This is a genomic window from Shewanella goraebulensis (genome assembly GCF_030252245.1).
Taxonomy (GTDB): Bacteria; Pseudomonadota; Gammaproteobacteria; order Enterobacterales; family Shewanellaceae; genus Shewanella; species Shewanella goraebulensis.
Genome location: NZ_CP126972.1, coordinates 1,614,804 through 1,672,474 on the forward strand (window position 1 = coordinate 1,614,804; position 57,671 = coordinate 1,672,474).

Genomic DNA, 57,671 nt, shown 5'->3' on the forward strand with positions numbered 1-57,671 from the left:
GTTTGGTGCGCCATCAGCACGCTACAGCGCCAAAGTGATGATAGAGCGCGATGGTCAAGTGGTTGATGGTTCTTCAATGTCATTTGAGCTAGAGATTGCAAATCGTGACTCGCTTGTAGCTGAAATCACAGAAGAAAAACACGATGGCAGTGGTGGAACAACAGGGATATTAAGTTTGTTATCTCTACTTGGTTTATCGGCATTACGTCGCCGTAATCGTAAATAAGTTGAACTCAAATGAGGTGTTAGCTTCGGCTTCACCTCATTAATAAACATAAAGATACGACTATGAATAATAAAATAAGTACCCTAGCTAAAGCAGCCAGCCTGTTATTAGCAACTGCGTCGACTGCGGCTAACGCCGATCTTGTGATCACCGAATACGTTGAAGGTGGTGGTAACAATAAAGCAGTAGAAATCTCCAATCTGGGCGCTAACAGCGTTGATTTAGATGCTGCTCAATATGTGCTAGCTCTTTATTCTAATGGCGGAACAGATGCCGGTAACAGTGAAACGTTAACCGGAACTTTAGCTGCAGGTAGCAGCATTGTTTTCCATAATGCTAGTGCAGATGACCTGTTTAAAGTTGGCATTGAGTCAACTGTCACTTATTTCAATGGTGATGATGCTTTAGTATTAACTAAAGACAACGTAGTGATTGACCGTTTTGGTAAGTTAGGTGAAGACCCAGGTTCAGAGTGGACAGATCCTAACGATGCTAACTTTTCGACTAAAGATAAAACCTTAAGACGCAAAGCAAGTATTACTACTGGTGAAACCGATGCAGCTGCCGATTTCCCTGGAACTGATAATCAATGGGTTGTGTTTGATAAAGACACGGGTGATGGACTAGGTTGCCCTGGTGAGGGAACATGTACAGTTGAGCCTGGTGTATTACTAATTACCGAATACATTGAAGGAAGCAGTAGCAATAAAGCAGTTGAGTTATCCAATGTGGGTGGCAGCACACTAGATCTTGATGCAAATACTTATACGTTGACTATGTTTAGCAACGGCTCAAGTGAAATTCAAGATGATAGAACTGAAACACTTTCGGGCTCTTTAGCTCCAGGCGAAACGATTGTGTTCCATAATTCAAGTGCATGGGATGAGTTTAAAGTCGGTACAGAATCAAGTGTCACTTGGTTCAATGGTGACGATGCGCTAGTTCTTTACAAAGACGGTATTGTGATTGATCGCTTTGGTGTTCTAGGAGAAGATCCTGGCTCTGAGTGGTTAGACGCAAATGACCCTGATTTTTCGACAAAGGATAAAACTCTACGTCGTAAAAATAATGTCGTTGTTGGCGATACTGTTGCAACAGCTCCGTTTCCAGGTGATGACAACCAATGGGCTGTTTTTGATAAAGATACTTCAGATGGCTTAGGTTGTTCTGGTGAAGAAGCCTGTCCTGAAATTCCTGTTTGTGAAAATTGCCCTGATTTAGATCCTGTTGCAGATCCTGATGCTTATAACCGTGACGAGTACTACTCAGATGTGATTAACGGTAGTTTTGATACACCAGAAGCAATGAAACAAGCTATTTCTGTGGTTATTGCCGATGGTCATCAACAACTAAGTTATAGTGAAGTTTGGACTGTAGTAACACATTCGGATGAAGATCCAAGTGATAGTATGAACGTTCTTGAACTATATACCGGTAACTCAATTGCTAAAAACAGTAATGCTGGTAATGGAGGTAGTTGGAATCGTGAACACGTTTGGGCTAAAAGCCATGGCTTCCCAAGTGAGTCACAACTTGGTTATACCGATGCGCATCACTTGCGCCCAACTAACGACCGCGTAAATTCAACTCGTAGTAACTATGACTTCGATGAATGTAGTGATACTGGCGTTGAATTAGAAACTGCACCAGGTAACTACCTTGATACGGAAAAACGTTGTTTTGAACCAAGAGATGCTGTTAAAGGTGACGTAGCCCGCATGATTATGTACATGGATACTCGCTATCAAGGTAACGACAGCAATATGCCAGATTTGGTTGCCGTTGATTACATTACAACAGCAGAAGAAGTTTCAGCTAATGCCCCTTTGATTGGTAAGCTTTGTACTATGTATAACTGGCATCAACAAGATCCAGTTAGCGAGGCTGATATCCAAAGAAATAATGCTGTTTATACTTATCAGGGTAACCGTAATCCGTACATTGATAATCCAGAGTGGGTTCAAGCCGTGTATGGGGAAGCGTGTGGTCCTAAGTTAGATGTTGATTTCATCATTACTGCGCCTGAAATGGTTAATGAAACTGATGCTTTTGTTTTGGATGCATCAGCAACCGTTGCTGAAGAGGGAACTGAGTTAAGTTTTATCTGGGAACAAACTAGTGGACCTGAGTTAACGTTTGACGCTACAAGTGCAGTTTTATCGCTAACAGCGCCAGAAGTGACAGCCGATACTGCATTAGAGTTTGTGCTTACGGTAAGTGATGGTTCATTGGAAGCGACTCAAACCGTTGCTGTGACAGTAGTTAATGTGCCTTTATCATTTGATATTAGTTTTAGTGGTAATACTGAACTAGCACAAGGTGAAGCAACAGTTATTACTGCTTCAATTGCTGATGAACCAGAAGGTTTAACATATAGCTGGAGCCAAACTTCTGGCCAAACAGCTGACTACTCAGCAAGTGGTCTAGTGCTTAATCTAACTGCGCCAGAAGTATCAGTGGATCAAGCCTTAGTATTCCAACTTGTTGTTACAGATGGCGAAGAGCAATTTGTTAGCTCTGTAAGTGTTAACGTTAAAAACGAAACTGAAAGTGGCTGGACTAAGCCTGATGGTGCAGGCAGTTTAGGTGGAGGCTTATTGATGCTATTACCATTGGTATGGCGTCGCAGAATGGGTCGTGTGAATAGCTAGTTAAAAGCTAGTACACTTTAAACCTGTTGAATAGCCAATAAAAAGCCACTCTGTTGAGTGGCTTTTTTATTATCTTGAAAGCTAATTTATACCATTAATGATTCGATGGTTGTTCTAGCTTTTCCATAACCTGTTTTAAGCTGAAGCTTGCGGCTTTTTGTCTTGGTGGGTATTCCTTAAATGTCTCTAAGAATGTCGCCACATACGCCTGTGCTGGAACTAACAGATATGCTCGGTCGATTAACCAATCATAATAAGTGTTAGAGGTGCGGTCAGCTGTTTCGTATGGATCCATACGAAGATTGAAAATCTTAGGTAAACGAAGTTCAACAAAAGGTTCTGCCCAAATCTGTAGAGTGCCTGTGACGCGTTGCTCTAAGAAAACAGCTTTCCAGTTTTTATAGCGAAGTGCCGCTAAATCACCATCATCAGTGAAGTAGAATATCTCTTCACGTGGACCAGCTTTCTCTTTACCTGTTAGGTAAGGGAGGAAGTTATAGCCATCAAGGTGGTTTTTAAACTTTTTACCGTTGGCGCTGTAGCCTTTAAGGAGTTTATCTTTGATTTTAGTATCACCTGCTGCCGCTGCAAATGTTGGCAGCCAATCCATGTGATGCATTATTTCATTCGAAACGCTGCCGGGCTCAATATTACCTGGCCATCTCACCATTGCTGGTACGCGGAATGCACCTTCCCAACTGGTGTTTTTCTCACTTCTAAATGGTGTTAAACCAGCATCTGGCCAAGTATTCATGTGTGGGCCATTATCAGTTGAGTAAAATACGATGGTATTATCTTTGATGCCTAAATCATCGACTTTTTTAAGCAGCTGACCAACATGGTTATCATGTTCAACCATACCATCGGCGTAATTACTTAAGCCACTTGAGCCTTGTAGTTCAGGTTTAATATGAGTACGGAAATGCATACGTGTGCCATTCCACCATACGAAAAATGGTTTTTTAGACTTAACGCTTTTCTCCATAAAGTCGATAGCTGCTGAAACAGTTTCATCGTCAATGGTTTCCATTCTCTTTTTATTGAGAGGACCTGTATCTTCAATCTTTCCATCTGCTGATGATTTAATCACCCCGCGAGGACCAAATCGTTTTAGGAATTCAGGGTCTTTTGGATAATCTATATTTTCTGGCTCTTCCTCAGCATTGAGGTGATAAAGGTTACCTAAAAACTCATCAAATCCATGGGCTGTTGGTAAAAATTCATCTTTATCACCAAGGTGATTTTTACCGAATTGGCCAGTGGCATACCCTAGTGGTTTTAATACCTCTGCAATGGTTGCATCTTCGGCCTGTAAACCTATATCAGCACCAGGAAGGCCAACTTTACTAAGGCCTGTTCTGAATACACTTTGTCCTGTAATGAAGGTTGAGCGACCAGCTGTACATGATTGTTCCCCATAATAGTCGGTGAACATCATGCCTTCTTTAGCGATGCTATCGATACTTGGGGTTTGATAACCCATTAAACCAAATGTGTATGCACTGACATTAGCTTGCCCAATATCGTCGCCCCAAATAACTAAAATGTTCGGTTTACTCGCAGCAGCTGCGCTGGCGGATAGTAAACCTAAGGTAACTGCAGCAGTTACGCCTAGGAACTTCTTCATTCTAACCATGTTTATTTCCCTATATGACTGAAGATTCAAATGTGGTGAATAAAAATACACCTGTTACTAACTTAACAGCTAAATTAGTGATTTAACAAGTAGCCGAAAGGCTCGTTTACATTAGTAACGTCGTTTTCAGTATAGACACTGACTCAGTGATTGCTTGAAACTAAACCAACTTAATCAATAACTAATACAGTGATATGACAGGTAAGGATCAAAGTTTCTGATCAGTGGGGAGGAGTTGAGGTTATTATTAGGCAACTATAAGGAAGTCTTTAGTGAATTTTAGACACAAAAAAGCCACTCTATTGAGTGGCTGTTCTGTATATGGTGCCGGCACCAAGAGTCGAACTCGGGACCTACTGATTACAAGTCAGTTGCTCTACCAACTGAGCTATGCCGGCTAAATATGGTGCCCGAACCCGGAATCGAACCAGGGACACGAGGATTTTCAATCCTCTGCTCTACCGACTGAGCTATTCGGGCAACTAAACTAAGCGTTAGTTTGCTACTTCAAACTAGATGCTAACATTACTTATTACTAAGTTGTTAGAGCCTATGTCGTTTGGAGTGCGCACATAGTATAGAGATGGTTTTGATCGCGCAAGTGCTTTTTTAGCTTTTATTGCGAATGGATAACTGCATGTTGCATTAGTGAGCAATTATAAGGTTATCGTAAACTTATTCGCAGGATTTTTGACTCTTTAACTGAAAATAAGACACAAAAAAGCCACTCTATTGAGTGGCTGTTCTGTATATGGTGCCGGCACCAAGAGTCGAACTCGGGACCTACTGATTACAAGTCAGTTGCTCTACCAACTGAGCTATGCCGGCTAAATATGGTGCCCGAACCCGGAATCGAACCAGGGACACGAGGATTTTCAATCCTCTGCTCTACCGACTGAGCTATTCGGGCAACTAAACTAAGCGTTAGTTTGCTACTTCAAACTAGATGCTAACGTTACTTATTGCTAAGTTGTTAGAGCCTGTGTCGTTTGGAGTGCGCACATATTATAGGGATGGTTTTAATCGCGCAAGTGCTTTTTTAGATCTTTTTAGTTGTTCGGCTAGTTAGTATCCAAAATGGGTGTTTTTTAACGTTATAAACTAGGTTAAACGCTTTTATGCTGCGATTTGGAGCCACTATTACACATTTAAAGCTTGCTGGAGCTGTTTATTGGCGGTGTTTACTTGTCCATTTGGGCTCGGAAGTTACAACGTCAGGGTTAATAGCTACAGTTATTGCTGTTGTTTTGTTCTGTTATCCAACAGTAATCACATTAAATCCAAGGTCGATGTTAGCCTCTTGGTGAGGCATAAATTAAACCTTTCTATTAAATCGAAAGATTTTGACTTAATTTTGCGATTTTATTTTATTATTTGATCTATAAAATCAATTCCATATTAATCAAAGGGACAAGCTTGATGTTAGCAAACTCGAAAATGGGATATGGGTTAATAAGTATCCTAATTCATTGGATTAGTGCATTAACGGTAATTGGTTTATTTAGCCTAGGTTTGTGGATGGTTGATTTGACTTACTACAGTAGTTGGTACAAAACAGCGCCAGATATCCATAAGAGTGTAGGTATTTTACTGTTTGGTTTGACTTTGTTGAGGTTAGTTTGGCGTTTCATTTCAGTTAAACCTCAAGCGGATTCTGCTCATAAGCCATGGGAACAGCAAAGTGCAAAATGGGCTCATCGAGGGATATACCTGTTAATGCTAGCCATTATGGCGAGTGGTTTTCTTATTTCAACGGCTGATGGTCGCGGGATTATGGTTTTTGATTGGTTTGAAGTGCCTTCATTAGGGAGCTTTATAACTAATCAAGAAGATATTGCAGGGCTTGTTCATGAGTATCTAGCTTACAGTCTAATTGGGTTGGTGATAATCCATGGGGCTGGAGCAATTAAGCATCAATTTATCGATAAAGATAACACCTTAGTTAAAATGATAAAGCCAGTACGAAAATAGATATTAAAGCTTTAAGTGGCTAAGAATTAACAATCTAGATTATACGTTTTATTTAAGATTTACCCATTACCAAAACTTACTGACAAAGTGAATTTAATAAGGAAATACCAAATGAAAAAGCAACTTATCGCTACCTTAATCGGTTCTGCACTGTTAATGCCGTTAAGCGCCAATGCTGCCGACTATGTTATTGATACTCAGGGTGCTCACGCTTCAATTCAGTTTAAAGTTAACCATTTAGGTTATAGCTTTGTCGCTGGTCGTTTTAATGATTTTGGCGGTAACTTCAGCTACGATGCTGACAAAGTTACCGATGCAAAAATTAATGTCACTATTAATACCACGAGTGTTGACTCTAACCACGCCGAACGCGATAAGCACTTACGTGGTAGTGACTTTTTAAATACAGGCAAATTCCCTGAGGCTAATTTCGTATCAACGGGCGTTGAGGATAAAGGTAATGGTCAATTTGTATTGAATGGCAATTTAACGTTAAACGGTGTGACTAAACCAGTAGCAATAGACGCTGAGTTTATTGGAGAAGGTAAAGATCCTTGGGGGGGCTACCGTGCTGGTTTTGCTGGAACAACGGAATTTGCTATGAAAGATTTCGGCATAAAAATGGACTTAGGGCCTGCTTCTGCCAATGTGACTCTAGATCTTATTGTTGAAGGTATAAAGCAATAGGTTTGAGATTGATGCCATAAGCCGACCGCTATCTGGCTATAAAATAATGCCGCTTAACTTTACCTAAAACAGTAAACCTAAAACAGTAAAGTAATAGCGGTATTTTTGTGTCTGTTATAGATATTTAAAATACCAGATAACAGCTATTTAATCAGTTTGATTTTACCGAATACGTCAGCATTTTTATAACCTCGATTCATATCACCATCAACTGCTTTTATTGGATGAGAGCCGATAAAATTCTCTCTTTGTTTAGAACCGTCATTGTCACAATAAGCCAGCATGAACCCCATGACTTTACCCGCAGATAACTTAACCGGCGATACTTGGTTAGCTTGCTCATGCTTAAGAGGGAAGGCACTTAGACTATCATCATAGTTGTCGGGAAAGATGTGAATAGCCATTTCCCAGTATATTTTTTTAGGATCAATAGCATCACGAGCCCAAACTGTTTCAATATGTTCATTAAAGGTCACGGCTTGTTTAAGAGTTGAGAAGTCTGCGACTTGTCTATCTAACGCCACGTGGTATGCAAAAGCATTATGATTAAATTGATGTTCGCCACCTGAGGCATCTTCATCTAAAAAAACTTCAACCGTATCATCGTCCCAATAAAGCACTGTAGGATCTGCAGTTTGGTCATATAAAACATCATCTACGATTTCAGTGAGTAAATAGAGTTGGTCTTCTCGCCATAGCAGCTTGTAACGACCACTAAAATCATTAGCTGAAACTTCAGGGCCTAAAATCATGTGATCTATCGGGTGCCAATTCGCCTGCTGCCAATCGGCTTCATCAGGTTTACCATCAATAATTATGTCATTAGCCACGTAGTTGACTTCAATTGTCTCATGTTGATGCTCAACATGTTTTGAATCTTCCGCTGCTATAGCTGGATCACTAAACATTGCCGACATGATAAGCACTGTCATTAATGGTTTAGCCTGACGAAGTTTAAAGCTTAAAAGCTGTTGCGTTTTTATAGGTAAACCATGCGATATCTCTTTGAACCATTCCTTAGCCATTTTCACTCCAATATGGATTTTACTTAATATTTATTGACTACCTCAAGAGCTATAACTCACGCTATAACTGCAGCAATAGGTAGCTTATGAAATGTGTAATCTCGGTACTATGCAAGTTTGTCTAAAGTAGCAGTATAAGCTAGGAGTCTATAGCCAATTATTTTCACGTCGTTAAAATGACATGTATTTGCAATGTTGCTTTTATTGACAGTACTGCTGAGTTTATTTACTAAACAATTTACTCATAAAAAAGACTTAACCTGCAGGCAATAACACCTGTACTTGATAAATCTTGTTAGCTTCAACCGCTAATACAAACTCACCTCGTTGATCCTGTTTTAGTGAAATACCATCTATCAAGACTTGCAGACTCGAAACTGACTTACTTCGTTTTATTGTCAATTCGATGGTAGCTTTGCGAAATTGACGAGTAACTTCGATACCGTTTAATGATTGAGGCAAATGTGGCTTTATTAATAGTCCGTTACTAACGCCCTTTAAGCCAACTAATTGCTCTATGATAATACGATATATCCAAGCTACAGTACCTGTATTGAATAACTGGCTTGATTTACCTGCTTCCTCTGGATATTGAAAATAAGCGCCGCGATAATAATTGGGGATAAATACTGGCAGTTGTCCGCGAGTGAGGGCGTCTGTTTCAGATTCGGCGCAAATCATGGTATGTAATAACTCAAATGCCGCTTCTGTCTCGCCACGTTCGAAAAGGGCATAAATGTAGAAAGCACCAGCATGATTATAAACAGAACCATTTTCTCCAGTACCTGGAAATTTTTGAGTTAGTCTGCCGACTTCTTCATGCATATGGGTATAACTTGGCGCAAGCATCATCATCCCAAATGGGGTTTGCAGTTGTTGTTTAATTTGCGGCTTCATTAATTGCCATTGTTGCTCGGTTATGGCGCCAGATAACATCGAGAAACTTTGAGGGTTTAAGTAAATTCGACCTTCTTCATTATCACTGACGCCAAAACACTTGCCTGTATCAGTAATCCCTCTTGCAAACCATTGACCGTCCCAGCAGTGCTGATTGACATCTTTATTGAGAGTTTGAGCTTGGCTTATTTGCTTATCTGCATCGGCATTATGGCCAGTTATAAAGCAAATTTTTGACCACAAGTTCATGGCATAGGCACTGGCCAAACTTAGCCAACTTGATACACCTTTACCTTGATAACCGACCATGTTCATCGGATCGCACCAATCTCCTTGATTGATGTAATTAAGCCCTCGGTTATCACGTTGAGACCATAAAAAATCTAATGCTAGATTAATATGTTCAAAAACACTGAGGCCAATTTCATCATCAATAAAAACTATCTGTTGTTTTAAAAAATCAAAGTCAGCAGTCTCATTCAAATAAGCATCTATACATATCACTAACCATACACAATGATCGGTATGGGGAATTTGGTTAATGTATTTAAACTCTGAATCTGGATTGAGCAATATGCCATCAGGCATTTCGCCACTTTTATGTTGCTGCGATAGTGCTTTAATGAAGGCTGCTTTGGTTTTTTCAGGGGCGATATACATCATCCCCATAGCATCTTGCAGGTAATTGCGGGTTTGTGGGTCGGTACTTAAGCGATTTACATCACCATGGTAAAACACCTGTCTGGGGAGCCAGTGATTTACGAAGTTATCAAAGGCTTGAGTACCTGTTTTGATTTTAAGCTGGTAGTCAGCTTGAGCTATGTACTGTTGATAATCCTGTTTAGCATCGCTTAATGCTTGAGGTGAAACTAAGTACTTTTGTTTTAGGAAGGCAGCCTCATTGGCATCTTTTACTGGTGCAAAAACAAAATTAGCTTCAATTGACTCATTGGCCGTTAGGGCAATCGCAAACTGCATAACTGCTGCAGGTGTTTGGTAATGTGCGGGTTTAGAATCAAGTTGTGAACTTTTAATGGCATCAGGATTATTGAGTCCACCTTCACCTTCAAATACCGCTTGCCTGGTTTCAAAACTTATCGGGGTTAAATCACTGAGTAATACCGTGGTGTCTTTGAAGTCTTGTTGAATAAAATATTGTTCAACTTTTTGATAGGGCGTTACTGACTCACATAAAATGGCATTTAAGCTTTCATCAAAACGAGCAGATTGATTCATCCACGACATATAACCAACGGGAAAATAACTATAAACACTTAAGTCGCGTTTTTTGCTGCCTTGATTATTTACCTTAAGTTGCCAAAGCTCAGCGGTATCATTGGTACTTAATGATAGTGATAGCTCACATACTAAATCTAAGTGATTTATTTTCCAGCTAATTTTATGTTTATCTACGATGAACTCAAAGCTTGTCGGCATTTGCTTTACAGGAGCGTAGGGCAGTGAAAACAACTCGCCAGTTTGATTGTCTTTGATGTAAAAGAAACGCCCTGGGTGATGACTAAAGTAAGCATGTTCTGGCTGCATAAAAGTCTTAGCTTCAAGGGCAGGTCCATGAGCATATTTTGCTGGTTCAGGCTGCATAAACTGCGCAACTGCATACCCACGACAATTCATTTGAATCATCATGTTTTTATTCCACAAAAAACCGCATGCATTTGGCATGCTAGTTGGACTATTTAGGCTTACAGCGCCATTTTGCTGATGGTAAGTGATCACTATCTTATTCCTGAACTTGTGTCTGATATGAGCAATTTAATTGTGTATTTGGATTGTTATTTATGAATACTATTTTTGGCTATTAGTTACTGGCTCTGCCACATTCGTTGGATACAAACTTTGATTGATGTGCTGCATTTTTTGCTCATCTAGGCTGTAGTGTTTAACAACCCATACTGCTAATAGTGCGAATGCGGCAGGGATGAGAGTGTTAAGCAATAAAATCCCCATCAATGAATCGGGAGACTGTTGCTGGTTTGCCACATAACCCATTGACGACAGTAGCCAACCAATCATGGCGCCAGCAAATGCACCGCCTAGTTTTTGTGAGAATGCTGCAGCAGAGAAAATCATTGCGGTAGCCCGGCGGCCATTTTTATACTGCGAGTAATCAGCGGTATCAGCGTACATTGAAAATACCAATGGCGATTTGGGGCCAAGGCAAAAACCAATCAATGCTTGCATGATAAACATCATGGTTAAATTATTAGGTGGGATTAAGTAAAAGCCTGCGGAGAATAATGCCACTAGGCTCATTAAGCCTATCAATAAACTGCGTTTATCAAAGTAGCGGCTCAGTAATGGAGTAGAGGCGGCGCCTATTGCCAGCGAAATCATATATACCGCAGTGAAAGTGCCGATTAGGTCTTCACGGCCGACATAATATTTGAAATAAAATGTGCCCGTGCTGGCTCTAAGGGTGATGGTAAACATGATAATCAACGCCAGTGAAAACAATATAAGCCAAGGCTTATTTTTTGTTAAATCCATAATGTCTTGCTTGATGCTGGTTTGCTGATTTTTCGGCGGTGCGATACGTTCTTTAGTGGCTAAAAAGGTTAGTGTGAAAAGCACTGCTGAAATTAAACCATAGCATGTCATTGTTAGCTGCCAACCTAAGGCTTCATTGCCGTTGCCAAGCATGTTTACCAGCTCTGGTGTCATGTAAGCAACTAAGGTACCGCCAGAAAAGGCCCCGATAAAACGGAAACTGGTTAAGGTGGTGCGCTCTTGGTTATCGGCTGTGACAACGCCTAGTAATGCACCGTATGGGACGTTAATGAATGTATAAGCTAACATCATAAAAATGTAAGTACCGTAAGCCCAGATTAATTTTCCATCATCACCTAAATCTGGAACGGTAAAGGTTAGCACTCCCGCTGCGGCAATCGGTAAGATACCCAGTAAAAGGTAAGGCCTGAATTTACCAAAACGTGTTGTGGTTCTATCTGCTAATGCGCCCATTAAAGGATCTGATACGGCATCAATAATTCGAGTCACTAGCATCATGGTACCGACAGCTGCGGCAGAAATACCAAATACATCGGTATAAAAGATGAAAAGGAACACGTCAAACACTCGCCAATAAAAATTAGATGCCACGTCCCCAAGGGCATATCCCACTTTTTCTTTTAGCGATAATTTTTCAGATAGTGGTGTTGCAGGTGACATTTTTGGTTCTTGAGCCATTGTTACTATTACCTTAGTTGATTCCATCCAATTGGGTATTTATGGCGACTTTCCAGCTAACTGATTTTTATCGGCATTTATATTTAACAATTAGTGTAAGCGCTTACATTGTTGTTAGAATGTAAATGATTAATCATTTTTTGACCAGTATTAATTTAATTATGATTCAATTTGAAACAGGTTTATTGAAGAGTAGAAACTAGAAAGAAAGCTAAACTTTAGCCAATAAAAAGCCCCGCAAATTGCTCTGTGGGGCGTTTTGTAAAACTTTTAGCCGTGTTTAATTAAAGTATTTACTTGAGCATTTCTTGCAGGCGGATAACTTGAGCGCGATAGCCTGTAGCAAACATATCGTGGCTATTAATATTAATCCGCACAGCAGGTTTGGATTCGCCATAACGATGTTCAACTAAAATTGACTGCACTTTGCCTGTGGTGTCATCCATTTTAAGGTTACCGTAGCCACCACCTAACCCGAACAAGCCTGCAGAAGCAAAATAGCTCATCATGCTGTCTTTGTCTTGTTGATACTTAACAATAGAGGTGACTGGAGAATAGCCTTCATAACCCAGCTCATCTTTACCGTATTCCCACACTTGTTGCACCGTTAGGTTTTGCTCATCAATTTTGTATTCGACTGAGCGAGAATACTTTTCGCTAGCAAACATTGGTTGACCTAAATGACGGCCATCACCATTATCAAAAACGGTTAAGGTACCTTTTTCAGGCACTAAATACGCAGTGTGTGAGGTGTAAGAGAAATCAAAGTCAGTGCCGCGACAAAGGCCTTTTTCATTACAGTTTAGCTTGTTACCTTTATTATCTACTGGTGTTAGCAGTTTATCGGTAAACTTTTCAGACCAGCCTTGTGATGGGCTTAAAATCCATTTCACTTGCTTGTCACGACCAATTTTAATTACGGCGGATTGGTGACGTGAACTGATGATAATACTGTCGTCAGTGGCATCATAGTCAATGGAGTTTACATGGATCCAATTACGGCCTGTTTCGACACCATGGATGTCGCCATAAGGAGCATTTTGTAAGTCTTCTAAGGTTGTTTGGTGTCCAGCTTGTGCTGCATTGATATTAAGGCATACAGCGCCAGCATCCAGCGACAACAAGGCGTCATCGCGCATAGGATCTAAAATGCTATTTAAGTCCCAGTAATCAACAAGTTTTCCTGTAGTATCGACTTCGATAATTTGGTCACGGATGGTGTTAACTAACTTACCATCTGGGCGGCGATAATCTTTGGCAGCTGCGCGAATAAAGATATTGCCGTTTGCGCCTTCAATACCTTCATGTGATGCATCAATAAAATTACCGGGCAGGCTATGCTCAGAAATCATTCTGCCCATCAGAGACATCTTTTTCCAGCCTTGGCCTTGCACCCAAACCATGTTGCCATCTTCGGTGACGTTCATCCCCATGGCGTAACCCGCATTATCAAAAGATTTTGAATCGTGGGTGGTGTAAGGGTTTAAATACCAGCGGATATCACCAGCAGTATCTATGATAAAAAATCCAGGCTTACCATCCCAAGAAAATGCCCCCGGTGCATCAGGGTTATTATGGGCAAGCTGGCCAGTTTTACCGTCCGGATTCGTCCAGTTTAGAAAATATAGGCGGTCTGTAAAGTCGGCATCAACATGCTTAACTTCGACAAGGGGCGCTTTAGCCCATTGGCTTTCTGAAAAGCCCATGTCGATGTCAGGGGTTAGCATTTGGTAATCATGGCTATGTTGCTTGCCATTTTCTGTCCAATTAACCGTGAAGTGATTCATGAGAGCAGGGTATAGGCCAAAAATCGGGACGCCACCTTCACTCATTACGCGCATATCATCAACTTGATAGTGAATGCTTACACCTGTGTCGTCTTTGGCATGAACAGTTACTTCAACATTTGAAATTGTGTGGCCATCTAAAGTGACTAATGCTGTTAGTGGTGCGTTTTCATAAGGGTTATGAACTAGGTAGCCTAAAGGTGCATCAGGTATCGGAAAGGGTTTCATTCCAAGTGGATCTGCACTAACCATAGGGATTGATACACTAAGGCTTACTGCCAATATGGTGTAAATGAGTGGCTTAATCATCAGTATTCTCTGTTGAAACAATTGCGATGAGTATAATCGTTATCTTTTTTTATTATTGTTGCTTAGCTAACAAAGAACTGACTATATTTCTGATTTTTAAGAAGAGTCACGAATATGAAATATCTGTCAAAATTCGGGAACTTTTTGAATGTTTAACTTAAATAATCAGATGTTATCTTTAGGCAAGGCAGCTATCAGATGTATGCTTTCAGGATACAAAAATAGCCCGTCATCAATAATCTGCACTAAATAAAGTTAGGCGATATAACGATGATACGAGCTATTCAAGAGAAGCTGAGTCAGGTTGAATATTAACTCATGCTTTGTTTTACTTTTATTCGTCTTCTGCAGGTGGGACGTAACCTTCAATTTCTACGTCTTTACCTTCAAATAAAAAGTTAACCATTTGCTCTTCAAGAAATTTTCGGTCATCAACATTCATCATGTTGAGTTTATTTTCATTAATTAGCATGGTTTGCTTTTTCTGCCAAAGTCCCCAAGCTTCTTTACTAATAGTATCAAAAATTCGCTTGCCAACTTCACCTGGGTAAAGTTGAAAATCTAAACCTGGTGCTTCTTTATTTAAATATGCGCAATTAACATTACGAGCCATGATGTTTCCTTAACGGGACCCTAAATAGGATCTGCTGCTGAAAGTGCGACTAAGTGAGATAAAATCCGCTCGGTTGCTGCGGCTAATCCGACTTTAGCTGGATGATGTATGTTATACCAGAGAGTCTGGTTTTGTTCCATTACACTGGTTTCAAATTCTGCTAAATCTTGTGTTGATTCAATATCAATCAACATTGGCTGAATGTCTAAGTGGAAATGGCTGAAGGTATGCCTAAAGCCTGCGAGCCATTCAGTTTCTGTGTGTGTTATTTTCTTATCGTTAAACTCTGATGAAACATGGGCATGTAGCTCAGCTTCAGTTTCAAACTGAGGGAAACACCAAAGCCCGCCCCAAATGCCCGCTGGTGGTCGTTTATTTAATACAACTTGACCATCTTGTTTGACGACTAACATCCAAGCAGACTTTGTTGGAATAGTCTTTTTAGGTTTTTTACCAGGGAATTCAGATTGTCTGCCAGCAAGTTGCGCTTTACAGTCAATAGCAACGGGGCATTCATCGCAACGTGGTTTACTGCGAGTGCAAACGGCAGAGCCGATATCCATCATTGCCTGGTTAAACTTGCGGACATTGGCTTTTGGCGTTAGGGAATCAGTTAGTGTCCATAACTTTTGCTCAACAAGTTTCTGCCCCGGCCAGCCTTCAATTGCATCATGTCTTGCAAGCACTCGCTTAACGTTGCCATCTAATATGGAATGATGTTGTCCAAGTGCTAGTGACAGTATTGCGCCAGCAGTTGAACGGCCAATACCTGGTAATGCAATCACTTCATCTAAAGATTCAGGAAATTGTCCCTTATGTTGCTCACACACTGCTTTGGCTGCTTTATGTAGGTTTCTGGCGCGGGCGTAATAACCTAGCCCAGTCCAATGGTGCAGAACATCATCTTCACTCGCATTTGCTAAGACTTCGATGGATGGAAAGCTTGCCATGAATTTTTCATAATAAGGGATGACGGTTGCTACTTGTGTTTGTTGCAGCATGATCTCAGAAACCCATACTCTATATGGGGTTTTATTCATTTGCCAAGGTAATGTTTTGCGGCCATGAACATCGTACCAAGCGACGATACGCTCGGAAAAGGAGTTAACTTTTTTCATTGGCGCAGTGTATATGGCAAGGGGGGGATTAACAAGTCAGCTATATTGTGGCTGCGCTATTTACGTTTAAGAATTACATGCTAAATAAATGGATAATTTAATCTGATTTAAAACAGGTATTGAGTTAAATACATTCATCTTGGAGTAAAAAAAGTAAATATGCGCAACAAACTTTACTTCAAGTTGTGTTAACTACTTTAGTCAGGCTGAATTTGCGATATACTTACCGACTATTTTATGAATTTGAAGTGAAACATTGGGTCACTTTTATAAAGCACCCAATTGATGAGGCAAACATGAGCGACGTGACTACCGCTGAATTTAACGAAGATGGTAAATATATTCGTAAGATTAGAAGCTTTGTATTGAGAGAAGGACGCCTAACAAAAGGCCAAGCTCAAGCAATTGAATCATACTGGCCAACGATGGGATTAGATTACACTCCTGAGGCGATTAATCTTACTGAAGTATTTAATCGTGAGGCTGACACTGTATTAGAAATCGGCTTTGGTATGGGCGCTTCATTAGTTGAAATGGCGCAAGCTGCCCCAGAATTAAATTATATTGGTATTGAAGTTCATAAGCCGGGTGTTGGTGCTTGTCTTGTTGATGCAGGTAAAGCGGAAGTGACTAACCTACGTGTTTATCACCATGATGCAATGGAAGTGCTTGAAAACAGCATTGCAGATGGTTCACTGAGTCGTGTGCAATTGTTCTTCCCAGATCCATGGCATAAAAAGCGTCATCATAAACGTCGTATCGTCCAAGCTGAATTTGCTGAACTTATTCGTCGTAAGCTTAAAATTGGTGGTGTTTTCCATATGGCAACAGACTGGGAAAACTACAGTGAACATATGCTTGAAGTGATGTCTGGTGCAGAAGGTTATAAAAACCAATCTGAAACCAATACAGTGGTTGAACGCCCTGAACATCGCCCATTAACAAAATTTGAAGCACGTGGTCACCGTTTAGGCCATGGCGTTTGGGATTTAATGTTTGAAAGAGTAAGCTAAGATAGTTTACTGTTGATTTTACATAATAATTTTTAAACGATAATACAAACTAGGATATAAACATGGCTAAGAATCGTACTCGCCGTTTACGTAAAAAATTACGCGTTGATGAGTTCCAAGAACTTGGTTTTGATGTGGTCTGGACTTTTGAAGAGTCAATCTCTGAAGAAGACATTGATAAAACTGTTGATGAGTTTATCGATCAAGTTATCGAGCCTCGTAACTTAGGTTTCCACGGTGGTGGCCACAAAATGTGGGAAGGCATCATTGCTACACAGCAAATTGGTAAATGTACCGAAGAAGATGTTGCTGCTGTTAAAGCATTTTGGGAAGCAAAGAAAGTTTCTGAACTTGAAGTCAGTGCATTATATGACATCTGGTGGGGCTAATTCAGCCAATGCCTGAGCAGATATTGCTTGAAGAAGTGGTCGACAAAGTTCGGCCACTTATTGGTTCTGGGAAGGTCGCAAACTACATTCCAGCACTTGGAAATGTCGATCCTAATAAAATTGCGATTGCTGTTACTACCGCTGATGGTCAAACCATGGGCGCTGGTGATTACCTAGAGCCATTTTCAATTCAAAGTATTTCTAAGGTTTTCAGCCTTACGCTAGCGCTTAGCCTATATAGTGATGACGAAATTTGGAGCAGAGTGGGCAAAGAACCATCTGGTCAGTCTTTTAACTCGCTAGTTCAAGTTGAGTTAGAGCGCGGTATTCCTCGTAATCCCTTTATCAATGCTGGCGCGTTAGTGATTGCTGATCTAATTCAGGCAAGGCAAAGTGCGCCTAAGCACCGCATGCTTGAAGAGGTTAGAAAACTCAGTGGTAATTCACATATATGTTTTGACAAAAATGTGGCGAATTCAGAGTTTAAATTTAGTGCCAGAAACGCATCCATTGCATACCTGATGAAATCATTTGGTAATTTTAATGGCAATGTCGATACGGTATTAAAAAGCTATTTTCACTACTGCTCGTTGAAGATGAATTGCGCTGATTTATCAAAGGCAATGTTCTATTTAGCTAATCGTGGTAAGACACTGCAAAATGAGCAATTAATCACGCCAGTTCAAACCAGACAGTTGAATGCATTATTGGCTACTTCTGGCTTATATGATGGTGCTGGTGAGTTTGCTTATCGAGTTGGTATGCCAGGAAAAAGTGGAGTAGGTGGCGGTATTATTGCGGTAATACCAGGTGATATGTCTATTTGTGTGTGGTCTCCTGAGCTAGACCAAAATGGCAACTCTTTGGCTGGTACTCGTATGCTTGAGTATTTATCACAGTCTTTAGGTCGTTCGATTTTTTAACCGCTTGCTTTATTAGTAGCCCAGCAAGTTTCTAATGTGAGCAACTAACGTAAGCAACTCAGTTAGTCGTTCAGTCTCTCCAGTTTTTAAACTCTTCTTTTCAGAATATTACCAATGAGTGAAATACACCACTTTGTTGTTTATTTCACTCATAGTCGGTTAACTTTTTAATTTTATACTGTTCTCTATTTAGGATTAATCCTACTTATTTACTGAAATAAAAGGCTTTTTCATTGTTGGCGCGATCTGTGCTTTATCTAGTGTAAGTTTTACAAAGAACACAATTGATAACCAAATTAAAAATTCAGTCTATACATTAATGACTGGCTTTATTAACAGCTAAGGAAGAGCTAATGAAAACTCAAACTAATTTCACCAGCGGATTGATTAAAGGTATTGCTTTGTCAGGGCTTATTTTTACAGCAGGTGCTATGTCACCTGCTATGGCAAAGCTGTCTATCGATGATGAAGAATGTAATGTCACTTTAAACTATGACGTAACCGTCGAACCCAAAAAACTGCTTATTAGCGAAAAGGGCGAAGAGTTATATCGAGTTGAGATGGGCGAGCTGTATGTTGAAGGTAGTAAGATCAAATTAGACAGTAAGCAAAGCAAACTGTTAAACGACTATTCAGAAGAGTTATCTCAACAAGTTCCAGAAATTATTGACCTAGTAAATGAAGTGGTGGTGCTTGCCACTGACGCCGTTAGTTTAGCCTTAACTCCAATCTTTGGTGACGCAACAGGCGCCAAGTTAGATGAATTACTAACAGGTATTCAATCTCGAGTAGATGAAGCGGCTTATCAGCAAGGCGACAAGTTTTATTTAGGTGCTACTGAGTCTTCAATTGAAGACGCATTTAATGAAGACTTTGAAAAAGAAATGGAAGCGATGATAGCTAATTCGATGGGCAGTTTCATGATGGCAATTGGCGCTGAAATGATGTCATCAGAAGGTGGAAGTTTCGAAGAGAAGATTGAAGCATTTTCTACCAAAATGGAAAAAGTAGGTGAAGATATTGAGCTTCAAATTGCCGACCAATCGCAAGCTATTGAAGAAAAGGCCGAAAAAATCTGTGCTGACTTTGAGGAGCTTATGGTTCTAGAATCTGAAGTTCGTCAGTCAATCCCTGAGCTTTCTTCGTTCGAATTAGCAACACTTGATAACCGTTACGAATAAGTGGTCTTAGTAAATTTAGTTGAATTGAGCTCAATGATTGTTTTTGAGTCTAAAGCTAACAGGTAATGGTATTAGTTTAGTAAAAGTAACCCCCTATTTATTATTACTAAACTCATTATCTCGATTGTTCAATTTCTAGCATTGTCAAAATGCACCTGACCTTCCCCTGTATCTATATGCAGGGGCTTTTTCGTTTTTAATGCCCTTAAAATCCTAATTCAACTGTATTTATGAATAACTAATGATTTGTTCTGATAAAAAAATTGTATATTATAAATATAGAGCCATTTGTGATTTTTTTGGTATACTCCATAAAATTATAAAACTGCATAGCTAATTTGATTAACTTATTGTTTTAGTTTTGATTGGTTATACAGGATAACGGACTATCACAATTTAATTTCTTTTTTGGTAAATAGTGCATTCATTTTTGCACCGTTATATCGCTTAAATCTTGTTCGGTTTTGTTTCGAGGAGGTTACAGTGATTGGCATTCCAAAAACTATTTTTAATGTCGTAAACAGCTTAAGGCGACTCCCATGTTAGAACTGTTAGAACCTATTGCTATTTTTACTCATGTTGCCCGCGCAGGAAGTTTTAGCGCCGCAGCCAGAAGATTGAGTATATCTAAGTCGAAAGTAAGTACTCAGGTCGCTGATCTTGAACATAAACTTGGGGTTCAACTTATTCAACGTACTACGCGTAGTTTGAGTCTGACAGAAGCAGGTAACTTGCTTTATATTCAAGGTGAAGAGTTGCTTCGCGATGCTGAACAAGCTGTCGCAAGTGTTCATAACTTAAATGATGCCACTCGCGGTGTATTGAAAGTGGGTATTTCCCAGTCTTTCGGTACTATGCACATCATTCCAGCTTTACCTGAGTTTATGGCTAAGCACCCTGAACTTGAGCTACAAGTAAGCTTACTTGATCATAAAGTTGATGTAGTAAGTGAAGGCTTAGATTTATTATTAACTATGTCTGAGCAATTGCCTCTAGGCATGGTGGCTCGTCCATTGATGAAGTGTCAATTTTTACTTGCGGCATCGCCTGAATATATTGCCCAAAATGGCACTATTTCACGTCCTGAGCAGCTAGTAGATCATAACTGTCTTGTGTATCAAGGCGAATGGCATGAACACAGCATGTGGCAGTTTAAGAAAGGCGAAGACTACTGCGAAATTGGTGTATCAGGTAACTTCCGTGTCGATAATGCACCAGCGCTGAAATCAGCAGCTGTTAGTGGACTGGGTATTGCGTATCTAGCCAGTTACTTGATGGAAGATGAAATCGAACAAGGAACTTTAGTTCCCTTGTTGCCGGATTGGCAGTTAACCAATAACTTGCCGCTTCAAGCGGTTTACCCTCGCCGTAAGCATCTTGCACCCAAAGTGAGTTCGTTCATTGACTTCATTAAAGGGCATATTGGTAGTACTCCATATTGGGATACTAAATATGACCATTTATACAAATTGCGTAAATAATTACCACTGTATGTCGTTAAATACGTAAGAATATATGGAAACATTGTTCAAATTTTAAAACAAAACCGCATTTATATATGCGGTTTTTTTATTTGTTTAATTAATACAAAGGGTTAATTGTTTGTGGTTGAAAATTGTTCAGGCTGAGTTTGTCTTAGAATAAAAACAATCAATGAAATGCATCTTGAACTATGTTCTGAAATCAATACAATAGATTTCAGTTGATTCGGAATGGTTTGAGTCACGCATCTTGTTGAGAAATGACCCCTTTTCATCAAAATGTGCAAACCAGCAACTTCGCAAATTTTGAATCACTGCTGGCAACGGTTTTAAAACTAGAACAATGCCGGCTTTGAAACCATCATCCTAGTTTATATTGGTTTACCCCAGACACTGTTCTGGGGTTATTTTTATCTCAAATAAAAAACCGCCGTATCGAATTGTTTGTTGATTTCAGATCTTTGCTTATGGACTATGGCTTAAATTGCAATGGTTCCAATTTAGTTTTTCCCCCTCTATTCCTACCCAGAATATACGTTTGATATGAACGATATCTGCTTATGTTTTGTTAGTGCCACGATGACAATTAGCATTGGCGAACACCTTTAAGTAGATACAAAAAAGCCACTGGTTACAGTGGCTTTTTTAATCTTAGAGATATGAAATCACTTAACAGCTATAAATTAACTGGGATAACTTAATTTTGATTATTTAGTCGCGTTAACCCATTCAGTGACTTTATCCTCTAAAACATCTAAAGGCAGTGGGCCGTTTTCTAATATAAGCGTGTGGAACTGGCGAATATCAAACTTATCACCTAATTGCTTTTTAGCATCTTCACGTAATTCTAGAATCTTAATCATACCGACTTTATAAGCGGTTGCTTGACCTGGCATGACAATATGACGCTCAACCATTTTCACAGCGTCAGATTCAGCATTTGGGGTATTATCAACGTAGTATTGAATACCTTGCTCACGGGTCCACTTTTCAGAATGAATACCAGTATCAACTACTAAGCGACAAGCGCGCCATAACTCCATCGCTAAACGACCAAAGTCAGAGTAAGGATCGGCATACAAGCCCATCTCTTTAGGGAAGTATTCAGTGTATAAGCCCCAACCTTCAATATAAGCGGTATAGCCGCCATATTTACGGAACTTAGGAATACCTTCAAGCTCTTGTGCAATGGCAATTTGCATATGATGACCCGGAATACCCTCATGGTATGCTAACGCTTCCATTTGGTATGTAGGCATGGCTTTCATGTCATAAAGGTTAGCGTAGTAAGTACCAGGGCGTGATCCATCAGGTGCAGGGGCATCGTAGAACGCTTTACCAGCTGACTTTTCACGGAATGCTTCGACTTGTTTAACAATAAGCTGCGCTTTTGGCTTGATGTTGAATACTTCATCAAGACGAGACTCCATGTTGTCAATTAAGTCTTTGGCTTCAGTCATATATCGAGTTTTACCTGCATCAGTTGCAGGGTAGTAAAACTGCTCGTCATCACGCATAAATGCCATGAATTCTTGTAAATTACCTTCAAACTTCACTTTCTTCATGATGTCACGCATTTCATCATGAATACGTGCCACTTCTGATAGACCTAATTTGTGAATAGTTTCGGAGCTCATGTCCGTTGTGGTGACACGGCTTAAACGCATGTTAAAGAAATCATCACCTTCTGGTAATTTCCATACACCGTCACGGGTATCGGCTTTTTTCTCAAGCTCGTTTAGGTAAGCGATTAGATCGTTATATGCTGGTTGTACGCTGTTGATTAATGCTTTTTTTGCATCAGCAAGAAGTTCATCTTTCTTTGCTTGTGGGGCATCTAACGCAGCGACTTTTTTATTGATATCGGCCCAAAGAGTGCTTTTTTCTTCAGTGTCACTAAAAGGTGCGCCGGTGATGATATTTTGGCTGTCAGATATGACATAAGGGAACACAAACTTAGGTGCAATAATACCTTTATCAGCGCGCAGTTTTAATCCATCTACAAGTTGCTTACTGGCAAGCTTAACGCCATTTAAACGACTAATGTAAGCTTCTGCATCACTAACACTCGAAACTTGGTGTTGGTTAATTAAGAATGTCGCAATAAAAGTATGGCTACCGTACATTTGATTTACTGGATAAGTGTGGTGACGCCATTTGTCATCAGCAATATCTTGTTCTAAACCTTGCTTCATTAGCTTGTAGCTTAATGCGGTTTGCACATCTAACTTACTAACATCAATAGATTCAAGTTGCTTTAGGTGCTTCTTAGCGCGTGCTAAATCTTCATCTTCAGCTTTTTCACTAAAGTCACCCCATTTGTCGTAATCAGTTTTGATACGCATGTAGGTTTGCGAAATTGGGCTTGCCATAACATTTTCCATGAAAATGTTCTCAAATAATTCATTGGCTTTTTCTGATTCAGTGGTGGCTTTTTGACTTGCTTCAGTTGTGGTTTCTGTCATTTGTCCATGTGAACTATGAGCGATAACAGAAGTTGATAATAAGCTTGATAACGCTACGGCTATTAATGTCGTTTTAGTTTTTAGTCGCATACTTGATTCCGTTTGCAGGGTGAAATTAAAAATCTTGTTAAAAATATTGATTGATATCCTAATAGAGCGAGATAAAAAAAGGTAAAGTGAAATGTTAGCAATTGTGTATTAATTGTTGCTGAAGCGAAGGGCAAAGCTAGTCAGTAAAAGCTAATTGATTACTTGTAACGGAATGCGCTGATCTTTAGGTAATAAAAAGCCACGACTCAGATAGAGTAATGGCTTAAATATAACTGTTAAAAGAGCGTGGCTCTTAAGGATTAGAATAGGAGTAAATATTCCTAGTCAATCATTACTCGATGAACTGAGACAATAAATCATTGACGAACATGTGGCCTTTTGATGTTAACTGCCAGTGGTTCTCTGACTCAGTCAACAAGCCTCTTGAGATAGATTTTTTCATTCCTTCAGCTAGTACATCAGCTGATAAACCTGTGCGCTGCTCAAACTCAGCTTTTGGAATTGGCGTCATGAGACGTAAACGATTCATTAAATATTCAAGCGCTCGGTCTTCAGGTAATACCTCAGAGGTTTCAAAGGTGTAATCTTGAGTATTTAAGTAACCTTTAGGGTGCTTAATCTTAACTGTTCGCGTTATGACATTTTGTTCTGGTTGAGTAATTTTTCCGTGAGCACCGCAGCCAATGCCCAAGTAATCACCGAATTGCCAATAATTGAGGTTATGACGACATTGAAACCCAGGTTTTGCATACGCTGATATCTCATATTGCTCATAGCCCAATGCCGCTAATTTTTTTTGCCCTTGTTCATAAATATGCCAAAGGTTTTCATCGTCAGGTAATTGTGGCGGTTTTGAGTGAAAAAGCGTATTGGGCTCAATAGTGAGTTGATACCAAGACATGTGCGGCGGCATTAATTCCGCAGCGGTATCGATATCAGCCATTGCTTCATCGAAGCTTTGATTTGGTAGTCCATGCATTAAGTCTAAATTAAAGCTGTTATAACCTGCCTTTGAAGCGCTATTGGCGGCTGTAACAGCTTCATTCTCGTCATGGATACGCCCAAGTAGATTGAGTTTATCTTTTGAGAAACTTTGCACTCCAATGGATAAACGAGTCACCCCCGCAGCTTGGTAAGCTGCAAAGTCGTCATGCTCTAACGTTCCAGGATTAGCCTCCATGGTGATTTCAATATCTTGTTCAAACCCAATCGTATCTCTTGCGCCATCAAGAATTCGCTTTATTTGTTTGGCTTCAAATAGAGAAGGGGTTCCACCACCAATGAAAATACTGTGTAATTTGCGATTTTGAACATAAGCCAAGTCATTATGTAAATCTTGCAGTAAGGCTTCGACATATTGCTCTTGAGGCAGCTCGCCTTGCTGTCCATGAGAGTTAAAATCACAATATGGACATTTTTGAACACACCAAGGTATGTGAATATAAAGACTAAGGGGTGGCAGGGTTAACATAGTGACTAAATAATCCCTTTTGCTTTTAAAGCATCAGCTAACAAGTTAAGCGCTAAACCACGATGGCTTAACTGATTTTTTTGCTCACTGCTAAGTTCTGCAGCTGAGCAATTAAAGCCCTGTGGAATGAATACGGGGTCGTAACCGTGGCCTTGCTCACCCTGTGGCGTTGTACCAATTTTACCTTCCCAAGCTGCTTGGCACACAATAGGAGTCGGATCTTTTGCATGGCGCATATAAACCAATACACATTGAAAACGAGCACTGCGATTAGTTTGTCCTTCAAGAGCGTTAAGCAGTTTAAGGTAACGGTCTTTCTCACTAGCGTCTTCACCGCCATAACGAGCAGAGTAAATACCTGGTGCACCTTGAAGCGCATCGACTTCTAAACCTGAGTCATCAGCTATAGCTGCTTTACCAGTAATTTCAGCTGTATGCCTTGCCTTGATAATCGCATTTTCTATAAATGTAGTGCCAGTTTCAGCCACTTCAGGCACATTGAATTGGTTTTGCGGTAATACTTGAATATTAAATTGTGACAACATTTGGTCGAACTCTTTAAGCTTACCTTTGTTACCGCTGGCTAATACAATTTGTTGCATGGGAATACCTTAGTGGATGAAAAATGGTACTTGAAAATTTGGCTAATGATACCTAAGCGATAAGATGATAGATAGCATCAATAGGCGATAATCGGTGATGGTTTATGAACTGCTAAAAATAAAGCCAAATCTTAATAGAATTGGCTTTATAGCATATTTTATTCGGCGCGGTTATTACTATTCCACATAGAATTTTTGCTTAAATTTAAGCGAGGTATTGAGTTGATTTCCGTGTTTAACCGCGATGTTGAAGTTAATCTCTTGGTCATCTCGATAGGGGACTTGTGCAATATAGTAAATTGCTTTGCCTTCTCGAATCTCTTTAAAATCTAAGGTAATTCTTGCATCAAGTAAGTTGTTCGCCACCCCTGAGATTTCAATCGCTACAGGCGGGTTACCTTCTTTACTTGTATCTAATACTGCAATATTTACGATGCCATTATAATTGCTTCGTTCAATACCGTAGGTTTTGGCAATGCTAGGCGTAATAAACGTGCTGCTCAATGCCATGTAATGGATATCAAAATTGCCCACTTGCTGTTTTTGCTCTGCTTGAGCTGTACTTGTTAGTCCAAATGAAAGTCCTACAACAAGTAACAAATTTAAAATGATAGTGCGAAACATAATCAGGATCCTTGATCGACTCTTGCAAGAGGTGATTCACTAATGGAGTGTAGGGTTAAGTATAGGGAATTTTAATCAAACTCACCTTAATTTTATACAAAACTAAACAAGTTTAATGAGTTAACTTTGAATTCTCTAGTTTACAGTAATTAGTATACAGCTAATGGGTTTACAGTAATTGATTTACAGTAAGCGGGACACTTCAGTAGGAATGTGTTTAGGCATGGATATTTTGACTTGTTTATGACGTCCTTGCATGCCTTTTAAGATAACAACATCCGCGTTAGTGACTTTAAATGCTTTTGATAAATATTTAACTAAGAGGCTATTAGCTTTGCCATCGACTGGCGGTGCGGTAATGGCTATTTTAAACTCGTCACCATGCATGCCAAAAATCTTATCTCGGCTGCTTAGGGCCTGTTGAATCTTTCAAGGTTGTTTTTGCAGCGAATTGTTGGCCAGTTTATCAAGGCAGAGGCTTTGTAATGTAGTCATACTACATAAATAGCCGACAACGTAGTATAAAATGGTCAACAAACTCTGCCCGGAGGGTTAGGCCAAAAGCGTTTTACTCATTGTTGAGCGAACTTTGCTTAGGTGACTAGGCTGCCATTCACTCGCCTCGATTAAATCGCTTTTGTCTCAAACAAAAATCTTACCTGCAAAGATAAACAGACACTAGGCTGGATATATAAATTCAGCAACAGATCGTTCTGCTGCTGAATGATACCGCTCATTCTGGTAAATCCCAGTACTGAGGGTTAAACCGCACTCCAAAATGGAATGTACTGAGCAAATAAGATGTTGATGAAGTTCATTGCAATTAATACCAGCATTACTGATAAATCTAGGCCACCCATTGGCGGTAAAATCTTACGTACCGGACGTAAAAATGGCTCGGTTAACTGATCCATTACCATCACAATTGGGTTGTGCCCTTGATTAAACCAGCTGAGTAATGCGCGGATGATTAACACCCAAAACAGCAGTACACCCGCTTCTTTAAGTACTGATACCAGTGACAAGATGATTAACGAAACCGCATCTAGTTTAAAGTCTACGATTAACGTTAAAGCAAGGAATTTAACCATGACCACAATGATTGCAAGCACAATTGATGCAGTATCAATCACACCTATTGACGGCAATACACGGCGCATTGGCGCAATGATTGGTTGTGTTGCTTTTACTACAAACTGGCTAAATGGGTTGTAGAAGTCAGCCCTAGCGAGTTGAAGCCAAAAACGTAAAATTACCACCATAAGGTACAGGTCAAATATCGTGGTAACGAGAAAGTGCATTGCATTCATTATTAAGTGCCTTGTTTGGTTGGTGCGTAAAACATGTCATTAATTATGACAGTGTCGCTGAATCAGTATAGTTTTAAAATGTTTTTGCCATTTCTTCTGCTCGTTTTATGCAGTTCGTCATTGCTTGGTCAACTAACCCACGTAAATCGCCTTCTTCAAGAGTCTCAACTGCGCGAGCAGTGGTGCCACCTTTAGACATAACATTGGTACGTAACTTTTCTAATGATAGCTGAGGATTTTGCACGACCATTTGCGCAGCACCTAATGCAGCTTGTTGTGCTAAAGCTCGAGCCGTTTGCTCATCAAGCCCTGTTTTAATGCCGTGTTGGATCATTGACTCTATAAACAAGAAGAAATAAGCAGGTGAGCTGCCAGCTAACGCGATAACTTGATTAAGCTCGTCTTCAGTTTTTACCCAAACAACTTCGCCACCAGTTTTCATGAGGGTTTCACAAATTAGTTTATGCTCAGCTGAAATTGAATCGTCAGCAAATAATCCAGTCATACCCACACCAATTTGAGTCGGTGTATTTGGCATAGTGCGAATAAGTTTAATTGGCTGCTTAAAGTAATCTTGATAACGAGCTGCAGGAATGCCTGCAGCGATAGTAACTAATAACTTATTGGATAAATCTAAATGACTTAGTTGCTCACACACCATTTGCATGAGCTGCGGTTTTACGCTGAGTACTATCACGTCTGCATCATCTGCTGCGGCTACATTGTCATGAGAAACTTGAATGCCAAAATCTGCTTTGAGTGCATCTAACTTGCCGACACTCGGATTCGTTGCGTGAACTTTATCGGCAGGGTACCCATTGGTCACTAAACCGCTAATGATAGCTCGCGGCATGTTGCCTGCACCGATAAAACATACTTTTGCTTGAGTCATAAGGTTAAATCACTTTTAATTTTATGTACTCGTTGAGTACGTGTAGGAGTTATTATTAAAGGTTATATTTGGGCTTTTATGGCTCATTACAAGGCTGGCATTATAAATTATCCTTCATGAATAACAGCTTAAAAACCTAGCCAGTATTTGATAAAAGAGCGTAAGCCTGAGTGAAAGAATATGAGTAACTCAGGCTTTAAAATCTTAAGCTCTTGAACCAAAAATTCCCGTACCAATTCTTACCATGGTTGAACCGTGTTCAATAGCAATAGCTAAGTCGCTGCTCATGCCCATCGAGAGTGTGTCTACACTAGGGTATTGCAGTTTAAGTTCAAGGTATAAGTTTTCAAGTTGAGCAAATTCTCGGCTTTGTAAGTTTACATCTTCAGTTGCGGTTGGAATGGCCATTAAGCCGCGCAAGGTAAGATGAGGTAACTCAGCAATTATTTGTGCAAGTTTATTGACCTCTTCAGGGCTTACGCCTGATTTACTGGCTTCGTTACTGATGTTGACTTGAATACAAACCTTTAAAGGGGACTTATCTTTAGGTCGTTGCTCATTCAGTCGCTTAGCAATTTTGTCACGGCTAAGGGTATGCATCCAATCAAAGTGTTCAGCAATAATACGTGATTTGTTAGATTGTAATGGTCCGATAAAATGCCATTCAATATCATTGTAATCCTGCTTCAGCGCAATGACTTTCTCTTCACCTTCTTGCACATAATTCTCTCCAAAACAGCGCTGACCCGCTTGATAGGCTTCGATGATATCGCTGATGGGTTTAGTTTTACTTACTGCAAGTAAAGTGACTTCTTCACTGTTACGTGAACAATTTTGCGCCGCTTGTGCAATTTGGCTCTGGGCGATTGATATTCGGTCTGCTATTGTTGTCATATTGTTTTTATTTGTTTAAATGGATGTCATTGACCATGGAAATAACTGAGTTACTTGCCTTTAGTGTAAAGCACAATGCCTCGGATCTACATCTTTCAGCAGGCGTTTCGCCAATGATCCGTGTAGATGGTGAAGTAAGAAAAATTAATTTACCAGCATTAGATCATCAGGCCGTACACGGTTTAGTGTATGACATCATGAACGATAAACAGCGTAAAGACTTCGAAGAACACTTAGAAATCGATTTCTCGTTCGAAGTACCTAACCTTGCTCGTTTCCGTGTGAATGCTTTCAATCAGTCACGTGGTGCTGGTGCGGTTTTCCGTACGATTCCTAGTGAGATTTTATCATTAGAGCAACTTGGCGCTCCAGAAATCTTTAAAACTATCTCAAGTTTCCCGCGTGGCCTTGTGTTGGTAACAGGTCCTACTGGCTCGGGTAAGTCGACAACACTAGCTGCGATGGTTGATTACATCAATAACGAGCGACACGACCATATTCTAACCATTGAAGACCCGATAGAATTCGTGCATCAAAATAAACAATGTTTGGTTAACCAACGTGAAGTACATAAGCATACTCATGGGTTTGATGCGGCGCTTCGAAGCGCGCTTCGTGAAGATCCCGATGTTATTCTTGTCGGTGAGATGCGTGACCTTGAAACCATTCGATTAGCAATGACAGCTGCAGAAACGGGTCACTTAGTATTTGGTACTTTGCATACCACCTCAGCGGCAAAAACCGTCGACCGTATTGTAGATGTATTCCCAGCAGGTGAGAAAGACATGGTGCGCACCATGTTATCTGAATCATTACAGGCTGTTATTTCACAAACCTTAATCAAAAAAGTGGGCGGCGGCCGAGTTGCAGCCCATGAAATCATGATGGGAACCCCGGCAATTCGTAACCTTATTCGTGAAGATAAAGTCGCGCAAATGTATTCAGCTATTCAAACGGGTATGGCTCATGGTATGCAAACACTTGAGCAATGCTTACAGAACTTAGTGAATCGTGGCTTAATCACTCGTGACGATGCAATGTCTAAGAGTTCAAATAAGCAAGCTAACTTTTAAGGGGTAATTGAATGGATGTACGTCCTTTTTTAAAGGTCATGGTTGACCGTAAAGCCTCTGATTTATTTGTTACAGCGGGCTTTCCGCCGAGTGCAAAAATTGATGGTGAATTAAGACCGCTTTCTGAGTCTAGCTTTAACCCTGAACAGTCGTTAGATTTTGTTGAATCGCTAATGACTGATGTTCAAAAACAAGAGTTTCATGACACTCGAGAATGTAATTTTGCATTTGCAGCAAAAGAGTTAGGCCGTTTTCGTGTCAGTGCCTTTTGGCAGCGTGAATCTCCTGGTTGCGTAATGCGTCGTATTGAAACCAAAATTCCTGAAGTAGAAGATTTAAAACTACCTCCAATTTTGAAAGATTTGGTGATGAGTAAGCGCGGTCTTATTATCATGGTCGGTGGTACGGGTACGGGTAAATCTACATCATTGGCATCTTTAGTCGGTTATCGTAATGCGCACGCGCGTGGGCATATTTTAACCATTGAAGACCCTGTGGAATTTGTTCATAACCACCGTAAAAGCATTATTACTCAGCGCGAAGTTGGTATTGATACCGACTCATTTGATGCGGCACTTAAAAGCTCGCTGCGTCAAGCGCCAGATGTTATTTTGATTGGTGAGATTCGAACTCAAGAGACCATGGAGTTTGCGTTATCTTTTGCTGAAACTGGTCATTTATGTATGGCAACACTTCATGCTAACAACGCTAACCAAGCATTAGATCGTATTATGCATTTAGTACCTGAAAGTAAACATAACCAGTTATTATTTGATTTGTCACTTAACTTACGCGGTATTGTCGCGCAGCAATTAGTGCCTAAATCCGATGGTTCAGGTCGTCGTGCGGCGATTGAAGTACTCATTAATACCCCTCGTGTAGCCAGCTTAATAGCGAAAAATGAATTGCACTTACTCAAAGAAACGATGAGTAAATCACGCGAACAAGGCATGCAGACCTTTGATCAAGCATTATTAGATTTATATTTGGAAAAAGAAATTACCTATGCAGATGCATTGCATCATGCTGATTCTCCGAATGACTTACGTCTAATGATTAAGCTTCAAAATAATGAAACCAGTGGTTCAGGTTTAATGGATGGCGTGACATTAGATTTAGGCTAATTGGGTTTGTAAATTAGTAAGCTGAAAGATTTAAAAAAACCAAAGTGGCAGCACTTTGGTTTTTTTTATGCTTGTGCATTAAATAATCTTTACTCAAGTTTTTCGTGACTTATCTGAAATTTACTCTAGATAAGAAGTGTATATTAATCAGCCCTTTGAACCGCTAACCGTGATGAATTCACTAGCATTAGTCACGCTATTGACGTGTTAGTTTGTCGCGTAAATTCGTGTTGTTTTCAGCGAAAATTCCATTTTGATTGGCTGCGATTGAATATCTTAAATTTGCATCTCACTTATTCATATTTAAACCGAGTGAGATTAAATAGAAAAACGAATCGATTATTTACATAATTGATGATCTGCTTTTATTAGAACAACGTATAATCAGTTTAATAACTTAAGTGACAAAAACACAATAACTCGATACTCATTTAACATGAATTAAGTCGAAAGGAATCAATATGAAAAAGCTTCTACTAACTGCTGGATTACTTACTTTAAGTAACGCTCTATTGCCGTCAACAGCTATCGCAAATAGCTGCCCTGATTACCTCAATGTAGAAGCAAGAAAACTACATTCAGACGAAGTAGTAGACTTGTGTGAAGTCACTAATGGTAAGCCCGTACTGATTGTTAACACTGCGAGTAATTGTGGTTTTACACCACAATTTGAAGCGTTAGAAGCATTGCACAAAGAATATGAAGATGATCTAGTGGTGATTGGTTTTCCATCAGATGATTTCTTTCAAGAAGAAGATGACGAAGCGAAAACCGCTGATGTTTGTTTTGTTAATTACGGGGTGACTTTTACTATGGTGTCAACATCTGCGGTTCGTGGCAGTGATGTTAACTCTGTATTTGCGTACTTAGGCGATAAAACAGCAGCCCCGAAATGGAACTTTTACAAGTACTTAGTCAGTGCAGATGGTGAAAGTGTGCAGCAATTCAACTCTCGAGTAAAACCGGATAGCGAAGAACTGAAAAAAGCGATAGAGTCTGTGCTATAAATTATCCATCGTTCATAAAACTAATTGTTTACAATCTAATCACTTAGGCAGTGGCTTAATATTTGTGATAAAAGCCAATGATAGTTTTAGCGCGTGACAGACTTTAAGATTGGAGTGAGTTTGTATTCTCATTCGATGATTAAACTTTTCGGAGACAGTTTTGTATAAATTTTCTGGTTTAAGTAAAGAAGACGGCCATAAGACACGCGGTAAAACAGGCGTGTTATTAATGAACTTAGGTACCCCTGATGAGCCAACACCTTCTGCAGTAAGACGATATTTGGCTGAGTTCTTGGCTGACCCTAGGGTTGTTGAAATTCCGAAGCTAGTTTGGATGTGTATTCTTCATGGCATCATCTTGCGTGTTCGACCAGCGAAATCAGCTGCCTTATACAAAGAAGTATGGACTAAAGATGGTTCACCATTAATGGATATCAGCTTGCGTCAACAAAGCAAGTTGGCAACGTTATTTGCTGAAAATGACGTAGACGCATCTGTTCATTTAGCAATGCGTTATGGCAATCCATCAACGCCCTCAGTGCTGCAAGCAATGCACAAGGATGGCATAGATAGAATCGTTGTTTTGCCTTTGTATCCTCAATACGCAGCGCCAACGACAGCATCTGCCTTTGATGCAATAGCAAAAGAGTTGTGTAAGTGGCGTTACATTCCAGCACTGCATTTTATTAATACCTATCATGACGATCCTACATTCATCGATGCATTAGCCCAATCAATTCAGGCTGACTTTGATGCTAATGGTAAACCTGAAAAACTGGTTTTGTCATACCATGGTATGCCAGAGCGTAACTTACACTTGGGCGACCCATATTATTGTTTCTGTGTTAAAACCACGCGATTAGTGGTTGAGAAACTCGGTTTAGATGAAAAAGAATACGTGATGACATTCCAATCTCGTTTTGGTAAAGCTAAATGGTTGCAGCCGTATACTGATGCCACTATGGAAGCGTTACCAGGTGAGGGTATTAATGATATCGCCGTCATTTGTCCCGCGTTTAGTGCAGATTGCCTAGAAACACTGGAAGAAATTAAAGGTGAGAACCGAGAAGTGTTTGAACAAGCTGGTGGCAAGAAGTTTCGCTATATTGAGTGCTTGAACGATAATGATGCTCATATCAATATGATGGCAAATTTAGTTAAACCTTATTTATAAGGTCTATTGCTCGGATAGCAATAGTTTGGCGAGTAAAAGTTCAGCTAGCAAAAGCTAGCCAATAAAAAAGGAGTCTCAAGGACTCCTTTTTTATACTCAAAACTTAATATATTGGCCAATTTAATCAGCAAATTGATTTTCGAAATAGCTTTCGATAATTAACACAGCTGACACCGCATCCACTTGGCCTTTAGTGAGTTTCTTATAACCACCTAGCTCGAAAAGTCGAGCTTTTGCATCTGTGGTCGTCAGTCTCTCATCTTGGGTTGCGACTTTAACCCCAAAGCGGCCACTTATACGATTCGCGAACTTTCTGGCTCGTTGAGTCATTTCTTGCTCTGTACCATCCATATTAAGCGGAAGACCAACGACGACCAGATCGGGTTGCCATTCTTTTATTACAGCTTCGATTTCATCCCAATTAGGAATACCATCATTGGCTTTAATTGCTGAAACTGGCGCGGCGCTGGCAGTAACTTCTTGTCCAACTGCGACACCAATACTTTTTGTGCCAAAATCAAACCCTAAAACGGTTTTGGATTGCATTAATTTTTACCTTAAAAGCCTTCATAAAAGGCATTTGGATATGACTTAGTTAACGTGAACATTATCTTTTTAGACACTTACAACTGAAGTGACAAAGGTCAACTAAAAGTGAATCGTATCAATAGTGACTAACTCGACAAAAACTAGCTTTAAAAAGACTAGCTTAAAAAGAGCTGGGCAGTAATAACGAGATCAGGAATGACCGACTTGGGAAGAAATTTGCCAAATATCAAACCCTAGCCTTTTGGTCGCTTCAGTCCAGAGTTCATCAATATCTTGGCCAAATAATAACTCAGATGTAGCGGGTATCGTTAACCAGGTATTATCAGCTAATTCTTGTTCAAGTTGATCTTTACTCCAACCCGAGTAACCCAGTGCTACCACAAACTGTTTTGGTGATTCTTTGGTTCCTAATGAGTTAAGCACGTCACGAGAAGTGGTTAGCATACAAAAGTCACTTATAGACTCACTATTAACCCATTGCTCTTGCGGTGTGTGCAGCACAAAACCGCGGTCAGTATCTACTGGGCCGCCAAGTAACACTGGGCCTTCAAGGTCTAAACTTAATTCAGACTCATTGGTTAAGCCAATTTGATCAAGTAACTCGTCAATAACAATATTGGTCGCACGGTTGATCATAACGCCCATAGCGCCTTTATCGTTATGTTCACAGATATAGATAACAGAACGCTCAAAGAAGGTATCTTCTAATGAGGGCATAGCAATTAATAAATGACCTTGTAAGCTATCCATAATAAATCCTTGTGCTAATACGTAAATTGGATGCTGTTAATAGCAAGGTATACGTTTGATGCATCAATAAAGTGCAGATTATCCGCCAGCGAGCTTTACGGTATATTTTTGTTTTTCTAAAAGTACTTTAATCTTTTCTCTATCATCTGTTTGAACTTCAATGTCGAAGTCTTTTACTGTTCCGCCGCAGCCGCATTGTTTTTTAAGCTTTTGCGCAAGGGCTTTTAGTTCCTTAGGGGCTAAGCCTAAGCCTTTTATCACACTGACGCCTTTGCCTTTTCGGCCTTTACTGTCTTTGTGAATCCTGACGATACCATCACCTTCAGGGATGACTGCTTCAGCTTTAGGCTGGTCAATTTTACCGCCATCGGTGCTATAAACTAAGGATATATTCGGATCAATTCTCATAAAACAACAAAGTAAGAAAGTGTTATCAATAGTCTAGCAAACTAAATCACAGCGCTAAAGGCTGATAATGGCTAACTTATAAGGCGATGAATTGAAAAGACATCATTACTGGGTAATACATAGTAAAAAAGCTGAGCTAACTTCTAATAGTGAGACACATTTTGTTTATATTATCAGTTGATGATTAAGACTTACCTAGGTAAGCTGAATATTAATCGAGATAGAATCATTAAATAGTAAATAAAAACAACTTGTTTGCTAGTTACCGTTTGGAGTTAATATGAAAAAGCTTTTAGTTGCAGCCGCAGTTTTAGCATTAAGTGCCTGTAGTTCATTAAAAACAAGTAGTGACTACGATCCAGCTGTTTCGTTTGAACAGTACAAAAGTTTCGCTTGGGTAGAAAAGAAAAACGAAGATAGTACTTACCATTTAGATGGATTGATGGACCAACGTGTTAGAGATGCGGTTAATTCGCAGCTAACCCAAAAAGGTTTGTCGCAAGTAGATGCTGAACAAGCTGACTTATTAGTTAACTATCTAACCAAGGTTGATAAGAAAATTAATGTAGATACCTTCAATACAAGCTACGGCTACTACCCATATTACGGTCGTCGTGGCTGGGGTGGAGCAGGGATGAACACACAAACCACAGTACGCGAATACGAAGTAGGAACTTTGATTGTCGACTTAGTTGATAAAGAGAGCGGCAATTTAGTATGGCGTGGCAGTGTTGCAGATACCATTCGCGACCAAAACACTCCTGAAGAACGTGTTGAAATCATTAACCACGCAATTGGTGAAGTGATGATGAACTTTCCGCCAAAGCCAGAAACTAAGTAATATTAGTTTCGTTGTTAAAAGCAGCAGCTTTGTGCTGGTAAACTTGTAAGTTAGTAATTACTACTTTAAAACCACCTTACTTATGAGGTGGTTTTTTGTTTTGTATTCTAAAGTAATGATGTATCTTGAAGTTTTATTGAGTTTTTAACCATGCATTTGTATCAATTTTCATCAAATAGGGGCATAAACTCTAAAAGCCATTTCTTTACAAAAATAGCTTTGCTAAAATTAATAAATTGGTGATAACGGAAGTCACCACTGGATGATATAAGAGTAATCAAAGATGAAGTCATGGTATTTGTTATATTGTAAGCCGCGTAATGAACGACGTGCTCAACAAAATTTAGCCATGCAACAAATTGAAAGTTATTTACCCATTGTTCAAGAAGAGAAAACCTCTCAAGGAAAAACCAAGCTTTTCGAAGTCCCTTTGTTCCCTTGTTACCTGTTTATTTATTTTGATCCAACTGAAGTGAGCGTTAGTCGCATTCACTCGACTCGTGGTGCTTCAAGGATTATTGGTTGTGGTGAGAACATGACTGCAATTGATGAAAGAATTATTCAAAGTATTAAGAATAGAGTTATGCGGCATAAACCAGATATTACTCAAGGTTTACAAGCTGGCGATAAAGTAACGTTTACCGAAGGACCATTTGTTGATCTAGAGGCTATTTTCGAAGAAAAAAATACTGAAAAAAGATGTTTTGTATTACTCAGCATAATGGGACAACAAAAAAGACTGAATATAAACAGTGACTCTTTACGTAAGGTTAGTTAGTCAGAAAGCTACATTACTGAGATATAATGTAGCTTTCGAAGTTTAAAATTAGTATTGATAGGTAGTATTTTAAATGAGTTTAACGAACATTGTACCGAACGTGTAACTTAGCTAAAAAGTGTCTGCTTCAAATAAATTAGGAATTTTGAGTATTCAAAGGGCAATATGGAAGCCGTAATCTATGGGCGGTAGCGTGTTTAAATTTTTTTTAATTATATGGTAGAGACTGAATAATGGATTATTTTCTCCCTCTTTTAAGTAGTTTTTTGATTTCATTTATTACAATTCGATTGAGTAAACCTATTGCTGTTAAGGCGGGGTTAGTCGACTTTCCAAATAGCAGAAAAATGCATGTTGGTGCAATTCCATTAGTCGGTGGAATTGGTATTTATATCTCAATTCTGACTGCTTCAATGATTTTTATCGAACATAGCAAAGAGTTAAATTTATACCTCGTTGCGGCGGCACTTGTGTTGTTTCTTGGTGGCTTAGATGACCGTTATGATTTAAGTGTAAAAGTAAGATTGGTTTCGCAAGTCATCGTTGCATCATTAATGATATTTGGCACCGAACAGTACTTTACTTCTCTAGGAGGCATTCTTGGGCCCTTTGAAGTATATCTAGGGCTTTTCGGAACCTTGTTTACTGTCATAGCGATTATTGGCGGCATTAATGCTATCAATATGATGGATGGTATTGATGGTCTAGCTGGGTCTGTTAGTTTAATTACTTTCGTGAGTTTAGCTTTTTTACTCAATAGAGCAGGCAGTGATTGGGTATTATTGCCTATTTTGTTTATTGCTGCATTACTGGCCTACTTGATGTTTAATTTAGGTTGGCACCGTTCTCTCACCAAAGTGTTCATGGGAGATGCCGGCAATATGTTTATAGGGCTTACCATTGTTTGGCTAATGGTAATCGGCACAGACTCTTCAAGTAACCAAGCGTTTAGACCTGTCACAGCACTATATTTGATGGCGATTCCTTTGATGGATATGGCAGCTATTATGTATAGACGAATTAAAAAGGGACATTCTCCCTTTAAGGCAGATAGAGAACATTTGCATCATATTTTTGAGCGTGCGGGCTTGAGCAGAAAGCAAACCTTATTTTTTATTTCTGCCATTAGTGTTGTTTTTGCTGTTGTGGGCTGCTGGTCTGAAATTATGCAAGTAAGCGAATGGGTTATGTTTGCTGTCTTTATAACCATTTTTATTAGTTATAATTGGACGTTACAAAATATTTGGAAAATTTTAAAAAAGCTAAAAAGTCGCTAATATTATTAAGCCTATTCAGGGTTTTAGAGTTGTATTTAAGAGTAAATAAGATAATGAAATTATTGCTAAAAATTGCATTTGTATCTTTTGTTGGGACTATAGTTGCGGGTTGTAGTTCTGCCCCTCCGAGTGTTCAGGCGAGTAGGCCATTAGTAGAAAAAGTCATTCCAACAGCATCTAAAACTGAAGTGCCAGTACAGTTATGGAATAGTCTATCTAGCGAAGCACCTGGTAATGTTGTTGAGTATGAAAAGCTGCAGGTAACCCTTGGATTGGCATATTACTCAGGCTTAGGTGAATTGTGTCGAAAAGTAGAAATTAAGCCACTTGAAAATACACCAGACAATATCAACAGTTATTCAGTAGAGAATCGGATTGTTTGTCTTCAAGAATCATCAAATAAGTGGATGTTAATCCCCGTTGTTATTGATGAACAAAGCGCTACACGAGGTTTCAACTAGTGATGAAAATAATAAACGCTAGCTCTTTAATTTTTTCTTTTCTTTTTTGTGTTGCGACATCTGCTAATGCGGTTGGAACGAATGACATTAACGGCCAATTAGAATCACTTGGTGGCGAACAGGCTGCATTGTCAAACTCTGCAATGGAAAATGGCAGTTTTAATAAGCAAAACAGAAATAACCTTTTATTACCAGGTGAGGCAAGTGCGGAAGAATTACTACCTGTATCTGAGGCTGGTCTCCCACCGCCTTATGGTGCCAACTTATTTGCGGGTGGTTATGAAAGTGAGCGTTTAGACGGGCTTAATGAAGATTATTCTATTGCAGCTGGCGATAAAGTTTCAATTTGGCTTTGGGGCGCAGTTAATCAATCTGAAGTGCTGACGGTTGATAATCAGGGAAATCTATTTATTACCAATGTTGGCCCTATAAATGTAGCAGGGGTTAAAGCAAGTCAGCTTAATACTGTTGTTTCAACAAAAATCAAACAAACATACAAATCAAGTGTAAACATATACGTAAACCTATTAACTGCCACTCCAGTAAGTGTTTACATCAGCGGCAGCATTATTCGCCCTGGGCAATATGCTGGCGTTGCATCAGACAGTATTCTTTACTATCTCAAAAGAGCTGGCGGAATAGATTCGGAGCGAGGAAGCTACCGCTCGATTAAAGTCATAAGAAGTAATCAAGTTATACAAGAGATAGATTTATATGACTTTATGCTCAATGGTTACTTACCAAAGGTTACTTTTAAAGATGGCGATGTCATCTTAGTTGAAAGACAAAAGGCGACGGTTGTTGTTACAGGTAGTGTTCGAAACCCATTTAGATTTGAATTTAAAGGCGAGAAGCCTCAAGGCAGTGAATTAATCCATTATGCACGCCCATATTCAAAAGTTAGCCATGTCGGTGTTGTTGGCGATAGGGAGTTTGGTCCATTTTCACTCTATTTACCTTTTGGTGAATTTAAAGGTTTTGACTTAAGTGACGGTGATAGACTGTTTTTTAATGATGATATTAGAGCCCAAGTCTTTGATATTCAAGTTGCAGGTAGTTATAAAGGGCCATCGTATTTTGCGGTTAAAAAAGAAACCCGTTTACATGATTTACTCGCCAACATTGAAATTGACAAAGATTTAGCTAACTATCAAGCCATTTATGTTCAACGAAAAAGTGTGGCAATAAAGCAAAAAGAAATGATTGACCAGTCGTTAGAGCGATTAGAGCGAAGTGTATTCACTGCTCCTGCATCGTCAGATGGCGAAGCTAGAATAAGAGCTGAAGAAGGCAAGATGATCCTTGAATTTACCGAACGTGCTCGGAAAATTATCCCTCTGGGTAAGGTTATCGTTTCGGATAACGGTAAAGTTGCCAATATCAGATTAGAGCAAGGCGATATTGTACATATTCCAGCGAGAAGTGATCTAATTCATGTGGGGGGCGAAGTCATTATGCCTCAAGCTGTTGTTTATAATAGCCAAGCGGTTGTTGAAGACTATGTCGCTTGGGCTGGCGGTTATAGTGAAAGAGCTAACTATGAACAAATAATGATCATACATCCCAATGGAATGATTAGCTTAAATGCTACTGGTGCGTTAAACCCTGGCGACCAGTTATTAGTGCTACCTAAAGTGGATGCTAAAATCATGCAAGCCGTTAAAGATGTCACACAAATCATCTACCAGATAGCCGTTGCTGCAAATGCGATAAATTAATATGTCAGTAATTATTAAACGTAATAGGTGGCAAATATGGCGTGATGTCATTTTTGCTCTTTTCGTTCGCGAAATCAGAACAAATTTTAATGACAAATTTGGTATAGCTTGGTCTGTAGTAAGCCCATTGGCATTTATATTTATTTTATCCTTTATTCGCGGCAAAATGTCAGGAGAAGATATTCATTCCGTGCCTACTTTTGCCTTCATGGTTTATGGGTTGCTCAACATACAGTTTTTTTTAGAAACATTACAAAATACGTCTATGGCGATTCAAAAAAATAAAGCATTATTTGCTTTTCGCCAAGTACAACCAATTAGCAGTATTCTAGCAACTGGCCTATTTTCATTTTTAGTGAAGTTAACCGTTTACCTTTTTGTTTTGATGGTTATGTATTTTATTGGTATCGAAATCCATATAGATAACCCTTTAATGTTATTTTTTGTGTTTGTGTTGCTTTGGATTCTGGCTGTTTCGCTGGGCTGTATTTTAGCTGTCGCTAAGTTGTATATTAGAGAAATAGGTAAAATCCAATCCTTAGCAACAAGACCACTTTTTTTCATATCAGGAACATTTTTTTCTTTACAAGATATGCCAAGAGAATATTGGGTATATTTCAATTGGAATCCAATTTTACATGCAATAGAGTTATCGAGGTACGCAGCTTATGAAACTTATGGAACAAATGGAGTAAGTCTGCTTTTTTTAGCTGGTGTAACGCTGGCGACTCTTACCTTATCACTCGCTTTTTATTTTTCAAATTGGAAACAGGCAATTAGTCAATAGTATGATAAAAATCAGTGGATTGACAAAGTATTATCCTTCTAAACTTGGACGACAATACGTTTTTGATAAACTAAGTTTTGAAATTCCATCTAATAGAAATATAGCGATACTTGGTTCAAATGGAGCGGGTAAATCGACACTTTTTAGAATGCTAGCAGGGAGTGAATATCCGAACTCTGGCTCAATTACAACTGATCTAAACCTTTCTTGGCCAGTTGCTTTAGCTACAGGAATACACCCGCAAATGACTGGGAGTGAAAATACTCGGTTTATAGGAAAAATTAACGGTATTTCTAATTTAGATATTTACGAATCTAAAGTTAGAAAGTTTTCGGAATTAGGTAAAAAGTTTGACCTTCCGGTGCAAACATACTCCAGCGGTATGAGAACTAGACTTGCTTTTGCGTGTTCTTTATCCATTGATTTTGATGTATACCTCATCGATGAAGTCACTTCTGTAGGTGATGCGAAATTCAGAGAGAAAGCGAAAAAGTCTTTGTTAGAAAGGAGCCTTTCAGCCAATATCATTATGGTTAGTCACGAAATGGATGAACTCAGAAATTTCTGCGACAGTGCTATTGTCCTCAATAAGGGCGAGCTGAAGTTTTATGATGACATCGAACAAGCTATTACAATCTATCAGGCGTTATAACATGAACAATTTTTCGAAAAATCTAAATGATAGATTTATTGATTTAAAAAATTCTATTAGTGAAGAAAAGTGGCAAAGCAGTACTTCCCAATATGCACTGGCTCAACAACTTGCTGAAAGTGATAAAAAATTAGCTCAACGAGTTATGCAACGAGTTTGCAATATGAATCCTAAAAATGAAGAATATAAGCAGTTTTATAATCTTTTAACGAGCGAAATAAATAGTAAAAATTACAATGTGAGTAAAATAATAAAAAAAATTAAAGTTCCAACAGGTAAATTTGATGCTAAAAAGGTCAAAGTTTTTATCGTAAAACCTTTCATAATGTTTGTATGTATACCTTTCTTAATATTTGCATTTTATCAAATTTTTATTGCAACCGAACGTTATGAAAGTCAGTCGCAGTTGACAGTCCAACAACCTGATAGTGCAGCCACAATGGATGCAACCATGGCTCTTCTTAGTGGTTTTTCTATAGGAGGTAGTTCTAACGTTGATACTGAATTAGTTAAAGCATTTATTTTTTCAAAAGACATGCTCAATTATTTGGATTCTAAAGTTAACTTAAAAGCACATTATGAAAGCAATAATGTTGACTTCTTTACTCGTTTAAATGAAGACTCTTCCGATGAGGACTTTCTTGAGTTTTATCAAAAATATACTGAAGTGCTAATAGATGAAAAATCAGGTGTTATAACTCTAAAAACACAAGCATATACACCTGAATTCTCGCAAAGAATAAACCAAGCAATTGTTGTACATGCAGAGTGGTATATAAATTCAATTAGCCATCAATTAGCTGAAGCTCAAGTGACGTTTATTAATGATGAACATTTAAAAATCACCAGCAGATTAGAATTGGCAAAGAAAAATCTTCTGACTTTTCAACAACGAAATAACCTTCTAGATCCAGAAGCAGAAGGATTAGCATTTCAACAGATTACATATGGGCTCGAGTCTCAGATTGCTACCACTAGTGCTGAGTTAAAGTCATTAAAAGCGATAATGACAGACAAGGCGCCACAAGTAATGGTACTTGAGTCAACACTATCGGCTTTATATCAACAATTAGAGATAGAAAGAAATAGATTATCAGAACAGGGTGATAGCAGTAACAATCAATCAGCTGTAAGTGAAGTGTTAACACAATTTTCAGAGTTTAAAATTGCTTTAGAGATTGCTCTACAGTCATACACATCATCAGAGATTTCATTACAAAAGGCTAAAGTAGAAGCTTACAGGAAATTGAAGTTTCTTGTTGTTGTCGAAACTTCAACGTTACCTCAAGATGGCAAGTATCCAAAGATTTTTTATAATACTTCGTTATTTGCAGTGCTCCTATTGATGTTATTTGGAGTTGGAAGAATAGTGATTGCAACAGCTAAAGAGCTTGGATAATAAAATGTCTAGAACAAAATTAATTAATAAACATAAAAATGCAAAAACAAAAAAAGGCATTGTACTAGCGGGTGGTTCAGGAACAAGGCTCTATCCTTTAACTAAAGTAGTTAGTAAGCAGCTTATGCCTGTTTACGATAAACCTATGATTTATTATCCAATATCAATTTTAATGATGGCAGGAATAAAAGACATACTCATCATTACAACACCAGAAGAATTGTCTAAATTTAAATCATTATTGGGAACAGGTGCTGATTGGGGGGTTAGCTTCAGTTATGAAGTACAAGCTGAGCCAAATGGCTTAGCAGAAGCTTTTATAATCGCAGAGGACTTCATTGGTGATGATTCGGTCTGTTTAGTCTTAGGCGATAACTTATTTTATGGACATGACCTTACTCCACAATTAACGGAAGCTGCTAATGCACCATTTGGCGCAACAGTGTTTGGGTATCATGTTTCTAATCCTCAAGACTATGGCGTAATTGAGTTCGATGCTAACAGAAAAGCTAAAAAAATTATTGAGAAGCCGACTAGCCCAATATCTAACTACGCTATTCCGGGATTATATTTCTTTAACAGTGACGTAGTTAAAATTTCAAAATCTTTATTGCCCTCTTCTAGGGGAGAATTAGAGATAGCTGATGTTATAAATACATATCTGAATAACAATGATTTAAATGTTTTAGTTATGGGGCGAGGAACAGCTTGGCTTGATACCGGTACTCATGACAGTTTGTTAAGAGCTGCAGAATTTATCGAGACGGTTGAAAAGAGGCAAGGGTTGAAAATTTGTTGCCCAGAAGAAATTGCATTTAGGAAAGGTTTCATTACTGATTCACAATTGAGATCTTTAGCTGAGCCCTTGAAGAAATCAGGATATGGGCAATATCTAATAAATCTTTTAAAGCATGATACTTTTTAGCTTGTTAATTTTACAAGTTGTTGTCGGTAGTAATTTTAAGAGGTCAAATGAAGTTTATTGAAACAGGTATTCCGGACGTAAAGATAATTGAACCACAAGTTTTTCGTGATGACAGAGGCTATTTTCTTGAAACTTTTAGACAAGATTTATTTGATGAAAATATAGGTCAAACTATATTTGTACAAGAAAATCAAAGCCGCTCTTCCAAAGGAACCTTGCGTGGTCTTCATTACCAAACTTCTAATACGCAAGGTAAGTTAGTGAGAGTAACCCGTGGTGAAGTATTTGATGTAGCAGTAGATATGCGCCAAGACTCACTTAGTTTTGGAAAATGGGTTGGCGTAATATTGTCAGAACAAAATATGCGTCAATTATGGGTGCCACCAGGTTTTGCTCATGGTTTTTATGTTACCTCAGAAATTGCAGATTTAGCCTATAAATGCACAGACAAATATAATTCTGAAGCTGAAATATCGGTGCTTTGGAATGATAAAGATATCAAAATAGAATGGCCTTTTTGTGAAAACATTGAATTAACACTTTCCGATAAAGATAAAAAGGGTTCAAGTTTTAAGCAAGCTCCTAAATTTAAAGGATACTTTTGTGGTTAGAGTACTAGTGACAGGCAAAGGGGGACAGTTAGCGACTGAACTAAGTATTTCTATTCCCAATTTTGTTGAGTTTTTGTGTCTGTCGAGTGATGAATTAAATATTTGTGATTCTGATGAAGTTGATGAAGTCATTACGAGTTTTAATCCTGATGTTGTGGTCAATGCTGCTGCGTATACTCGTGTTGATCTAGCGGAGAATAACTCTGCACAGTCTTTTTTAGTTAACGAGCAGGGGGTAAAAAATCTTGCCAAAGCTTGCCAAAACATTAACGCGCAACTGATCCATATTTCAACGGATTATGTTTACGATGGTACTGGTAATAAGCCTTATAAAACCACTGAACAAGTTAGTCCAGTCAATGTTTACGGACATTCAAAGTTAGCTGGTGAAAATGCGCTAAAAGCTTTTCCGGAGCTCTCTAAAATGGTAATTAGAACATCTTGGGTGTATTCAAAGTATGGAAATAACTTTGTAAAGACAATTTTAAATTTGTTGAAGTCAAAGCAAAGTGTTTCAGTTATTTATGATCAGATAGGCACGCCAACTTGGGCTGCAGGCTTAGCGGATACAATTTGGGAAACAATTGCTAAACAATTTGATTCTTCAACACAGACTTTTTGTCCCACAAGTAGCTTGCTTTCTACAGAAAGCGATAAAGAGTTAGCAGTATATCATTGGACGGATGCAGGTGTCGCTTCTTGGTATGATTTTGCAGAATCAATACAAGACTTGGCTTTTGAGAAAGGTCTAATCGAAAAAAAAATCCCGATCATTCCAATCCCTGATAGTGACTTTCCTACCATAGCAAGGCGACCAAGATATAGTGTGTTATGTAAAGCTGAAACAGAAAGCTTTTTGGGGAAGCAGACCCAACACTGGCGAAAACAATTGTCATTAATGTTAGATGAATTAAAAATCGAGAGTGAGACAACTTAAATGAATCCAAGAAATATTCTTGTGACTGGTGGTGCAGGCTTTATTGGTGCAAGTTTTACCCATTATTGGTTGAATAAATTTAAAAATGACAGAATCATAGTTTTAGATTTGCTCACGTATGCAGGAAATATGAGTAACCTAAGTCAATGTTACGAAAATAACAGGTTTGAATTTATTTGGGGTGATATTGGAAATTCAGATCTTGTTGAGTCCATTCTAGTCAAGCATTCGATTGATACAATCGTACACTTTGCTGCTGAATCACATGTAGATAGATCAATATTATCACCTGATGCTTTTATTCAAACTAATATCAATGGCACATTTAGTTTATTAAATGCGGCAAAAAAAGTATGGATTGACACCCCTAAAGAAAACAATCAACCAGTGATAAAACATCGATTTCATCATGTCTCAACTGATGAGGTTTATGGTTCATTATTACCTAATGAAGCAGCGTTTACTGAATTAACACCTTACTCACCTAATTCACCTTATTCAGCAAGTAAGGCGGCAAGTGATCACTTAGTGAGATCATATCTACATACATATGGCCTACAGGTAACGACATCTAATTGCTCTAATAATTACGGTTCTTTCCATTTTCCTGAAAAGCTAATTCCTTTAGTGATTACTAATGTACTGCAGAATAAATCAATTCCGATATACGGAGATGGTAAGCAAATTAGAGACTGGTTATACGTTGATGATCACGCATTAGGGATTGAATTGGTATTAAATAAAGGCAAGGTAGGTGAAACTTATAATATTGGTGGCAATAATGAATGGACCAATATAGACATTGTTAAATTAATATGCTCGCAAATTGATTTAAAATTTGCTGAAAACTCTTATCTGAGGGAAAAATATCCTCAAGCTTTTGCTGCATTATCTGGCGACTCTGCCTCATTGGTAAGATTTGTTACCGATAGGCCTGGACATGATAAACGTTATGCAATTGATGCGAGCAAATCTGAAAGTGAATTAAATTATCGTCCAACTAAAACCTTCGAAGAGGGGATTGTAATGACGTTGGACTGGTATTTAACAAACGACGATTGGTGGCAATCCATTATTGATGGAAGCTATTTAGAAACAAACTCAAAATATATGATTATTTAAAACGGAACTTATACATGAAGCTTACTCCAGTAATTATGGCCGGTGGTTCAGGCACTCGTTTATGGCCACTAAGTCGGTCACTTTTTCCAAAGCAGTTTCTTGCATTAGCATCCAGTGTCAGCATGCTACAACAGACTGTACAAAGAACAGAAGGCCTACCTGCAGGTAAGAGTGTTTTACTTTGTAATGATGAGCATCGTTTTTTAGTTGCAGAGCAACTACGTGCATTAAATTATCAAGGTGCAAGAATTATGTTGGAGCCCGCTGGCAGAAATACGGCTCCGGCTATAGCATTAGCGGCATTTGATATTGTAGAACAGCAGAGTGATGCTTTAATGATGGTGATGGCAGCTGATCATGTCATAGAGAATCAACAGGCTTTCGAATCTTCAGTACTAAGTGCTATCGAATTGGCAAAAACTGATAAGTTAGTGACTTTTGGTATCGTCCCAAATGCACCAGAAACTGGTTATGGATATATCAAGAGAGGCGCATCAATAGAAAGCAATGCTTACACTGTAAGTGCCTTTGTTGAAAAGCCAAACCTTTCCACAGCAAATGAGTACCTTGATAGTGGAGAGTATTACTGGAATAGTGGCATGTTTATGTTTAAAGCCAGTATTTACTTAGCTGAACTTAAAAAATATGCTCCAGCCATTTATGAAGCATGCGAAAAAGCCTATACAGACAAATCTGAAGACTTAGACTTTATTCGAGCTGGTAGTGAAGCATTCCTTAGTTCGCCAGATGATTCAATTGACTACGCCATTATGGAACATACAGCCGATGCGGTTGTTGTCCCAATGGATGCAGGTTGGAGTGATTTAGGATCTTGGTCTGCACTTTGGGATATAGATACTAAAGATGATAACCACAATGCGACTAATGGCGATGTTATCCTGCATAATACTAAAGGCTCGCTAGTACATGCTACTAGCCGTTTGGTCAGTACTGTAGGTATCGAAGATATCATTATTGTTGAAACTAAAGATGCAGTATTAGTTGCTTCAAAAAATGAAGTCCAAGATGTCAAAGAAATCGTCAATAAACTTAAAGCTGAAGGACGAACTGAGTTTAAACATCACCGAGAAGTTTATCGTCCTTGGGGTAAGTATGATTCGATCGATAATGGTGAGCGTTATCAAGTTAAGCGTATTACTGTAAAACCTGGTGCCAAACTGAGTGTACAAATGCACCATCACCGTGCTGAACATTGGATTGTGGTATCAGGAACAGCAAAAGTGACCAACGGCGATAAAGATATATTGCTAACGGAAAATCAATCAACTTATATTCCAGTTGGCGTTATTCATGCTTTGGAAAATCCGGGTAAAGTGGATCTAGAATTGATTGAAGTTCAATCAGGTAGCTACCTAGGTGAAGACGACATAGTGCGTTTTGAAGACCGTTATGGCAGGGTGGGTAAATAATTATGATAAACACAACACTCATCAGCTCACAAGTATTAGCAACCAGTGGTGTCCAATTTGGTACTAGTGGTGCCCGTGGGTTGGTGGTTGACTTTACAGCTAATGTTTGTGGTGCTTTTACTGCAGCCTTTATCAAGGTTATGCAGCAAAATCACTCGTTTAATACCATTGCTATCGCCATTGATAACCGACCAAGCAGTGAAAGCATGGCAGCGGCCATTGCTGCAACGGCTAAACAACTGAATATTGATGTCGTCTATTATGGGGTTATCCCAACGCCAGCCTTGGCTTATGCTGCTATGCAGCAATCTATACCTTGTATCATGGTGACAGGAAGTCACATACCATTTGACCGTAATGGCCTAAAGTTTTACCGCCCCGACGGTGAAATTACTAAACAAGATGAAGTTTCAATCTTGAATAGTGATTGCCAATATCAATCAATTGAAGTGCTTGATGACTTACTCGTTAACGATAGCGCTGCAAATTTATATGTTGAGCGCTATACCCGTATGTTTAGCGATAAGCCTTTGAGTGGTAAATGTATTGGTATTTACGAGCATTCAAGTGCAGGTAGAGATCTATACCCTCAGGTATTTGAACAGTTAGGTGCTGAAGTTATTTCTTTAGAGCGAACAGACACATTTGTGCCTATCGATACCGAAGCTGTATCGGATGAGGATTGCCAAAAAGCGATTAACTGGTCGGCAGAATTAAAATTAGACGCCATATTTTCGACTGATGGTGATGGTGATAGACCGCTAATTTCCGATGAAAATGGCCACTGGCTTAGGGGCGATATTTTAGGTCTTTTGTGCGCAGAAGCCTTGAAGATTGAAGCCCTTGCTGTTCCCGTAAGTTGTAATACAGCAATTGAGTTATCGAGTAAGTTTGCTAAGGTTTCACGTACTAAAATTGGTTCACCTTATGTAATAGCTGAATTCTCAGCATTAGCTACTGAATTTAATACATTTGCAGGGTTTGAGGCTAATGGCGGCTTTATTTTGGGAAGTGACATCAAAGTTAATGATACTTTAACGAAAAGTTTACCTACGCGAGATGCCTTATTACCCGCAATTGTGGTGCTAGTTGCTGCGTCAAAGGTAAACCTGTCAACGCTCGTAAAACAACTGCCAAATCGAGTGACAGCCAGCGATAGAATTAAGAATTTTGCAACACAAAGAAGCCAACAAATCATATCTAAAGGGGTAGAAAATCCACAGCAGTTGTTAGCTCAATTAGGATTTACTGAACAGCTTGTAAGTTGTACAGATACAACAGATGGACTAAGGATGACGCTGCAAAATAATGACATTATTCATTTAAGACCTTCAGGAAATGCTCCGGAACTTCGTTGTTATGCAGAGTCTAGCGCTGAAACAGCGGCAAAAGGTTATGTATCACGAGTATTGGGTAAAGTAACATCGTTGTAATTAAACGGCATAACGACATCATTAATGGTGTTGTTATGCTTTTAATTAATTATATAAAATGTACGGCTAAATTGGGGTTGACTATGCAATTACTGGCCGTAAATAATATCTTTAAAATGCTTTTCATAATGCGTTAAAAACAAATAGAGAATAATATGTCATTATTAATTTGTACTGGCTTAGTTAATTCATCCTGGGAACAGCTTTCACAACAACTTTTAGCTTCAGGGATATCAAATATTAACGATAACAATGAAGTTGAAGGACTTGTTAGCCAGTTAAATACGACACAAACAACAAAAAGAGTGGTTTCACTTTTGCGTAAAATTGCGTCTTTGTGTGTTCAAAATGACTATTTGCTCTCTTTACCGCTAGAGGTGATTAATTGTGATTTGGTTTATACCATGTCCTCAACTGATAAGTTTGATATAAAATGGTTACTATTTTACTGTAGGCCAACTCAATCGTTAGCAAGCCAACCAATTGAGTCGATAACCCCTAATGAACTTCAGTTACATTTTGCTGAATGGCATGAACAAGTTACCAAGCTGAATAACATTTCGTGTCAAACACCTCAATCAACCCGATTATTAAATATTGTTGAATGCGCGACTCAACCACAAGCTTTTGTTGAGAATGCAGCTGAATTTTTAAATAAGCCACTTGATGTTGAGAATATTAACGGCCTCACTTTCAATCAATCATTACTAGAACAGCTTACCGCTCATTATTGTGAAATTGCTTTTCCAGAGTCAGAGCAATTTGAGCAACTAGAAGAACTGTATGATGATATAAAATTACGAACGCATTTTAATAAATCTTTGTCTGAATTTAATATAATAGAGCAAACAACACTTAGTAATGCACTTGTTGAAATTCAGAAAAATGTTAACTCCATTGTTAAACAAGATGAAAACCTCACTCTAGTATTACAAGAGAAAAAAATTGAAGTTGAACGTCTACATTCCAAATTGATTGCCGTTGAGAGAGAATTGAACAACACCAAATTGGCGAATGAAAAATTAGAACAAACTACTCAAAAATACCAAGATATAATATCTGAAAAAAATAACAAACTCGATGAACTAACTAGTGAAAAAGAACTATTTGGCCTTCATGCTAATCAGTTACAAGAAGAGCTTGAGACAACTCATGCGAGTAATGTAAGTGTCAATAAACAGTTGGAACAGTTAACCGAAAGTCTTGCTGTAAGTCAAAATGAATTAATATTTGAGCGTGAGCATAAGGTTAAGATTAAAGCTGAATATGTCGATTCAGCGGCAAAGTATGAGCAGATAATAGCAGAACGAGAAATATTACAAGGCTCATTGCATTCAGTTAACGAACAAAATGAAATATTACAGACCGAGATACTTGAAAAGCAACAGCAAATAAATAATTCGACTCAACTGGTTGAAAAAACATTAGGTGAAAACAACATCGCTTTATTGCAAATAAGTCAACTTCAAGATGAACTTGAAATTACAATTAGTGAAAAGCAAGAACTAGTCGAAAAAGTAGCAAGTCAGAGTAATCAATTAAAAAATGCATCACAGTTAGAATTAAACATAACTGATGAAAATGAAATAGCTTTATTGCAAATAAATCAACTTCAAGAAGAACTTGAAATCATATTCACTGAAAAGCAAGCTCTTGCTAACCAAGTGTTAGATTTAGGTGAACAGCTACAAAGTGCTTTAGAGGTGAAGGCGAACACTTTATCTGAAAATGAAATAGCCTTATTACAGATAAATCAATTACAAGAAGAACTAGAGTTTTATTTTCAAAAATTTATAGAACAGGAAAAATTAATGAGTAATTCAATCTCCAATAATGTTGCCAAAAACGAGAAAATATTTAATTGCATTTCTATAAATACTATTGAATTACTAGGGCAATACGATACAGAAGGCTATCACGAGTTAAAAATACAATTAAATAATGTAGCATTAGCTGATGGGCGCTTTTTTGAAAGCTTACGTTGCAAATTAGTCGATAAATCTGGTTGTTTAGGTATTGAATTTAGACCTAATGACGAATTGGTTGATTATTTGCAGTGGTATGAAAAATACAATGATGAGTATGGTTCTTATGTTGTTTATTTACCCCAACCATCCGCTGAATTAAAAGATGAGCAAGAGTTTTTATTTGAACGCTTAAATACAAGTGACCGAATTTTAATAAATAGTATCGCTAAAAATTTAGCTAGTTATTTAGCAACCGACGACGCAATTATAAATCTAGCTGAACTATCAGCCACTTCATTAAGACAATGGCGAGTCAATGCATATCAGTTAGCATCTCAAATCAGTAATGTACAAGATTGGATGAGTTTTGATTCGGTAATGCTTAAAGAGGAAATGCGCACCGAAGGTTATGAACATCTTTGGCTTACATTTGACAACTTGCTTATTGGTGAACGCTATTTTGAACAATTTAATATAAAAGCATCAGTGACTGATATAACTGATGATGCGGTATTTGCGAATCAGTTTATGATTGAGCTTAGAGAATTACCAAATGGTATGGCACCTTTACAAGCATGGCCACCAGAAACATCTGATGAATTTGGCTATAAATTAAATCTAATTATCAATACACAAAGCGATGTATTAGAAATACAAGGTTTAGAAAGCTTATCTGTTGCAGATAAATTATTAGTCGGCCATTTTATTAATAATTTTGCTGGATTTGTGAATAAACTACATGAACAGCAGGTTGAATTTGATAGACCTTGGCAGCAGTGGGAAGGTATAGGTAATCGATTATACTCATTAAAGCATCAGTTGACTCAAGGTGCTGAAATGCAAGAACATCCAGATGTTCAACTCGATGAGAGTGAATTTGCAGATGACGCTGTTCAAAATGGTGAACCTACCATTGTAGAACAAAGTGAAGATAAACAATAATATATAACAACAGAGCGTATCATTACTATGCCATATAAGTTGGTTGTTATTGACCCCGGGTTAATGGAACTCGGAGGTCATCATGCTGGATTTGCAACAACACTTAAGTTTTTGGCTAGCCAAACAGGCTCTAATCAGCCCACTGCTATCAAACTATATGCCAACAAATCGATAGACCAGCGTTTGCTTAAACAGTTGGAGCTATCGAATGGTGATAACGTGTTAAGCATGGAGGTAGAAGCCGCTTTTACAACAAACTTTTATCAATTATTTGAAAAGCAAAATACCATTGCTGATGCTAACTCATTTATTAATATTTTAGCACGTGAATATTATCAAGCCTTGTTGTCTTTTTATGTTGAATTCCCATATCAATCTGAAAACCCAAAATCAGCTGATAAAGTTGTCTTTTTTTATCCCTGCCTAAGTTGGGAGCACGCCAATGCTTTAGCAATTGCATTAACGATGCTTGATGGCAATGAACAAGTTGCAAAAATTAAAAACGAAAACCTAATTAATGCTCAACATGTTGTTTGTGCAATGTATAACCCAGGGATAAACCATAATGGTATAACAGTTAGTATAAGCCATAGGTTAAAGTTTTATCATGGATTTCAGAGGTTAGTTAGGCATGCATCAACAACAATCTATACAAGCGATAAAGAGTTAGCAAGTCAATATCAACAGTTATTACACCTGCAAGAGCCGTTTGAAATTCATCCATGCTACTTACATGATTGGGCACATTTAATTCCTAATAAAAGCACACAAGGTAAGCTTAATCGTGTGCCTACGGTATTACTTTACAATGGTGATGCCAAAGAGAATAAAGGGATTAATTTACTGCCTACAATTATTGATTCATTATTAAGCCTAAATAACAAAACGCATAACCAACAACCAATACAATTAACAGTACAATATACCTTAAGTTGGCAATACCCTGAGATAGCCGATACCTTGGTTAAATTAGACCAACTGGCTGAAAAATATAATAATGTCAGTCTGTATAAACATTTTTGGAGTCAAACTGAATTAATTCAACATTTGGTTAATGCTGACGTAGTGTTGTTACCTTACAATGCAGAGGTTTATAGTGATAAAAGTTCAGGTTTTTTATGGTTATGTGCAGCATTAAATAAGCCAGTAGTCATAATTGGGAAATCCTGGTTATCAAGAGAAGCTCAAAGGTTAGGTCTCCAATTTAAAATAGTACCAGCATTAATGAAAGAGGATGTTGAGAAAGGTTTACTCAAAGAGCATTTTGATAGAGTTGCCAGTGGTATTATAGATGTGCTGACTGATGAGCAAAGTAATACGGCCAATAAATCGAAAGACACTATGTTAAAGCAAAGTCAAAGCAACCAAACGGAGGCATTGAATGGCATTACTCAGTACCGAGCTCAGTTATTTGGCCCAATTTTCGATTGGTTTAATGGTCAGTGAAAGTAGCATAAAAACAGTTTATGCCAATAAAAGTCAGTAGATAAGGAAGAAGAATAATGCTTAGCTATTTACAGCATTTACTTGTTGAACCTAAAACCAAGCTAGCTAATGTTCTGCATTTAGGGGCTGGGCGTTTTAGTGAGTGGACAACGATAGCGCCAATGTCACCGGAAAAAGTAGTACTTGTTGATGCGCACCGTCCTTACTGCGATAAGTTAAGCAAAAAGTTTAAAGCTATTGCAAATGTTAGTGTGTTAAATTTACTCGTCAAAACAGATGATTCAACATCAAATGAATTTAATCATTGTAATAATCCGCGTTATAGTTCTTCACTTTTACCGAGTAAAATTATTGATTTTTTGCCTAATCTAGCGGTAACAGAGCAAACTAAAATTAGCGAAACTAAATCGTTAAACTCCATTATCAACGAGTTAAATTTTAGCGCTTGTGAACCTGAAAGTTCATTTGTAAATTTGTTAATAATCGAAACGTTAGGAGTTGAGAGTGATGTTTTAGCTGATACATCTTATGAGTATCTAAGTAAGTTTGATGTTATTGCTGTGCGCAGTAATGATGAACAAATGTATGAAAATGGCAGTAAGGCAAATGAAGTTATTTCAACATTAACGAATAAGTGTTTTGATTGCGTTTATCGTGGCGAGCCTGACAATGGTTTTGTTGAGTTAGTATTTAAAAAAAATAGTCACTATATTAAAGCCCTTGAGCAGTTAAAGATTCTTCAACAAGAAATTGTAGATTCTGATAGTAAGCTAAAATCCGAACAACAAAATAATATAGCTAAACAACAACACATTGCTGAGTTACAACAAGCGCAAGAAGAGTATCAAAACATAGTAACAGAAGAATTTGGTAGAATAAGTGCTGAAGTTAGTCATATAGAAAATGACCTTAATCAAAAACAAATTCAATCCGCTGATTTAACGATAGAAAAAGAGAAACTCCAGAAACAAAATTGCCAGATTCAAGATAAACACCAGCAAGATGTTGAAATGCTACAGCAAAAATTGAGCGATATAAATCAAACTGCTGAACAGCAAAAGCAGCAGCATAAAGATGAAAGGGTAATGCTTCAAAACCAATTGAAGAAAATTACCAATCAAAAAGGTGTTTTGCAGGCTGAGTTTGATCAATTTAAAGCATCGAATCAGCAGTTGCTGGAAAGTATCGAACTTGAAAACCTGCAACTTCAAGCTCGCACTTCAGAGCTTGAAAGCCAAGTTCAACATGTCACGACAAAGCATGAAGCTTTACAGGTTGAGCTAGACCAATTTACTGCGACGAATAACCAACTATTGAAAAGCAGTAAGACTGCTTCGGCGCAGTTGCAAGAACAGCTATCCGAGCAAGCCAACAAACTTAAACAAGCTAAAACGCAGTATGAAGCATTAGTGGTTGAGCATACTGAATTAAAGCAGTCTAATAACCAACTATTGGAAAGCAGTAAGACTGCTACGACACAGTTGCAAGCGCAAGTATCCGAGCAAGCTAACAAACTTAAACAAGCTAAAACGCAGTATGAAGCATTAGTGGTTGAGCATACTGAATTAAAGCAGTCTAATAGCCAATTATTAGATTACAGTGAAGCTGAAAAGGCTCAACTAGAGTCAAAACTAACTGAACTTGAGACGCTAGAGGGCAATTTAAGATCAGAAATAGCCAACCTAACGACAGCTAATCAGCAATTAACGAACCAATTTAATGACGCACAACAACAGTGCTCAGAGTTATCCACTAAATTAGATGAACAAACTCATTGGCACCATGAGAATAAAAAATGGGCAGAGGCATTAGTGGTTCAGGTGGAAGATGGTAAGCGACAATTGCAAGAACGCCAAAGAAGTGCTGATTTAGGCTTGAAACTTCAAGCAAAAGCACAAATTGATTTGGATGACCTACGTCAAAAATATCAGCAAAAACATCACAACGAACAGCAACTAGTTGATTTAGTGAGAGAGTTGCGTATTAAGCTGCAGCAGGCAGCCAATTATTATCAACAATTGCAATTACAAAGTTCTGAGTTTGCAGATGAAGTTGTTGACGTCAATAAAGCAACAAAATCAGAAAGATTGCTTTCACCCAGTGCTGAACCTATAGAATCTGAACAAAACAACAGTGGCTTGGTAGACAATATTGAAAACGATAAAAATGTTAACCGCAAATCAGTAAAAACTAAGTCAAAAAAGCGCAGTAATAAAAGTAAATTAGAGGCGAAGTGATGTCTGAACGACAGTTAAATGCTTTATTACAGGAGCTTGAGAATTCACTCACATTACTTGATGAGACGAGGGTAATTGACGTTGCAGATTTTGATTTATCTTTGAAGCATACCGACTCTGATCTTTTTTCATTTAGCCAGCCTGACTCATTACTAGCTAAGTGTGAGCAGGTATGTGCAGAATACAGTATAAATAAGCCTAAACTACGTACTATTCACCATTTAGCCTGCAGTGGTGGCTCGTTAATTACAAAGTGTTTTTCTGTTATGCCTAATACATATCTACTGAGTGAGGTGCATCCTCATTCTTATCGTCACTTACCGAAGGATAATGCTGAATTCCTTCCGTCAGATATTGCAACTTTAGCAAAGCAGGCAAACTTCCCTAATTCAGATATATTAGCAAAAAAAATATTTGCTCATGCAATAACTGATGCCTATGAGCACGTAACTCGGTTGGGCGGCATTTTGATATTACGGGATCACAGTCATTCAGATTTCTGCGTAGGTGATGATATTGCATCTAAATCAACAGTTAAAACGACATTAGAGCCAGATTTTGAAATTCGTTCTATTGTTACATTAAGGAATCCGATAGATGCATATGCATCATTAAAGTCAAATTTTTGGTTGCATTTTGAACCATCAAGTTTTGATGATTATTGTGGTAGGGTATTGGCTTTTTTATCTGAGTTTGAACATTCACAAATTTTTTTCTATGAAGACTTTGTCAACCAACCTGAATTTGAATTAGAAAAGATGTGTCTATTTCTGGATATACCTTATGTCAATGGCTCTAGTTCTTTATTTGATATGTTTAAGGTGACAGGTGATAGCGGTCGCAAAGGTGAAATTATTGAAGCAAGACAGAGAAGAACGATTGAAAATTATTTGCTAGAAGAAATTAAGCAATCAGAAAAATTCAAATTATTATGTGAAGTATATCGAAAGGATTACAATATTTTTTAGGCCGCTACTTTATGTAAGTATTTAAAGTCGTGTGTTAAGAATGAAGTGAAAAATTAATATGAGTAAATTAATATATAAACAGATCGAAGAGTTAAAGAAAAATTTAAAAGTAGGTGATTTTGAAACTGCTAAGGTTCAATTACAAGCGTTATTCTTGCAGCAAAATTCATTTGGCATTGCAACGCTAGAGTTAGTTAATGCATTGTGCAAACACTACGGCACAACGACTGAG

50 protein-coding genes and 4 tRNA genes (2 of these 54 cut by a window edge) are annotated in these 57,671 nt (G+C 38.4%); 32 read left to right on the forward strand and 22 right to left on the reverse strand.

Annotation, left to right across the window (positions count from 1 at the left end):
* Positions 1-226: the end of an ExeM/NucH family extracellular endonuclease gene (locus QPX86_RS06770; protein WP_285164700.1), read on the forward strand. 2,912 nt of this gene lie to the left of the window's left edge; only the last 226 of its 3,138 coding nucleotides appear in the window; the start codon falls outside the window, past its left edge; it ends in the stop codon at positions 224-226.
* Positions 227-288: 62 nt separating this feature from the next.
* Positions 289-2,877, forward strand: coding sequence for an endonuclease (locus QPX86_RS06775; RefSeq protein WP_285164701.1), 2,589 nt, complete (start codon positions 289-291; stop codon positions 2,875-2,877).
* Between the two features lie 94 nt (positions 2,878-2,971).
* Here QPX86_RS06775 and QPX86_RS06780 read toward each other — a convergent pair whose 3' ends face one another.
* The 5 genes from QPX86_RS06780 to QPX86_RS06800 form a co-directional block, all read right to left on the reverse strand.
* Entirely contained in the window at positions 2,972-4,513 is a 1,542-nt protein-coding gene (locus QPX86_RS06780; RefSeq protein WP_285164702.1) for an arylsulfatase, read from the reverse strand.
* Positions 4,514-4,835: 322 nt separating this feature from the next.
* Positions 4,836-4,911: transfer RNA gene (locus QPX86_RS06785), tRNA-Thr, on the reverse strand.
* Positions 4,912-4,917: 6 nt separating this feature from the next.
* Positions 4,918-4,993 (reverse strand) — tRNA-Phe (locus tag QPX86_RS06790).
* 272 nt (positions 4,994-5,265) lie between these two features.
* Positions 5,266-5,341 (reverse strand) — tRNA-Thr (locus QPX86_RS06795).
* Positions 5,342-5,347: 6 nt separating this feature from the next.
* A tRNA-Phe gene (locus tag QPX86_RS06800) sits at positions 5,348-5,423 on the reverse strand.
* A gap of 509 nt (positions 5,424-5,932) precedes the next feature.
* On the opposite strand from QPX86_RS06800, the gene QPX86_RS06805 reads away from it, so the two are divergent.
* On the forward strand, positions 5,933-6,484 hold the full coding sequence (locus QPX86_RS06805) for a cytochrome b (RefSeq protein ID WP_285164703.1): 552 nt from the start codon (positions 5,933-5,935) through the stop codon (positions 6,482-6,484).
* A 111-nt stretch (positions 6,485-6,595) separates the two neighbouring features.
* The gene (locus QPX86_RS06810) at positions 6,596-7,171 is read left to right on the forward strand and encodes a YceI family protein (RefSeq protein WP_285164704.1); all 576 of its coding nucleotides are present in this window, start codon (positions 6,596-6,598) and stop codon (positions 7,169-7,171) included.
* 143 nt (positions 7,172-7,314) lie between these two features.
* On the opposite strand, the gene QPX86_RS06815 is transcribed toward QPX86_RS06810, so the two are convergent.
* From QPX86_RS06815 to mutY, 6 genes are all read right to left on the reverse strand, one after another.
* Positions 7,315-8,196 carry a sugar-binding protein gene (locus QPX86_RS06815; protein ID WP_285164705.1) on the reverse strand — a complete coding sequence of 294 codons (882 nt, stop codon included), beginning with the start codon at positions 8,194-8,196 and terminating at the stop codon, positions 7,315-7,317.
* Between the two features lie 255 nt (positions 8,197-8,451).
* A complete protein-coding gene (locus QPX86_RS06820) occupies positions 8,452-10,830 on the reverse strand; it encodes a GH36-type glycosyl hydrolase domain-containing protein (protein ID WP_285164706.1) in 2,379 nt (792 codons plus the stop codon).
* 69 nt (positions 10,831-10,899) lie between these two features.
* On the reverse strand, positions 10,900-12,300 hold the full coding sequence (locus QPX86_RS06825) for an MFS transporter (RefSeq protein ID WP_285164707.1): 1,401 nt from the start codon (positions 12,298-12,300) through the stop codon (positions 10,900-10,902).
* Between the two features lie 293 nt (positions 12,301-12,593).
* A complete protein-coding gene (locus QPX86_RS06830) occupies positions 12,594-14,396 on the reverse strand; it encodes an aryl-sulfate sulfotransferase (RefSeq protein WP_285164708.1) in 1,803 nt (600 codons plus the stop codon).
* A 334-nt stretch (positions 14,397-14,730) separates the two neighbouring features.
* Positions 14,731-15,009 carry an oxidative damage protection protein gene (locus QPX86_RS06835; RefSeq protein ID WP_220753543.1) on the reverse strand — a complete coding sequence of 93 codons (279 nt, stop codon included), beginning with the start codon at positions 15,007-15,009 and terminating at the stop codon, positions 14,731-14,733.
* Between the two features lie 20 nt (positions 15,010-15,029).
* A complete protein-coding gene (gene mutY, locus QPX86_RS06840) occupies positions 15,030-16,127 on the reverse strand; it encodes an A/G-specific adenine glycosylase (protein WP_285164709.1) in 1,098 nt (365 codons plus the stop codon).
* A 296-nt stretch (positions 16,128-16,423) separates the two neighbouring features.
* Here mutY and trmB point away from each other — a divergent pair, with 296 nt between their 5' ends.
* The 5 genes from trmB (at position 16,424) to QPX86_RS06865 (ending at position 21,114) form a co-directional block, all read left to right on the forward strand.
* The gene (gene trmB, locus QPX86_RS06845; protein ID WP_220753541.1) at positions 16,424-17,140 is read left to right on the forward strand and encodes a tRNA (guanosine(46)-N7)-methyltransferase TrmB; all 717 of its coding nucleotides are present in this window, start codon (positions 16,424-16,426) and stop codon (positions 17,138-17,140) included.
* A 62-nt stretch (positions 17,141-17,202) separates the two neighbouring features.
* Positions 17,203-17,529 (forward strand): 50S ribosome-binding protein YggL, encoded by a 327-nt coding sequence (locus QPX86_RS06850; RefSeq protein ID WP_220753540.1) that lies wholly within the window; start codon positions 17,203-17,205, stop codon positions 17,527-17,529.
* Between the two features lie 8 nt (positions 17,530-17,537).
* The gene (gene glsB / locus QPX86_RS06855) at positions 17,538-18,452 is read left to right on the forward strand and encodes a glutaminase B (protein WP_220753539.1); all 915 of its coding nucleotides are present in this window, start codon (positions 17,538-17,540) and stop codon (positions 18,450-18,452) included.
* A gap of 353 nt (positions 18,453-18,805) precedes the next feature.
* Entirely contained in the window at positions 18,806-19,633 is an 828-nt protein-coding gene (locus QPX86_RS06860) for a YggN family protein (RefSeq protein WP_285164710.1), read from the forward strand.
* 539 nt (positions 19,634-20,172) lie between these two features.
* Positions 20,173-21,114: a LysR family transcriptional regulator gene (locus QPX86_RS06865; protein ID WP_220753537.1), complete on the forward strand. Its 942-nt coding sequence runs from the start codon at positions 20,173-20,175 to the stop codon at positions 21,112-21,114.
* 707 nt (positions 21,115-21,821) lie between these two features.
* Here the strand turns inward: QPX86_RS06865 and QPX86_RS06870 are convergent.
* The 8 genes from QPX86_RS06870 to QPX86_RS06905 form a co-directional block, all read right to left on the reverse strand.
* Complete coding sequence (locus QPX86_RS06870) at positions 21,822-23,669, reverse strand: DUF885 domain-containing protein (RefSeq protein ID WP_285164711.1); 1,848 nt, start codon at positions 23,667-23,669, stop codon at positions 21,822-21,824.
* 292 nt (positions 23,670-23,961) lie between these two features.
* Positions 23,962-25,101 (reverse strand): radical SAM family heme chaperone HemW, encoded by a 1,140-nt coding sequence (gene hemW / locus QPX86_RS06875; protein ID WP_285164712.1) that lies wholly within the window; start codon positions 25,099-25,101, stop codon positions 23,962-23,964.
* Between the two features lie 5 nt (positions 25,102-25,106).
* Positions 25,107-25,703, reverse strand: a complete 597-nt coding sequence (rdgB, locus tag QPX86_RS06880) for an RdgB/HAM1 family non-canonical purine NTP pyrophosphatase (RefSeq protein ID WP_285164713.1) — start codon at positions 25,701-25,703, stop codon at positions 25,107-25,109.
* A 177-nt stretch (positions 25,704-25,880) separates the two neighbouring features.
* Entirely contained in the window at positions 25,881-26,327 is a 447-nt protein-coding gene (locus QPX86_RS06885; protein ID WP_285164714.1) for a DUF4426 domain-containing protein, read from the reverse strand.
* A gap of 183 nt (positions 26,328-26,510) precedes the next feature.
* Positions 26,511-26,753: a DUF167 family protein gene (locus QPX86_RS06890; protein WP_285165146.1), complete on the reverse strand. Its 243-nt coding sequence runs from the start codon at positions 26,751-26,753 to the stop codon at positions 26,511-26,513.
* Between the two features lie 335 nt (positions 26,754-27,088).
* Positions 27,089-27,637: a YggT family protein gene (locus QPX86_RS06895; protein WP_285164715.1), complete on the reverse strand. Its 549-nt coding sequence runs from the start codon at positions 27,635-27,637 to the stop codon at positions 27,089-27,091.
* Between the two features lie 73 nt (positions 27,638-27,710).
* Positions 27,711-28,529, reverse strand: coding sequence for a pyrroline-5-carboxylate reductase (gene proC, locus QPX86_RS06900; protein WP_285164716.1), 819 nt, complete (start codon positions 28,527-28,529; stop codon positions 27,711-27,713).
* A 204-nt stretch (positions 28,530-28,733) separates the two neighbouring features.
* Positions 28,734-29,423, reverse strand: a complete 690-nt coding sequence (locus QPX86_RS06905) for a YggS family pyridoxal phosphate-dependent enzyme (RefSeq protein ID WP_285164717.1) — start codon at positions 29,421-29,423, stop codon at positions 28,734-28,736.
* Positions 29,424-29,458: 35 nt separating this feature from the next.
* Between QPX86_RS06905 and QPX86_RS06910 the strand changes: the two genes are divergently transcribed.
* The 4 genes from QPX86_RS06910 to hemH all read left to right on the forward strand — a co-directional run bounded on the left by QPX86_RS06910 (position 29,459) and on the right by hemH (position 33,801).
* Positions 29,459-30,496, forward strand: a complete 1,038-nt coding sequence (locus QPX86_RS06910; protein WP_220753529.1) for a type IV pilus twitching motility protein PilT — start codon at positions 29,459-29,461, stop codon at positions 30,494-30,496.
* An 11-nt stretch (positions 30,497-30,507) separates the two neighbouring features.
* Positions 30,508-31,620: a PilT/PilU family type 4a pilus ATPase gene (locus QPX86_RS06915; protein ID WP_220753528.1), complete on the forward strand. Its 1,113-nt coding sequence runs from the start codon at positions 30,508-30,510 to the stop codon at positions 31,618-31,620.
* Positions 31,621-32,081: 461 nt separating this feature from the next.
* Positions 32,082-32,627 carry a glutathione peroxidase gene (locus QPX86_RS06920; protein WP_285164718.1) on the forward strand — a complete coding sequence of 182 codons (546 nt, stop codon included), beginning with the start codon at positions 32,082-32,084 and terminating at the stop codon, positions 32,625-32,627.
* A gap of 160 nt (positions 32,628-32,787) precedes the next feature.
* The gene (hemH, locus tag QPX86_RS06925; RefSeq protein WP_285164719.1) at positions 32,788-33,801 is read left to right on the forward strand and encodes a ferrochelatase; all 1,014 of its coding nucleotides are present in this window, start codon (positions 32,788-32,790) and stop codon (positions 33,799-33,801) included.
* Positions 33,802-33,921: 120 nt separating this feature from the next.
* Here hemH and ruvX read toward each other — a convergent pair whose 3' ends face one another.
* The 3 genes from ruvX to yciH form a co-directional block, all read right to left on the reverse strand.
* Positions 33,922-34,347 (reverse strand): Holliday junction resolvase RuvX, encoded by a 426-nt coding sequence (gene ruvX, locus QPX86_RS06930; protein WP_285164720.1) that lies wholly within the window; start codon positions 34,345-34,347, stop codon positions 33,922-33,924.
* Positions 34,348-34,539: 192 nt separating this feature from the next.
* The gene (locus tag QPX86_RS06935) at positions 34,540-35,100 is read right to left on the reverse strand and encodes a YqgE/AlgH family protein (RefSeq protein ID WP_220753524.1); all 561 of its coding nucleotides are present in this window, start codon (positions 35,098-35,100) and stop codon (positions 34,540-34,542) included.
* Positions 35,101-35,178: 78 nt separating this feature from the next.
* Complete coding sequence (gene yciH / locus QPX86_RS06940; RefSeq protein ID WP_285164721.1) at positions 35,179-35,508, reverse strand: stress response translation initiation inhibitor YciH; 330 nt, start codon at positions 35,506-35,508, stop codon at positions 35,179-35,181.
* Between the two features lie 280 nt (positions 35,509-35,788).
* Here yciH and QPX86_RS06945 point away from each other — a divergent pair, with 280 nt between their 5' ends.
* From QPX86_RS06945 to QPX86_RS07035, 19 genes are all read left to right on the forward strand, one after another.
* Entirely contained in the window at positions 35,789-36,349 is a 561-nt protein-coding gene (locus tag QPX86_RS06945; protein ID WP_285164722.1) for a DUF4136 domain-containing protein, read from the forward strand.
* Between the two features lie 283 nt (positions 36,350-36,632).
* Entirely contained in the window at positions 36,633-37,127 is a 495-nt protein-coding gene (gene rfaH, locus QPX86_RS06950; RefSeq protein ID WP_285164723.1) for a transcription/translation regulatory transformer protein RfaH, read from the forward strand.
* A gap of 233 nt (positions 37,128-37,360) precedes the next feature.
* Positions 37,361-38,404, forward strand: a complete 1,044-nt coding sequence (gene wecA / locus QPX86_RS06955) for a UDP-N-acetylglucosamine--undecaprenyl-phosphate N-acetylglucosaminephosphotransferase (RefSeq protein WP_285164724.1) — start codon at positions 37,361-37,363, stop codon at positions 38,402-38,404.
* Positions 38,405-38,457: 53 nt separating this feature from the next.
* Positions 38,458-38,865 carry a hypothetical protein gene (locus tag QPX86_RS06960; protein WP_285164725.1) on the forward strand — a complete coding sequence of 136 codons (408 nt, stop codon included), beginning with the start codon at positions 38,458-38,460 and terminating at the stop codon, positions 38,863-38,865.
* Positions 38,866-38,867: 2 nt separating this feature from the next.
* Entirely contained in the window at positions 38,868-40,583 is a 1,716-nt protein-coding gene (locus tag QPX86_RS06965) for a polysaccharide biosynthesis/export family protein (protein WP_285165147.1), read from the forward strand.
* A gap of 1 nt (position 40,584) precedes the next feature.
* Positions 40,585-41,370 carry an ABC transporter permease gene (locus tag QPX86_RS06970; protein ID WP_285164726.1) on the forward strand — a complete coding sequence of 262 codons (786 nt, stop codon included), beginning with the start codon at positions 40,585-40,587 and terminating at the stop codon, positions 41,368-41,370.
* A 1-nt stretch (position 41,371) separates the two neighbouring features.
* Positions 41,372-42,022 carry an ABC transporter ATP-binding protein gene (locus tag QPX86_RS06975; RefSeq protein WP_285164727.1) on the forward strand — a complete coding sequence of 217 codons (651 nt, stop codon included), beginning with the start codon at positions 41,372-41,374 and terminating at the stop codon, positions 42,020-42,022.
* A 1-nt stretch (position 42,023) separates the two neighbouring features.
* Complete coding sequence (locus QPX86_RS06980) at positions 42,024-43,421, forward strand: lipopolysaccharide biosynthesis protein (RefSeq protein WP_285164728.1); 1,398 nt, start codon at positions 42,024-42,026, stop codon at positions 43,419-43,421.
* Positions 43,422-43,425: 4 nt separating this feature from the next.
* A complete protein-coding gene (gene rfbA / locus QPX86_RS06985) occupies positions 43,426-44,346 on the forward strand; it encodes a glucose-1-phosphate thymidylyltransferase RfbA (RefSeq protein WP_285164729.1) in 921 nt (306 codons plus the stop codon).
* A 47-nt stretch (positions 44,347-44,393) separates the two neighbouring features.
* Complete coding sequence (gene rfbC, locus QPX86_RS06990; RefSeq protein WP_285164730.1) at positions 44,394-44,957, forward strand: dTDP-4-dehydrorhamnose 3,5-epimerase; 564 nt, start codon at positions 44,394-44,396, stop codon at positions 44,955-44,957.
* On the forward strand, positions 44,950-45,894 hold the full coding sequence (gene rfbD / locus QPX86_RS06995) for a dTDP-4-dehydrorhamnose reductase (protein ID WP_285164731.1): 945 nt from the start codon (positions 44,950-44,952) through the stop codon (positions 45,892-45,894). The genes rfbC and rfbD overlap by 8 nt, the downstream gene beginning before the upstream one ends.
* Entirely contained in the window at positions 45,895-47,016 is a 1,122-nt protein-coding gene (rfbB, locus tag QPX86_RS07000) for a dTDP-glucose 4,6-dehydratase (RefSeq protein ID WP_285164732.1), read from the forward strand.
* A gap of 14 nt (positions 47,017-47,030) precedes the next feature.
* Positions 47,031-48,446, forward strand: coding sequence for a mannose-1-phosphate guanylyltransferase/mannose-6-phosphate isomerase (locus QPX86_RS07005; protein ID WP_285164733.1), 1,416 nt, complete (start codon positions 47,031-47,033; stop codon positions 48,444-48,446).
* 2 nt (positions 48,447-48,448) lie between these two features.
* Positions 48,449-49,879: a phosphomannomutase gene (locus tag QPX86_RS07010; RefSeq protein ID WP_285164734.1), complete on the forward strand. Its 1,431-nt coding sequence runs from the start codon at positions 48,449-48,451 to the stop codon at positions 49,877-49,879.
* A gap of 155 nt (positions 49,880-50,034) precedes the next feature.
* Positions 50,035-52,788: a coiled-coil domain-containing protein gene (locus QPX86_RS07015; protein ID WP_285164735.1), complete on the forward strand. Its 2,754-nt coding sequence runs from the start codon at positions 50,035-50,037 to the stop codon at positions 52,786-52,788.
* A gap of 27 nt (positions 52,789-52,815) precedes the next feature.
* Positions 52,816-54,234, forward strand: a complete 1,419-nt coding sequence (locus QPX86_RS07020) for a glycosyltransferase family protein (RefSeq protein WP_285164736.1) — start codon at positions 52,816-52,818, stop codon at positions 54,232-54,234.
* Positions 54,235-54,290: 56 nt separating this feature from the next.
* On the forward strand, positions 54,291-56,471 hold the full coding sequence (locus QPX86_RS07025) for a coiled-coil domain-containing protein (protein ID WP_285164737.1): 2,181 nt from the start codon (positions 54,291-54,293) through the stop codon (positions 56,469-56,471).
* Positions 56,471-57,439: a sulfotransferase family protein gene (locus QPX86_RS07030; RefSeq protein ID WP_285164738.1), complete on the forward strand. Its 969-nt coding sequence runs from the start codon at positions 56,471-56,473 to the stop codon at positions 57,437-57,439. The genes QPX86_RS07025 and QPX86_RS07030 overlap by 1 nt, the downstream gene beginning before the upstream one ends.
* 58 nt (positions 57,440-57,497) lie before the next feature.
* Positions 57,498-57,671: the beginning of a glycosyltransferase gene (locus tag QPX86_RS07035; protein WP_285164739.1), read on the forward strand. Its footprint extends 3,480 nt past the window's final position; only the first 174 of its 3,654 coding nucleotides appear in the window; it begins with the start codon at positions 57,498-57,500; the stop codon falls past the right edge of the window.

Bases quoted from the DNA above. Each gene is read 5' to 3' on its own strand.
- QPX86_RS06775 (WP_285164701.1), top strand. From the start codon at position 289: ATGAATAATAAAATAAGTACCCTAGCTAAAGCAGCCAGCCTGTTATTA.
- QPX86_RS06780 (WP_285164702.1), bottom strand. From the start codon at position 4,513: ATGGTTAGAATGAAGAAGTTCCTAGGCGTAACTGCTGCAGTTACCTTA.
- QPX86_RS06805 (WP_285164703.1), top strand. From the start codon at position 5,933: ATGTTAGCAAACTCGAAAATGGGATATGGGTTAATAAGTATCCTAATT.
- QPX86_RS06810 (WP_285164704.1), top strand. From the start codon at position 6,596: ATGAAAAAGCAACTTATCGCTACCTTAATCGGTTCTGCACTGTTAATG.
- QPX86_RS06815 (WP_285164705.1), bottom strand. From the start codon at position 8,196: ATGGCTAAGGAATGGTTCAAAGAGATATCGCATGGTTTACCTATAAAA.
- QPX86_RS06825 (WP_285164707.1), bottom strand. From the start codon at position 12,300: ATGGCTCAAGAACCAAAAATGTCACCTGCAACACCACTATCTGAAAAA.
- QPX86_RS06830 (WP_285164708.1), bottom strand. From the start codon at position 14,396: ATGATTAAGCCACTCATTTACACCATATTGGCAGTAAGCCTTAGTGTA.
- QPX86_RS06835 (WP_220753543.1), bottom strand. From the start codon at position 15,009: ATGGCTCGTAATGTTAATTGCGCATATTTAAATAAAGAAGCACCAGGT.
- mutY (WP_285164709.1), bottom strand. From the start codon at position 16,127: ATGAAAAAAGTTAACTCCTTTTCCGAGCGTATCGTCGCTTGGTACGAT.
- trmB (WP_220753541.1), top strand. From the start codon at position 16,424: ATGAGCGACGTGACTACCGCTGAATTTAACGAAGATGGTAAATATATT.
- QPX86_RS06850 (WP_220753540.1), top strand. From the start codon at position 17,203: ATGGCTAAGAATCGTACTCGCCGTTTACGTAAAAAATTACGCGTTGAT.
- glsB (WP_220753539.1), top strand. From the start codon at position 17,538: ATGCCTGAGCAGATATTGCTTGAAGAAGTGGTCGACAAAGTTCGGCCA.
- QPX86_RS06860 (WP_285164710.1), top strand. From the start codon at position 18,806: ATGAAAACTCAAACTAATTTCACCAGCGGATTGATTAAAGGTATTGCT.
- QPX86_RS06865 (WP_220753537.1), top strand. From the start codon at position 20,173: ATGTTAGAACTGTTAGAACCTATTGCTATTTTTACTCATGTTGCCCGC.
- QPX86_RS06870 (WP_285164711.1), bottom strand. From the start codon at position 23,669: ATGCGACTAAAAACTAAAACGACATTAATAGCCGTAGCGTTATCAAGC.
- hemW (WP_285164712.1), bottom strand. From the start codon at position 25,101: ATGTTAACCCTGCCACCCCTTAGTCTTTATATTCACATACCTTGGTGT.
- rdgB (WP_285164713.1), bottom strand. From the start codon at position 25,703: ATGCAACAAATTGTATTAGCCAGCGGTAACAAAGGTAAGCTTAAAGAG.
- QPX86_RS06885 (WP_285164714.1), bottom strand. From the start codon at position 26,327: ATGTTTCGCACTATCATTTTAAATTTGTTACTTGTTGTAGGACTTTCA.
- QPX86_RS06895 (WP_285164715.1), bottom strand. From the start codon at position 27,637: ATGAATGCAATGCACTTTCTCGTTACCACGATATTTGACCTGTACCTT.
- proC (WP_285164716.1), bottom strand. From the start codon at position 28,529: ATGACTCAAGCAAAAGTATGTTTTATCGGTGCAGGCAACATGCCGCGA.
- QPX86_RS06905 (WP_285164717.1), bottom strand. From the start codon at position 29,423: ATGACAACAATAGCAGACCGAATATCAATCGCCCAGAGCCAAATTGCA.
- QPX86_RS06910 (WP_220753529.1), top strand. From the start codon at position 29,459: ATGGAAATAACTGAGTTACTTGCCTTTAGTGTAAAGCACAATGCCTCG.
- QPX86_RS06915 (WP_220753528.1), top strand. From the start codon at position 30,508: ATGGATGTACGTCCTTTTTTAAAGGTCATGGTTGACCGTAAAGCCTCT.
- QPX86_RS06920 (WP_285164718.1), top strand. From the start codon at position 32,082: ATGAAAAAGCTTCTACTAACTGCTGGATTACTTACTTTAAGTAACGCT.
- ruvX (WP_285164720.1), bottom strand. From the start codon at position 34,347: ATGCAATCCAAAACCGTTTTAGGGTTTGATTTTGGCACAAAAAGTATT.
- QPX86_RS06935 (WP_220753524.1), bottom strand. From the start codon at position 35,100: ATGGATAGCTTACAAGGTCATTTATTAATTGCTATGCCCTCATTAGAA.
- yciH (WP_285164721.1), bottom strand. From the start codon at position 35,508: ATGAGAATTGATCCGAATATATCCTTAGTTTATAGCACCGATGGCGGT.
- QPX86_RS06945 (WP_285164722.1), top strand. From the start codon at position 35,789: ATGAAAAAGCTTTTAGTTGCAGCCGCAGTTTTAGCATTAAGTGCCTGT.
- rfaH (WP_285164723.1), top strand. From the start codon at position 36,633: ATGAAGTCATGGTATTTGTTATATTGTAAGCCGCGTAATGAACGACGT.
- wecA (WP_285164724.1), top strand. From the start codon at position 37,361: ATGGATTATTTTCTCCCTCTTTTAAGTAGTTTTTTGATTTCATTTATT.
- QPX86_RS06960 (WP_285164725.1), top strand. From the start codon at position 38,458: ATGAAATTATTGCTAAAAATTGCATTTGTATCTTTTGTTGGGACTATA.
- QPX86_RS06965 (WP_285165147.1), top strand. From the start codon at position 38,868: ATGAAAATAATAAACGCTAGCTCTTTAATTTTTTCTTTTCTTTTTTGT.
- QPX86_RS06970 (WP_285164726.1), top strand. From the start codon at position 40,585: ATGTCAGTAATTATTAAACGTAATAGGTGGCAAATATGGCGTGATGTC.
- QPX86_RS06975 (WP_285164727.1), top strand. From the start codon at position 41,372: ATGATAAAAATCAGTGGATTGACAAAGTATTATCCTTCTAAACTTGGA.
- QPX86_RS06980 (WP_285164728.1), top strand. From the start codon at position 42,024: ATGAACAATTTTTCGAAAAATCTAAATGATAGATTTATTGATTTAAAA.
- rfbA (WP_285164729.1), top strand. From the start codon at position 43,426: ATGTCTAGAACAAAATTAATTAATAAACATAAAAATGCAAAAACAAAA.
- rfbC (WP_285164730.1), top strand. From the start codon at position 44,394: ATGAAGTTTATTGAAACAGGTATTCCGGACGTAAAGATAATTGAACCA.
- rfbB (WP_285164732.1), top strand. From the start codon at position 45,895: ATGAATCCAAGAAATATTCTTGTGACTGGTGGTGCAGGCTTTATTGGT.
- QPX86_RS07005 (WP_285164733.1), top strand. From the start codon at position 47,031: ATGAAGCTTACTCCAGTAATTATGGCCGGTGGTTCAGGCACTCGTTTA.
- QPX86_RS07010 (WP_285164734.1), top strand. From the start codon at position 48,449: ATGATAAACACAACACTCATCAGCTCACAAGTATTAGCAACCAGTGGT.
- QPX86_RS07015 (WP_285164735.1), top strand. From the start codon at position 50,035: ATGTCATTATTAATTTGTACTGGCTTAGTTAATTCATCCTGGGAACAG.
- QPX86_RS07020 (WP_285164736.1), top strand. From the start codon at position 52,816: ATGCCATATAAGTTGGTTGTTATTGACCCCGGGTTAATGGAACTCGGA.
- QPX86_RS07025 (WP_285164737.1), top strand. From the start codon at position 54,291: ATGCTTAGCTATTTACAGCATTTACTTGTTGAACCTAAAACCAAGCTA.
- QPX86_RS07030 (WP_285164738.1), top strand. From the start codon at position 56,471: ATGTCTGAACGACAGTTAAATGCTTTATTACAGGAGCTTGAGAATTCA.